Here is a 46,826-nt window from a genome sequence, read left to right as displayed (position 1 = left end):
ATCGTTGAGTTGTACTCCAAGTAACAAGCTCAGCGCATAGGGAAAGCGAACACTAAAGGCCGGCCCGCCCCCAGGGCCGGCCCACCAAGGAGGGTTTTTTATGATGGAGATCGAACGCCCCAGAATTGATACCACCAGCCTGTCGCCGGACGGCCGCTACGGCAAATTCGTCGTGGAGCCCCTGGAGCGCGGTTTTGGTACCACCTTGGGCAACAGCTTACGGCGTGTCCTGCTTTCGTCGCTTCCCGGCGTTGCCGTCACCAGCGTAAAGATCGATGGCGTGGTCCACGAGTTCAGCACTGTTCCGGGCGTTAAGGAAGACGTGACCGAGATCGTGCTGAACCTCAAGGGCGTTGCCGCCAAGCTCTACGCCGACGGCCCTGTCACCGTTCGCATTGAAGCGGCCGGTGAGGGCGAAGTTACTGCTGGCAGCATCAAGCCCAGCGATGAGATCGAAGTGCTGAACCCCGAGTGGCATATCGCCACCCTGGAAGAAGGCGGCAAGCTCGTGATGGAGCTCACCTTCGACAAGGGCCGCGGCTACGTGCCCGCAGAGCGCAACAAGCAGCTCATGCAGGAGAAAAACGACCTGAATGTGCTGCCCATCGACAGCATCTATACGCCTGTTTTGAAGGTCAACTACACGGTGGAGAATACCCGCGTTGGCCAGATCACCGACTACGACAAGCTCACCATCGAGGTGTGGACCGACGGCACCATCAATGCCAAGGAAGCCGTGAGCCTTGCGGCACGCGTGCTGACCGAGCATCTGAACCTGTTCGTCAACCTGTCGGAGGAGGCAATGGGCGCCGAGATCATGGTGGAGAAGGACGACAAGGGCAAGGAAAAGGCCCTGGAAATGACCATTGAAGAACTGGATCTCTCGGTGCGTTCCTTCAACTGCCTGAAGCGCGCGGGCATCAATACCGTGGAAGACTTGATCAATAAGTCCGAGGACGAGATGATGAAAGTCCGCAACCTCGGCCGCAAGAGCCTGGAAGAGGTCATGGCAAAGCTTGATTCTCTGGGCTTTACCCTTACCAAAGACGACGAGTAATTTTACTGCAAAGGAGTGAAACGGGATGCCCGGTACCAGAAAACTCGGCCGCACCAGTGAGCAGCGCAACGCCATGCTGCGCGCCATGGTGACCTACCTGTTTGAGAACGGCAAAATCGAGACCACCGTGACCCGTGCCAAGGAAGTGCGTTCCATGGCCGAAAAAATGGTGACTCTTGGCAAGCGGGAGGATCTGCATGCCAAGCGCCAGGTCTACTCTTATATCACCAAGGAGACCGTTGCCAAAAAAGTGATCGACGAGTACGGCCCCAAATATGCCGACCGCAACGGCGGCTATACCCGCATCGTGAAAACTGGCCCCCGCCGCGGCGACGCCGCCGAGATGGCCATCATCGAGCTGGTTTGATCTGTAAAAGCCTTCGCCCCCAAAAAACCGGGGGGCGAAGGCTTTTTCTATTGCCGCTCAAGGCGTGGGAATGCCGCGAAAAAACGGATTTTGGGCATATTCGACAATTTGTACCATCGGATTCCCGCAGGGCATATGACAAGCCGCAGAAAATGCGGGAAAGCGGGGATTTTGCTGTTCCTTTTGGCAAAAGTGTGATACTATCTAATTGTAATTTGTATGCCCCCGCAGCACACGGGGGCACGGTTATTTTTAAGGTAAATCAAAAGAACAGGAGAGTTTACTGTGATGCAGCAGCAGCCGAACAACACCGAGTTTTTTATTGAGGGAAACGGCGTGGCCGACATGGGGCTGATCGCCACCCCCGGCGCCCGTGAGCTCACCGCCCTGATCGACCGCCACCTGGTGCGCTGGGCCAAGCGCAAGGGCATGGAGAAGGAAACCTTTATTATTCCCAGCGAATGCCCCCGCTTTTCTTCCGGCGACGGCAAGGGCCTGATCAAAAATACCATCCGCGGCGATGATTTGTACATTGTGGTGGACGTGGGCAACTACAGCTGCAAATACACCATGTTCGGCCACGAGAACTGCATGAGCCCGGACGACCATTACCAGGATCTCAAGCGCCTGATCCAGGCCGCCAGCGGCAAGGCGCACCGCATCACAGTTATTATGCCCCTGCTCTACGGCAGCCGCCAGCACCGCCGCGCTTACCGTGAAAGCCTGGACTGCGCGTATGCGCTGCAGGAATTGCAGGATATGGGCGTAGAGAACATCATCACCTTTGACGCCCACGACCCCCGCGTGTCCAACGCGGTGCCCCTGATGGGCATGGACAATGTGATGCCCACCTACCAGGTGCTCAAGACCATGTTCAAGAGCATCCCCGACTTCCGCCCTGACCCGGAGGATTTTATGGTCATAAGCCCGGACGAGGGCGCCATGAACCGCAACATGTATTACGCCAGCGTTTTGGGCGTGAACCTGGGCATGTTCTACAAGCGGCGCGATTACAGCCGCGTGGTGAACGGCCGCAACCCCATTGTGGCCCACGAGTATCTGGGCGAGAGCGTGGAGGGCCGGGACGTGTTCATTGCCGACGACATCATCTCCTCGGGCGAGAGCATGCTGGACATCGGGTACGAACTGAAAAAGCGCGGCGCCAAACGCATTTTCTGCAACGCCACCTACGCGATCTTTACCGGCGGCCTGACCGAGTTTGACAAGGCCTATGCCGACGGCATCATCAGCGGGGTGTACGGCTCGAACCTCACCTACCGCACGCCCGAGCTGCTGAGCCGCGAGTGGTTCCACGAGGTGGATGTGTCCAAGTACATCGCTTATTTTGTGGCCGCCATCAACCACGATATGAGCGTTGGCTCGATCATCGACCCCAACGCCAAGATCCAGGCGCTGCTCAAGCGCTACGGCGTTAAGGAATAAGCAAAAAAACGAGAGATGAGCCCCGCTTTCAAGGCGGGGCTTGTTTTTGGCTGGAACAAGAGGGGGGAAAGCCCATGGAAGTGAGCCTGCTGCTGATCCGGCAGATCGCGGAACTGTTCTTCATGCTGCTCATGGGGTTTATCATTGCAAAAATACGCTTTTTGTCCGAGGCGGACAGCAAGGTCGTTTCCAAGCTGGTGCTGTATCTGGTGATGCCATGCTCCATCCTAAACGCCTTTCAGGAGAGCTTCAGCAAAGAGAAGCTCCGGGGCCTTGCGCTGGCCTTTGCAGCCGCACTTGTGGCACATCTTTTGCTGATGGCGGTAAATGCGGCCTGCCAAAGGCTGCTGCACATGGATGGGGTGGAGGTGTGCTCGGCCTATTACTCCAATGCGGCGAACCTGATCATTCCGGTGGTGGGGTATGTGCTGGGCGGCGAATGGGTGCTGTACAGCTGCGCGTACATCACCGTGCAGACGGCCTTTATCTGGACCCACGGCAAGCGCATCATGAGCGGGGAAAAGGGATTTGGCTGGAAAAAGGTCTTCACCAATATCAACCTGCTGGTCACGGCGGCGGGCATTGTGATGTTTTTGGGGCAGCTGCGCATGCCCGCGCTGCTGCGCGAGACCGTGGCGTCGGTGGGGCAAATGGTGGGCCCGCTGAGCATGATCGTGACCGGCATTCTGGTGGGGTACATGCCTTTAAAGGAGGTGTTCGCCACCAGGCGCGTATACCTGGTGAGCGCGCTTCGGCTGCTTTTGTATCCGCTGCTGTTTTTGGCGGTACTGAAGTGCAGCGGCATGGCGGCCCTGACCCCGGACGGGGACACGATTTTGCTGGTGAGCTTTTTAGCGACCACCGCACCCAGCGCCGCGGCCATTGTGCAGATGGCGCAGGTGTATGGGGGCGATTCGGCCTATGCCAGCAAGATCAACGTGATGACCACCCTTTTGTGCATCCTGACCATGCCGCTGATGGTGATGCTGTATCAGGCATGGTAAAAAGCAGATGGTCCGCAGGCGCCGCCACATAAAAAAGCGGCCGCAGTTTTGCTGCGGCCGCTTTTTTATGTGGCGGAAGAATATCGATAATGTATAAAATTTTGCCCTTCAGGTTGTTTATTTGTACATAAAATCAAATATCATATTGACTTCTCAAAAAACGCGCTATATGATATAGCCATAATAACTTTTTACGAGCTTCGTAAAAAGTTTTGAGGTGGCAGAGATGCTTGATCAGATCAAAATCCACAACATTAAGCAGATTATGCTTTGCCTGATGGCGCGCCGCTGTGCAACGAAAGCGGAGATCGTGGAAGACACAGGGCTGAGCACCTCGACGGTGTCTTCCTGCGTGAACAGCCTGTTGAAACTGAAACTGCTGATCGTGAACGGAATGGACGATTCCTCCGGCGGGCGCCGCTCCATCATCTACCGCGTCAACAGCGCCTATGGCTGCTTCATTGGCCTGGACCTGCGCCCACACGGAATCGAGGGCGTCGTTACCGACTGTGAAGCGCAGATCCTGAAACGCATTTCCTTTCCGCTGGATGGCGGCACGGCGCCCCTGCATGCGATCATGGAGCTTTTGAATGCGGAGACCGCCCACAACAAAAACGTGTTGGGCATCGGAGTTGGGGTGGCCGGAAAGCTGGACTACGAGGAACAGATCATTACTTCCGCGCCGGAGTTTGGCTGGCAGTTTGTGCATTTGAAAGAGATCATTGAGCGCCAGTACATGGTCTTTACCCACCTGGATCATCAGATCAACGCGGGGGCGATCTATGAGGGCATGATGGGCTGTGCCCGCGGAGAAAAGCATTATCTGTACATCAGCGAGGCGCCCGGCGGCAAGGCGGCGCTGGTGCTGGATGGCCGCCTGTGCCGCGGCGCGGACAACGCCACGGGCGATCTGTGCGGCACACAGGAGCTTGGCCCGGCCTGGCCGGGGTTGCTTCACTTTTTGGGGATCTCCCAGCTGATCGTGGGCTACGAGACCGAGGAATTCAAAAATAAAGTGTGCGAGAGCACCAAGGGGTTCGGTGGCCAGGTCCATTACATCCGGCACTTGCGGGACACCTACCCGGTGAGCATGGCGGCCGTGACGCAGCGCGAATGGTTTGAATCGATCTATTTCATGCTTTAAATTACTTGGATAAAGGTGGAACACTCGTGAAAAAAGTATATGACATCATTGTGGTGGGGGCAGGTTCCAGTGGGACCAACGCGGCTGTGTGTGCGGCGCGCAGGGGCATGAGCGTCCTGCTCATCGACAAAAACGGATATCCGGGCGGGACCAACACCTCCGCCATGGTGGCGCCGCTGATGACCTTCCATGCGGGGGATAAACAGGTGGTCAGGGGCATTGCGCAGGAGATCGTGGACCGCCTTGCGGCCCGGGGCGGCACTTTGGGGCACATCCCGGACCCCATCGGAATGGTATCGACCATCACGCCCATTGACTCGGAGCTGCTCAAGCTGGTCTACTTTGAGATGCTTTCCACCGAGCCGAACATCACTGTGCTGCTGCACACATTCCTGGAATCAGTGGAGCTGGAGAACGGGCAGATCCAGGCCGTGCGGGTGCTGAACAAAAGCGGAAAAGCCACCTACAAGGGCAAGGTGTTCATCGACGCCACGGGCGACGCGGATCTCGCCGCCCTGTGCGATGTGGAATTTATGCTTGGCCGCAAGCACGACGGCATGGCGCAGCCGATGTCGCTGATGTTTTCGCTGAACAATGTAGATCTGGAAAAAACGACGAAATACGTGTTGGAAAACCCGGAGCAGTTCATCCTGAACATGGACTGCGATCTCAGAAAATATTTGGCGGTATCGGGCTTTTTCAGTCTGGTGGCACAGGCAAAGGAGAACGGGGATTTCCCGCTGCCGAGAGACCGCGTGCTGTTTTTCCAGAGCGTTCATCCGGGGGAAGTGCTGGTGAACATGACGCGTGTGACAAGACTTTCCGGCGTGAACGCGAAGGATCTGACGGCCGCGGAATTCGAGGCGCACAAACAGGTGGGCATTGTGACCGCGTTCCTGAAAAAGTACATCCCGGGCTTTGCGGCTGCACAACTGCGCTCCATTGCCGCGATGACGGGTGTGCGGGAGAGCCGCCGCATTTTGGGCATGGAAACGCTGACGGCCGAGATGGTGATAAACAGCGCCGAGTGCGAAAACAGTGTGGCGGTATGTGCCTTCCCCATCGATATCCACGACCCGGTGGGCGCAGAGCTGAACTGGATCCGCAAAGAGCGCATCTGCTGCTATGATATCCCGTACGGGGTGATGGTGCCCAAGAAAATATCGAACCTTCTGGTGACAGGGCGCTGTATCTCGGCAACCCACGAGGCGATCGCGTCGGCCCGCATCACCGCAACAGCAATGGCTCTGGGGCAGGCCGCAGGGGCGGCCGCCAGCATGGCGGTCGCCGAGAAAAAAGCTTGCAGCGCGATCCCGGTGCCGAAGCTGCAAAAGCTGCTGGCCGACGAGGGCGCGGTGCCGGGCAAGCGCTGGATATGAAAATACGGCGCGCCGTGCGCCTTTTGTACCCGAAAGGGGCGCGCAGCATGCCGCAGGGGATACAGCTTCAAAATAAAACGACAAAATGAGGAGGGAATAAAATGAAACGGCTCATCACGGTACTCACGGCACTCCTTTTGGCGGTCACGGTCGTTCCTTTTCACGCGTTTGCCACTTCCAACAATTTTACCAATTCCCAGCTGCCGCCCGAGGCCGCGGCCGAGAACAGCCCAACCTATACTCTCAAACACAAGATCTATATTGAAAACTACGAGGGCGGTGCCGTAAGCGTGATTGACCTACAGGGAAAGCACACGGTCATCGGCTATGTGTACCGGCCGGCCACAGCGGCGAAAAACTCGAGCGCAGGCTTTTGGGCCGCCCACTACGATAAAGCCATCGACGGGACCTATTCCTGCGTGACCGCCACCGGCGTGAACGCGCTGCACCTGAAGCTGGGCCCGCAGGCCGGGTACGACCCCCTTGCGCCGGACGCCTGGATGCCCTGGCAGATCAGCGTGGGCATCAACGAGGATTATGCTGCGGCCGGGGGAAGCTACAGCGATTCCATGATCTACACCTCAGTGCCCGGCGGCTCAAACATCTTTGGCGGATATGTGGCGCCCTATGTGGGGAGCCCCGTGAAATATTACACCCCGCAGTCCACCTGGGAGACCATGGACTCGTATTTCAGCGGCGATTTTACCAAGCCTATTCCGAAACGCATCATGATCGAAGTGTACACGGCGTCCACCGGGAACGGCAGCCCGGATTACATCGAATTTGAAAACTGGGCCGCGGGGGACACACTCGCGGGCCGGACCCAGGCGCAGAACGGGAGGGTGCTGGTGCATTACCCCGACGGTACGGAAAAACACGTGGCGGATCTGATCCAGCGCGTGCAGGGCACGGGGCGCTTCATCGGAAGCCAGTATGCGGAGGTGGGAAGGGTGCGCGCCGCACACCCGGGCGTGCTGTGCCTGTCCACCTCGCCCCGGATCGGCGCAACCAACGACACCAACCTGATGGGCGGTTTTCAGTTCGTGCCGGCGAACCATGCCAAGTATCTGGCTTACGACCTGGAGCAGGATTCCTTTATCGGGCGGGACCAGTGGGGGATCGTTGCCCATGTGGGCGCAGACGCGCAGACCCTGTATGACAGGAACTATGTGACAGACGGCCAGGTGTCGTTTGATCCGGTGTGGGAGGGGGTTGCGCCGCTGTTTGCAGAGTACATCAACCCGCGCCAGATCCCCGGAAACCAGGAGGCTTCCACCTATTTTCTGGTTTCGGAGGACTTTGGCGAGACCTGGCAGCAGTGCCCCACCATTCAGGGCGTGACCGACAAAACCAATTCCCCCGTTGCCGCATGGACGAACATCCGGCTTTATCTGCACTGAGCCCATCTTTCGTTTGGCATGCGCTGTGAAAATTTGTTTGCAGCCATATAAAATTTTGTTTAGCAGGAGGGTATTATGAAAAAGAGTACAGCAAAGGCGATCGCTTCCATCGTGTGCGCGGCGCTTGCACTCAGCACACTGGCAGGGTGCGGCGGCGCGGGCTCGAGCCCGCAGAGCACGGCGGCAGACGCGTCGTCTGCCGCCGCGGGGGTGGTGCCAGCAAAGAGCTTTAATTACTACGGCATCTCCACAGGCGTGACCACCGAGGAGTACAACGCGCACCCCCTGGCCGCGCTGCTGAAAGAGCACACCGGCTACGACGTGACCTACGACCAGGTTCCCGCCGGCATTGAGGAAGGCCTGACCGCGATCAACAACATCTTTATCAACCGCGAGGACTATCAGGCCATCAACGTGACCAAGGATCAGTTCTACAGCCTGCTGGCACAGGATGCGCTGAAGGATCTTAAGCCGTATGTGGACAATTCCACCAACCTGAAAGAGGTCATCGCGGACTTCGGCTGGGAGACGGTGGCCAAGGACGGCGGCCTTTACGCGCTGCCCCGCAAGGACGCCATGAAGGTGACCAACTGGGCGATCGCTTACCGGGAGGACTGGCTGAAAGAGTATAACGAGGCTAACCCCGGCAGCGAGATCCCCGTGCCCGCCGCCGAAAACGGATACAGCATGTCGGTGAGCGATTTCCGCGCCATGCTGGAGTATTTCAAGGGCAAGGTGCCCCAGGGCGGCGCCGCGTTCCATGTGGATGTGAATGCCGTTGTGCAGGAGCCCATCATGCCCGCCTTCGGCATCTACAATGACTGGATGGATGTGGACGGCAAGCTGACCTATTACATCGACCACCCCAACTTTGAAAGCTACCTCGCTTACATGCAGGGCCTGTTTGACGATGGCCTGCTGGCTTACGCCGCGACCGCGGAAGAGCCCAACACCGTGAAAATGCTGCAGGCAAAACAGCTTGGCGCCGGCCGCGTGTTCCACTGGGACGCCGCCGCCATTGAGGGCTCGGAGGGCACGGACGACAGCATTGGCTATATCTCTGCGCTCGTGGCCGATGAGAACAAGGGCGACGTGTCAAAGCTGCGCCAATTCTCCTCTGAATCTTACCAGTTCTTTACGGTCGTGCCCAAATACACGAGCGAAGAGCAGACCGCCGCGGTGGTAGACTGGGCGGACAAAATGCTGGACAAGGATTTCTTCCGCCTGCTGACCATTGGCGAGGAGGGCAAGACCTTTACCATCAAGGAAGGCGAATACTGGCCCATCCTGCCGGCCTTCAACGATGAGCGCAACCTGTCGGACCGGTATCTGGCTGCGGCCCGCGAGGAGGACTACGCGAAATACTGGCTGTGCCGCACCCGCAAGACCGAGGCGCAAAACAAGCTGTTCAGCCGCGCCAACGCAAACATTGAGGCCACCGGCGTAAAGTCTCCCATCGCCGTGATGCCCCCCAACGAGGTGTACGACACCACCTTCTCGGGCGCCAAGCGCGAGCTGGACATCGCGCTTGTGACCACGATGTTCAGCAGCGACAACCGCATGACCACAGACCAGCTGCGGGCGGTTTTTGCAGGCAACGGCGGCAAGGAAGTGACTGAGTCGGTGAACGCGTGGTACAGCACCTGGGAAAACAAGGCTACCTATAACACCGTAAAATAAAAGCAGGCATCCAATCGCGTCGGCACGGGGCGGCCGCCCGTTACGGGCGGCCGCCCCGCAGCCGAAAAGCGGGCAGATCACCGCGACACTAAAAACGAAAGGAAGCTTCTATGGCTAAGGTGAAAACAGACAAAACGGCAAAAAGGCTGAGCTTCAAAAATGATATGAAGCGGTATGGAAATCTGTTCCCGTTTTATATACCCGCCGCGGCGTTCGCTTTGGTCTTTTCTTATCTGCCCATGCTGGGCCTGGTTATGGCCTTCAAGGAAAACCCCAACCTGCTGGGCGGGAGCAGCGCCATCGGGGGCATCCTGGAGGCTGCCTGGGCCGGCCTGGGAAATTTCAGGACCATCTTTTCCAACCCCAAATTCCTCTCTGCCCTGGCAAACACACTGATCATCAGCTTTTTGAAAATCGCGATCATTTTTCCGATCCCCATCATGCTTGCGATCCTTATCAGCGAGATGCGCAGCCGGCCGCTGAAGCGCAGCCTTCAGGTGGTCATGTATATCCCGTACTTTTTGTCGTGGGCGACCATCGCCGGCATCTTTGTGTCCATCCTGGCCACGGAGACAGGCGTGGTGAACAACATCCTGGCCGCGCTGGGCCACGAGCGTTTTCAGTTTCTGAACAACAATGAGTTTTTTCGCAGCCTGCTTTTGCTCTCGTCGAGCTGGAAGGACATCGGCTGGAGCGCGGTGACCTACATTGCCGCGATCACGGCGCTGGACCCCGCGCTGAACGAGGCGGCGCGCATTGACGGCGCGACCAAGTGGCAGCAGATCCGGTATGTCACGCTGCCGGGTATTCTGCCCACCGTCGCTTCCATGTTCATCCTGCGCGTGGGCTACATTATGGACGCCGGGTTTGAGCAGGTATTCGTTTTTTATTCTCCCTTTGTGGAAGGCAAGGGCAACATCCTGGGCATGTACACCTGGCGCCTCATCAACGACAGCGGCCTGGTGCCGCAATATGCATTGTCCACGGCGGTGGGGCTTTTCAACTCGGTTGTGGCATTGATCCTTGTGGTCAGTATGAACTTTATCCTGAAGCGTTTCTTCAATAAGAGTATCTGGTAAAAGGAGGGGTGCAACGTGCAAAAGAAAAAACAAAAAGGTCTGCCGCGCCTCGTGGATCCAGCCCGGTTGACGGCGGTACTGTGCAGCGCTGTGTGCTTTCTTGTGCCGGCGGTTTTTGCAAAGCTTCCCCAGGCCGGGGTGCAGGCATTCCATACCGCCGGATACATTTTGTGGGGCGCGCTGGCGGTGGAAGCGGTGGTGTGCCTTGTACGGATGGAAAAAGAGACGCGCCGCTATTTTTTGAAGCTGCATAAATCGGACCTTGTGTTCTGTGCCGCCACCCTGGTCTGCCTGCCCCTGAGCCTTGCCGCGGGCATGGCCGGGCTGGGCTGGGTGGTGCTGCTCAAGCTGCCGGGCGCGCTTTTGCCCTTCAACAACGAAAAGGTGTTTCAGAAGATCGTGAACATCGCCGCTGCCCTGATGGTCATCGTGTTTATCTTCCCGTTTTTCAATGTGTTGGCCGTCAGCCTTTCGGCGCCGGATCAGATCGTGAACCTGTTCCCCAAGCAGATCGACCTGTACTCGATGAAATATGTTCTCACAGACAGTGGCTTTTTCCGGTCGATGGGGGTTTCCATTGTTGTTACGGCGGTGGGAACGGCACTTTCGGTGATCAGCATGGCAATGGCTGCGTATCCGCTGTCCAAAGCGCGGATGCCCTTTCGCCGCTCCATGATGATGTTTTTTGTGATCGTGATGCTCTTCACCGGGGGTATGGCGCCCAACATGCTGCTGATGAACGCCCTGCACCTGAACAACACCATCTGGTCGCTGATCTTTCCATCGGTGGTGCAGGTGTTTTACCTGATCCTGCTGAAGGGCTTTTTTGAAGACGTGCCGGAAGAACTGGAGGAATCGGCGCGGCTGGACGGCGCCAGCAACTACACCATTCTGTTCCGCATCGTTCTGCCGGTGGCCGCGCCGATGGTGGCGACCGTGGCTTTCTTCACCATGATCTCGTACTGGAACAACATCAACAACGCCATTTTGTACATTACCTCCAACCAGAGCATTTACCCCCTGCCCATGTACATCCGAAACTTTTTGAACCGCAACCCTATGGAGGTGGCCATGACGAACCCCACGCTTGTGCGCTATTGGGACAATGTGAAGATGAGCTACGTTCTGTTTTCCATCGTCCCGGTCATCCTGGTGTACCCCTTTACATTCAAGTATCTGAAGAACGGCGTTGCGATGGGCGCTGTAAAGGGCTGAGCACAGCCCGCACCGCAGAAAATTTTATTGAGAGGAGCAAATGATATGGATTATCTGTCGGTTTTGGACCAGCGCAGGCCGGCGCTGATCGTGAGCCTGCCCGGCAACCGCGTGGAGCTGGCCCGAGCGGCTGTGGAGTGCGGCGCAGACGTGATCAAGGTGCACATGAATGTGCAGCACCGCGCGAGCGGCCTGCACTTCGGCACGTTTGAAGAGGAGAAGAACACCCTTGAACAGATCGCCGCCGTTTCCAAGGGACCGTGTGGTATTGTGGCCGGCAACAGCGTGGAGGATGTGGAGCGCGATTACCAAAAGGCCTTCGGCCTGGGTTACAGCTTTATCTCCCTGTATGCGTCCGCCATGCCGCTTTCGGTACTGGCAACGCCCGGCCTGATCAAAATGGTGGCTCTGGCGTGCGATTATACGCTGGAAGACGTGCGCGGGCTGCCATGCATCGGCGCGGATGTGCTGGAGGCCTCGATCATGCGGCCCGAGACCTACGGCCAGCGGCTCACGGCCGCGGAACTGCTGCAGTATACGGCACTTTGCAAAGAGAGCAAGCTGCCCGTCGTTGTTCCCACCCAGCGGGCCATCCGCCCCATGGAGGTGGGGCAGTTGGCCAGGTGCGGCGTGGCCGGCATCATGGTGGGCGCTGTGGTCACGGGCGCGGAGGAGGAGAGCCTGCGCCGCAGCGTGAGCGCCTTCCGCAATGAGATAGACAAGTTATGACAGACCATATAGGAGCTGATGTTCAGACGGTGAAGGATATGACAGTTGCTTTTCTGCCGCTCGATACGCGCCCCTGTACTTATGATCTGCCCGTGCAGCTTGCCCGGCAGAGCGGGGCGGAGGTGTTGCTGCCCCCCAACGGGATGGTGGCCGCCTATAAGCAGGCGTCCGACACGGCCGCGCTGGCGCGCTGGCTGGAAGAGACAGCGCCGGGGTGCGATGCGCTGGTCGTCAGCGCAGAACAGCTTTTGCAGGGAGGGCTCATCCCATCCCGCCAGGCGCGGGTGAGCGCTGCGCGCCAGTGCGAGATGCTGGAGGTGCTGAAGCGCATCCGCCGGAAAACGCCGTCGGTCAGGACCTACCTGTCCAACGTTCTGATGCGCACCTCCATCAGCACCCTTGACCCGGAGAGTTTGGTATGGTGGGAAAAGGTGAATTTGTATTCCAAGCTCTGCTACCGGGCCAAAACCGGGCGCTGCAGCGAGGCCGCGCAGCAGTGCCGCGCGCTGGAGCAGGAGATCCCCGCCGAGGTTCTGCGCACGTTTTTGACGGCGCGCGGCACGAACCACAGGGTGAACCGGGAATGTATCCGGCTGGCCGCAGAGAGTGTTGTGGAGGAGCTGCTGATTTTGCAGGAGGACTGCGCCGCGGAAGGACTGCAGCGGTTTGAGCAGGAGATCCTGCTGCGCGATATCCAGGCCGGCGGCCTTTCGGACCGGGTGTTTTTGTTCAATGGCACGGACGAGGCGGGGGCGGAGCTGCTGCAAAGGGCGCTGCACCCCGGGGGCTGTGCGGTGGAGGTGGTTTGGCTGGGGTCTCAGCCGGATTTTGTGGCCAAATATGAGGATCGCCCGTTCCGGGAGAACCTGGCGGAACATATGCGGGCGCTGCACATGCGGCAGGAGCAGGGCGCCCGGCGGGTGCTGTTTGTGCTGACGCCGAAACAGGAGCAGCGGGAGGCTGCGCTGCCACGAGGAGAGGCCGCGCACGATTACAGCGAGGCAGAGCTGCAGGCGATCTGCCGCCCCATCGGCCAGGCCGCGGCGCGGGGGCGCGGCTGCTATTTGCTGGATCTGGACTTTGCCAACGGCGGCAACCCTTTTTTGCTGGAATGCCTGGCAAAGGAAATGCCCGTTACACAGCTGTGGGGCTATGCCGGGTGGAACACGGCCAGCAACGCGCTGGGCACACTGCTGGCGCAGATCCTGGCCGGCGGTGGGGGGAACAGGGCGCTGAACCGCGCCTTCACGGCGGAGCGCATTCTGGATGACGCGGTGTATCAGGCGATCGTTCGCCAGGCTGTGGCGGCCCGCGTGAAGGCGGACGGACAGGATGTTTACAACATCCGGGATATCCCCAAAACACAGCGGTGGCTTGAGGAAGAGTTTGAGGCCGTTCGGCCGCTTTTGGAGGCGATCTTCGGCGGCGAGGTCCCGGCCTTTGAGGCAAGGCTGCGCTGGCCCAGGCTGTTTGAGGCCGCGGTTTTTACCAGGGCGGGCAATGGGCCTGTGTACACGGGCGATATTTAAAGAGCGGCTGCCCCGCACAGCGGTCATGCGACGGAACGCTGTGCGGGACGATCTGTTTTGAAGAAAAAGGATGGGAGGGATTTTTGTGGCGATCCGGCTTTCAGGCGAGGTGTGCGCCGTGCGGGAAGGCGTTGAAAATATCCTTATGTATTACCCTTACGCCGCGCGGCACTTTGACGGTGAGATCAGCGCGCACCGCCTGGGCGGGGAGGGCGTGCCCTCGCTCAGGATGCGCCGCGGCGATGGAAAGATCCAGGTGGACTACCGCCGCCGGTGCGATTTCTTCCGCGCGCTGGGCTGTATCCTGGCGGGGGAGGAGAGCGCCTGCGAGTGCGCGGCTTATGAGAAAAGCGGAGTTATGCTGGATGTTTCCCGGGATGCGGTGTATACCCTGGCCCAGCTCAAAGAGTTTTTGGCATGGATCGCGCTCTGCGGCCTGAACACCTGCTATCTGTATATGGAGGACACCTACCAGCTGGAGCGGTATCCCTATTTTGGCTATCTGCGGGGGGCGTATTCGCCGCAGGAGCTGAAAGAGCTGGATGACTTTGCCGACAGCCTGGACATTGAGCTTATCCCCTGCATCCAGACACTATCCCACCTGGGCACCACACTGAAGTGGGATTATGCCCTGCCGATGAGGGACACCGCGGCCACCCTGATGGTGGGATGCGAGGAAACATACACCTTCATCCGGGAAATGCTCCTCAGCCTGAAAAAGGTGTTCCGCACCCGGCGGGTCCATATTGGCATGGACGAGGCAATGGACCTTGGCACCGGCGCCTATCTGCGCCGGCAGGGGCTCCGGCCGCAGTTCGAGCTGATGACAGAGCATCTGGGACGGGTGACGCAGATCGCACGGGAGCTGGGCCTGGTGCCCATCATCTGGGATGATATGTTCTACCGCTCCAAAGACGAGAACCTGGACTACTACAACCCGGACGTGACGTTGGACGAAAACGATATTGCCCTGGTGCCGCAGGAGGTCCAGCTGGCCTACTGGGATTATTACCACAACACCCAGGCGGAATATGAATGTATGCTGGAAAAGCGGAAGGGGTTCCGCCAGTATCTCATTTTTGCCGGAGGCATCTGGAAATGGAACGGCTGGGTGCCCAATTACGGAAAGACCTTCACCGCCACCCACGCGGCCCTGCAGGCCTGCCGCAATTACAGGGTGGACGAGATATTGGCTACCCTGTGGGCGGACAACGGCGGCGAGGCGGTGCTGCAGACCGTCTGGCCGGGCCTTGTGCTTTTCGGCCAATACGCCTACGGGGCAAAGACGGACGACGGGGCGATCAGCCGCCGGTGCAGGGCCTTCACCGGCCTGCCGCTGGAAGGCTACCGGGCGCTGGAGGAGCTGGACCTGCTGCCGGGCTGCGAGCGGCCGAATACCAAGATCCGGAATCCCTCGAAGTATCTGCTGTATCAGGACCTGCTGCTGGGAGCGTTCGACGCCTGCGCCGGCGAGGAGGGCATTGCGGCGCACTATGAGCTCTGCGCGCAAAGACTGGAGCAGCTGGCAAACGAGGGGTCCTACCCGCCGGCGTTTGACCGCATGTTGACCCTGTATGCCCTGCTGGCCCGGGTGCTGGCCGAAAAAAGCAATTACGGGGCGGCGGTACGCGCGGCCTACCGGCATAAGGACCAGGAGAAGCTGCACATGCTGTGCGGCGCACTGGACAGCCTTGCACAAAAGGCCGCGGCACTGCACGCAGCGTTTGTGCAAATGTGGTGCTACGGCACAAAAGGCACCGGCCTGGAGGTTCACGACATCCGCCTGGGCGGCCTGTGCGGGCGCATCCGCACCGCCCAGACCCGCCTGAGCATGTTTCTGAAGGGGGAGCTTGACCGGCTGGACGAGCTGGAGCAGGAGATCCTGCCTTTCCGGCAGCAGAGCGGGGAAGAGAGCGGCTACCCCGTCTGCAACAAATACCACCTGATCGCAACGCAGAATTTGCTGTGAACAGCGCCCTGCCCGCAGGGCGAAGGGAGGAAAACAGAATGGTGCGCATTTTGCTGCTGCCTTTGGACGAGCGGCCCTGCAACGCGCGCTTCCCGGAAATGATGGCGCAGGAGTGCGGGGGATATGAGCTGATAACACCGCCGCGTGAGCTTCTGGGCGATCAAAAGCGGCCGGCACGAGTGGAAGGCATGGCGCAGTGGCTGAGAGAAAATTTCGGCGATTGCGATTATGCGGTGCTTTCGATCGACATGCTGGTGTATGGGGGCATCGTTCCGTCGCGGCTACACCAGCTCGACGAGGAGGAGTGCGAAGCCCGGCAGGGCCTGCTGCGGCAGCTGCGCGCGGAGCACCCGGAGGTCAGGGTCTTTGCGTTCAGCCTCATCCTGCGGGCGCCCGCCTACAATTCGGCAGAGGAAGAGCCGGACTATTACGAGACGTATGGGGCACGGCTGTGCCGCCTGGGCGTTTTACGGGATAAAAGGGAGCGGGGCGCGGCTTCCGGCGCGGAGGCGGAGGAACTGCAGGCGCTGGAGCGGGCGCTGCCGGCCGCGGTGACGGAGGATTTTTGCGGACGCCGCGCCGTGAACCACGCGGTGAATAAGCGCGCCGTGGAGCTGCTGCACCAAAATATTCTGGACTTTTTGGTCATTCCCCTGGACGACTGTGCAGAGTATGGATGGGCGGCCGCGGAGCAGCGGGCGCTGCGCGCCGAAATCCTGCAGGCGGGGGAGAGCGGCCGCGTGTATCTGTATTCCGGAGCGGATGAGGTGGGCTGTGTGCTTGCGGCGCGCGCGGTGAACCACAGCCGCGGCCGCATGCCAGCGGTGTATTTGCAGTACAGCAGCGTGTACGGGCCGCTGGTGACGCCGAAATACGAGGACCGGCCGCTGGGCGAAAACCTGAAATGGCAGATCGCCGCCGCCGGGGGAAGGACCGCCACCAGCCCGGAGGTGGCGGATCTGATCCTGATGGTCAATGCCCCCACCGCGGGCGGGGAGCAAATGGCGGAGGCCGGCACAAAGACCGCGCTGTGGAACGCCAGCTATGCCGGCTGCCGCTGCCTGCCGGATTTTGTGGCCTCGCTGCGGGCATACCTTGGGGAAAAGCCCGTTGCGCTGGCGGACTTGGCAGCGGCGAACGGCGGCGACGACGAATTGATGCGGATGTTGGCCCGGGAGGGCCTGCTGCCGAAGCTGGCCTCTTATGCGGCGTGGAACACGGCCGCAAACGCCGCGGGCACCTGCATTGCCCACGCCATGCTGCGGCTGGGCACCGCCCCGGAAAGCTCGGTTTTTACCGCCCATCGTATTCTGGAGGATTGGGCTTATCAGGCGGATATCCGCCAGTGCGCGGCAGAGCTGGCGAAAAAGATGGGCTGCACCCTTGACAGAGGCGACGGGGAGAACCAGCTTGCAGCGTTTGTGCGGCGGGAGTTGGAGCAGTATGCCGCACGCTGGGCGCTACCGGGGTCCGTGTGCATTGAACGGGTGGAATTTCCCTGGCACCGCTTTTTTGAAATCAGCCTTTTCCTGAAAAGCGCGCTGTGACAAAAAGGGGAAACGCGGCCCGGCATGAGTGACCGCGGCTGATCGAACCGAATGGGAAAACCCCCTGCGCAGGACATTTGCCTGCGCAGGGGGTTTTGCGCGGTCAGGCGGCAAGACCTTTGGAGCCAGGCCCCCCGCCCTTTGCAATGGCGCGCCTGCCGCGGCCGGCTTTTTACAGCCGCAGCACATGCGTGGCAACCTTTTCGATGAACGCCGCGTCGTGCTCCACAAACAAAAGGGTGGGCCGAAACGCCAGAAGCAGCTCCTCGACCTGCCCACGGGCGGGCAGATCGATATAATTCAGCGGCTCGTCCCACACATACAGGTGGGCGGGGCGGCACAGGCTGGCGGCGAGGGCCGCCTTTTTCTTCTGGCCCTCGCTGTAGCTTGCCATGTCCTTTTCAAACTGCGCCCGCTCAAAGCCCAGCTTGCGCAGCACGGCCCGGAAAAGGGTGGGGTCCAGCCCCTGCTGCGCTTCAAACCGGCCCAGGGGGCCCGCCAGCTGCCCGGTCGCCTGGGGCAGCCAGCTGATGGTCAGGCCGGCGGCCAGTTCCAGCAGGCCCTCGGCGCGGGCGGTGCTTTGGCCCAGGATCAGCCCGAACAGGGTGGATTTTCCGCAGCCGTTGGGGCCCTGCACCGCAAGGCGCTGGCCCTGCTCCAGCACAAAGCCCAGATCGTGCAGGGCCTGCAGCTGCCCGTAAAAGGCATTCAGGTGCGCGGCGCGAACCAGCACCTGCTTGGGGTGAGGCAGCGGGGTGAGCTTGAGGCGCCCGGTTTCCTCCACTTCCCGCAAAAGGCCCCGCTTTTCTTCCACTGCCGCCTGCCGCCGCCCCTCGATGGCCTTGGCCCGCTGCATCATTTTGGCGGCCTGATGGCCGATGTGGCCCCGGTCCGGCCGGGGCGCGCCCCGCTTGACGGGGTCGATGCCGGTCTTGCCGGCCTCTACCTTGTCGGACCAGGCCGAGGTGCGGCGTGCGGCGGCGGTGAGCTGGCCGATCTGCTTTTGAAGCCGGTCGTTCTGCCGCTGCTCAAACTGCTGGCGCAGCTGCCAGTTTTGCTGCCAGGTGGTGTAATTGCCCCGCTGCACCTGGATGCTCTTTTTGTTGATGGCAAGCACGTGATCCACACATCCGTCCAGAAAGGCCCGGTCGTGGCTCACCAGAATAAACCCGCGCTTGCCTGCCAGATAGCGGCTCACCGCCTGCCGGGCTTCCAGGTCCAGGTGGTTGGTGGGCTCGTCGATGAGCAAAAAGTGCCCCTGGCGCAAAAACAGCAGGGCCAGCAGCACCTTGGTCTGCTGGCCCTGGCTCAGGGTGCAGAAGGGCTGGTAAAGCCGGCCGGGGTCCATGCCCAGAAGCCCAAGCTCCCGCGCCAGCTGCCAGGGCTGCGCTTGGGGGCAAAAAGCCCCCAGCAGTTCCTCCGGGGAGGCGGACGGGTCCGGTACCCCGAAGGGAAAATAGTCGAAGAGGACATTGGCGTGGATGGCCCCCCCACAGGGCAGGAGGCCCATCAAAAGCCGCAGAAAGGTGGTCTTGCCCCTGCCGTTGCGGCCTACAAAGCCGAGCTTCCACTCGGTGTCGAGCTGGAAGGTGGCGTGCTCGAATACATTGTCAAAGCTGCCGGGATAGGCAAAGGTAAGGTCGGTGACCTGGATCAAGGACATTGCGCATCGCTCCTTTCACAAAAGCGGCGCCGCCCGCCCCGCAGGGATGCGCGGGAGCCTCCGCTCTGAAAAAAATCGGCCGCAGGGGAAAAGCTTCCCCTGCGGCCGCGCAAATATCCGCCAGCCCTGAAAAGAGCCGGGCGATCCGGTGCGCGCGCAAAGCCGCGAGCCGCCCCAAAGGCCGGCCCGACTGCGGAAGTTCCCCTGCAAGGGGCGCACACAGCCCCGGGCCCGCCCCAAGGCCGGCCCGCGCGGTGTTTGCCCCATTTTGTCAGCAGGAAAACTTGCGCATGCTCTCACGCTCCGTTTCGATCCAAAATAATGCGGACCCAGATCCGCCTGACCCTATCATACAGGCCGGGAAAGCGTTTGTCAAATTCTGTAAGCATTTTTATTGCTTTACGAATAAAAACGCTGCTTTAAAAGCACCCGTGCCTCGTGCCTTGCGGGGCAAGCGAAACACATGACGAAAAAACAACATCACTCCCGGCGGTCATTTCTGATAAATGGCGCAGCAATTTTTGTGTCAATTAAAAGCCCGTACTTTTTCGGGCGTCGGTATGCATTTCCATGCACCTCGCTTTTGCGATAATTGCGCAGCTGCTCTAAATCAAGCTGGGCAATATACACTCCTTCTTTTCCATCGGCTTGCAAAACGCAGGTGTCCCGCGCGTCCTTCAACCCGGGGAGATATGCCACGCCGTCAAAAACGCTTGAGCCGCCATTGCAGTCAGGAACCGGTTCGGGATAGTTACAGGTGGCGATCGCCAGCATATTTTCAAACGCTCTGCTTCGAAGCTGTGAAAGGCGGTTAATCTCCATCGGGCAGGCATTCGGAACAAGAATCAGCTCCGCGCCTTTCAGCATCAGGATCCTTGCGCTTTCGGGGAACTCCCTGTCATAACAGATCATGGCACCGACGTTTACCCAGCCACAGGCGGTATCAAGCGCCGTGACATAAAAATCCTCGCCGGGCGTTAAATTCTGTTCCACGCCAAAATCGCAGGTGTGTACTTTTGCGTAGACGAATTTTTCTTCTCCAAACCTGTCAAAAAGAACGAAGGAATTGCGGGGAGCGTTTTCATGCTTTTCAAGCAGTGTGATACCGATCGCCATACTAAGCTTCTTTGCAAGGCGGCCAAAGGTATGAACAAAACCATCATTCACAGGAATTGCTTCTGCTTCCCATTCGCTGGCCGGCCGATCATAAATATTATATCCGTTGCTCCACATTTCAGGAAACAATGCAATATCTGCACCCTTTTCTTTGGCTTCTTTACAATATCTGATCCCCTTTTCAAGATTTTCTTTCAGCGTTTTGCAAGGGGAGATCTGTAACAGGGCGATTTTCAACAGGCGCATTATTTTATTTTTCCCCTCTCACTTCAAATTCATAGTATGGGCATTCAACTGGAAGATTCTGCTGGTTTGGGAAAGGAAGCTTATCGAAGTACCCCCGCCGCAATAAAATTTCCTGTTTTTTATACTCTAAATTTTAATATTGAAACTGTCAAGCTGTTTCATCTCACGGCACAAGCTGAAAAGCGCCGCGAAATACCCTGTTCCTCATTCTTTTATGGACCCGTGATAAAATTTTTTGCGATTCCTCTTGACATAATACCCCCAGGGGGTATATACTGTTTTCAGAGCAAGAATACCCCCTGGGGGGATAAACGAAACACAAACTTTTACAGGAGGACTTCAATATGTCTGATTGCAAGCATTCCGCCGACGTGACCCGCCGCCTGGCCCGCATCAGCGGCCAGGTGAACGGCATCCGTGAAATGGTGCAGAGCGGCCGCCCCTGCGGAGACCTGCTCACCCAGCTTTCCAGTGTGAGCAGCGCCGTGACCCAGGTTGCAAAGCTGATCCTGACCGAACATCTGGAGCACTGTGTGGTGAACGGCACCGACACGGACGAAACCCTGGCGGAGCTGAAAGCCGCCATTGACCAATTTGCCAAGCTGAAATAAGGCAACACGCAGGAAAAGGGAGAGCAGACGATGGAAGCAAATAAACAGAAACACTGCGCGGCCGCGGGGCAGGAAAGCTGCTGTGAGCACGGACAGGAGCAGCGCCATGAAGAGCATGGGCACGGGGAACACGGCAGCCACCAGCACGGGCACGGGCATGGCCACGAACACGGCGGCGAATGCGGCTGCGGGCACGGGCAGGAGCACGGCCACGATGATGGCTGCGGCTGCGGCCACGACCACGGGGCCGGGGTGGAAAAGAGCGAGGCGGTGAGCACTGCCTGGCAGGCGGCGGGGGCCATTGCCCTGCTGGTGCTGGGGCATTTTGCGGCCGGCTGGCCGGCCGTGGCGGTTTACCTGGCGGCCTACCTGCTGGCGGGTCACGGAATCCTGTGGAGCGCGCTGAAAAACATCACCCGCGGCAGAATTTTTGACGAAAACTTTTTGATGGCGGTGGCCTCGCTGGGGGCGTTCGCCATCGGCGATATGTCCGAGGCGGTGGCCGTGATCATCTTTTACCGGGTGGGCGAGCTGCTGCAGGATCTGGCTGTGAGCCGCAGCCGCAAAAACATCGCCGGCCTGATGGACATTCGGCCGGACTTTGCGGTGCTCTATGAAAACGGAAGCGAGCGCAGGGTGGACCCCGGCGAGGTGGCGGTGGGCCAGTTCATCCGCATCCGCCCCGGTGAGCGGGTGCCGCTGGACTGCACCGTGACCGACGGTGAGAGCGCTGTGGACGCCAGCGCCCTGACCGGTGAGAGTGTGCCGGTGGCCGCCGCACCCGGCACGGCGCTGGCCAGCGGCAGCGTAAACCTTTCCGGCCTGCTGACCGCGGAGGTGACCGCCGTTTACGGCGATTCCACCGTGCAGAAAATCCTGGACCTGGTGAGCGAGGCGGGCGACAAAAAGGCGAAGGCGGAACAGTTCATCACCAAGTTTGCCCGGATCTATACGCCGGCGGTCATGGCGCTTGCGGCGCTGATCGTGTTTGTGCCGCCCTTTTTCACCGGCTGGGCCACCTTCAGCGACTGGCTGTACCGGGGGCTTGTGTTCCTGGTGGTGAGCTGCCCCTGCGCGCTGGTGCTCAGTATCCCGGTAAGTTTTATGGGCGGCATTGGCGGCGCGGCCCGCAACGGTATTTTGGTCAAGGGCGGCGACGTGGTGGACCGGCTGCGCGCCCCCAAAGCCGTGGTGTTCGACAAGACCGGCACCCTGACCCTGGGCGAATTTGCCGTGAGCCGCGTGCGGCCGGCGCCGGGGGTGGAGGAAAGCGAACTGCTGGCTGCCGCGGCCCTGTGTGAGCGCAGCTCCGGGCACCCCATTGCAGTGTCGGTGCGCAGATACTGCGCCGACCGGGACCCCGGCGCCCCCATCACTGCCTACGAAGAGCTGGCCGGCATGGGCGTGGCCGCTCACACCGAACAGGGCGTGTACTATGCGGGCAACGCCCGCCTGATGGAGAAGGCCGGCGCTGCAGGCGATTTTTCCGGCGGCAGCGGGGCCGGCACCCTGCTTTTGGTGGCGCGCGGCTCCCAATACCTGGGCAGCCTGCTGATCCGGGATGAGGTAAAGCCCGGCGCCAAAGAGGCGGTGGCCCGCCTGCGGGAGCTGGGGGTGAAGAAACTATTCATGCTCACCGGCGACCGGGAGGGCGTGGCAAAAGAGGTGGCGGAGGCCGTGGGTCTGGACGGCTACAAAGCGGGCCTGCTGCCGCAGGACAAGGTGGCAGCCTTTGAAGAGCTGACAAAAGACGTGGAGGGCGTGACCCTTTACACCGGCGACGGCATCAACGACGCGCCGCTGCTGGCCCGCGCGGACGTGGGCGTGGCTATGGGCGGCGTGGGCAGCGACGCGGCCATTGAGGCCGCCGACCTGGTGCTTATGACCGACGAGGTGGAAAAGATCGGCAGCGCCATCCGCATTGCCCGGGCCACCCGCGGCATTGTGCTGCAAAACATCGTGTTTGCCCTGGGGGTGAAGCTGGTGGTTCTGGCGCTGGCGGCCTTTGGCATGACCCCCATGTGGCTGGCCATTTTCGCAGATGTGGGCGTGGCGCTGATCGCGGTGGCCAATGCCGCCCGGGCGGTCTTTGCAAAGCTCTGACCGAACACATACGGCCCCGGCCCTGCATTCCAGGGCCGGGGCCGTTTTTAAAAAGGGAGAGGCGTATGTACCAAAAATTTTTGGCGCTGCTGTGCATGGCGGCATTTTATGCGATCTATTTTTCAAAGCAGCTCGCCCAGCGCCGGCAGGGCGTGCGCACCAACCAGATCGGCCGGGGCGATAAAACCGCGGGGACCCTGCTGGTGGAACGGCTGCTGGGCGCGGCCACCCTGTCCATCGTGCCTGTGGAGGCGGCCAGCATCCTGCTGGGCGGGCCCGCCGGCCCGGCGCGCTTTGCGGCGGGGCTGGCCCTGTGCCTTCTGGGCTGCGCCGTTTTTCTGGCCGCGGTGCGGGGCCTGGGCGGCAGCTGGCGGGCCGGCATTCCCGCAGAAAAAGATACGGCGCTGGTCACAGGCGGGGTCTATGCCCACAGCCGCAACCCTGCGTTCCTGGGGTTTGATCTTGTTTATCTGGGGCTGCTGCTCTGGTTTTTCAACTGGCTGCACCTGGCCTTTGCGCTGTTTGCCGTTTTGATGCTGCACCTGCAGATCCTGCAGGAGGAAGCCTGGCTGGGCGAAACCTTTGGCGCTGCCTACCAGAGCTATCGCGCCCGCACCCGCCGGTATTGGGGGAAAAGCTGAAAGCGAAGGGCCGCCGGATTTGCAATCCGGCGGCCCTTCGCCTGTTATTCTTTTAAGGTGGCCCAGGTCAGGTCCAGCACGGGGCCGAAGGGGCGGAACACCAGGCCCCGCACCCCGGGCTGCACCAGCAGCGCCTGGCTGTGATACCACAGGGGCACAACGGCCGCCTCGCCCAGGGCCAGCCGTTCGGCCTGCGCCAGGAGGGCGGGGGAGTTGCCGCCGCCCGCGCGCAGCGCTGCCAGGGCCGCCTCGAAGTCCGGGCTGTTCCAGCGGGAGAGGCCCACCTGCTCCAGCACCTCCAGCGCGCTGTCGCTGGAAGGGGAGAAGGGCAGCAGGGCGATCTGGTAATCGCCCGCCGCCACCCGTGCGGCCAGTTGGTCAGGGGGCAGCTCCTCCAGGGAGAAATAGGCCGACCAGGCGCCCAGCTGTTTTTGCCACTGCTGGTTCAGCGCACCCGCCAGGCTGCGGTAGGGCTGCCCCTGGGGCAGCAGCACCGTGATGCCGGAAAAGCGGTTCGCGCCCGCCGCGGCCAGCCCCTCGCGGCACAGGGCCGCGGGATCCCCGTAGGCGGGCAGGGCGCTGCCCGCCGCCTGGCGGTAGGGCGCGCCCTGCGCGGTGACGGCAGGGGGGACCAAGCCGTCGGCCACCGCAAACTCTGCCGGCAGGTCCGGGGCGGCAGCACGGGCGCTGGCGGCCAGCGCCGCCCGCAGCTGCGGCTGGGCCAGCAGTTCGTTTTCACAGTTGAACGCCAGCACCCAGGTGGTGGCTGTGTAGGGCAGGGAAGCAAGAGAGCCGGCCTCGGTGCTGTCGCTCAGAGCGGCGGTGGCCTTGCCCGCCAGCACCAGCTCGGCGCCGGTAAGGGGCTGGGAAACGGGACCGGAGCCGGAACCCGATCCCGGGGAGCTGCTGGCAGCGGCGGTGCTGTTCAGGACCAGGCGCAGGCTGGTCACCCGGTCGCCCTGTGCGGCGCGCCGCAGAAACAGGCCGTTTGTATTCCAGTTGTACAGATAGAACGGACCGTTTGTCAGGGTGGCGGACCGGTTCAGGCCGTAGGCGCCCTGGGTGCTGTCGAAAAATGCCTCGTTGCAGGGCATTGCGCCGGGCAGGGCCAGCTTTTGCAGCAGCTCCGGATCCGGCGTGGAGAGCTGCAGAACGAAGGTGGTATCGCTGGGCGCGCTGACCCCCAGCGCACTCTCGGGCGCTTCGCCCGCCAGCACGGCCTGGCTGTTCTGAAGGAGGGCAAAGGTGCTGGTGTACGGGCTGGCGGTCTCGGCCCGGAAGATGCGGCGGAACGCAAACACAAAGTCGTGCGCGGTGAGGGGATAGCCCCCGTCCTGGCCGCCGGACCTGGCGTAGCCAAGGCCCTCTTTCAGGGTGAAGGTATAGGTCAGGCCGTCCGGGCTTACGGTATAGGCCGACGCGCAGTCCAGCTGAGGCTGGCCGGCCTCGTCCAGGCGGGTCAGGCCGCTGTAAAGGTTTGCCACGGCGATCAGCTCCGGGCTTTCGGCGGCAAGCTGTGGATCAAGATTTTGCGGCACCCGGTCTACTGTCCAGGTGAAATTGATCTGGCTGCCGCAGCCGGTCAGAAAAAGCGTGAAAAAGAGGCAACCGACCAGAGCCCCAAAGGTTTTGCGCACCTGCGCCCACCTCATTTCTAACATGGTTCTCTTTATAGTAACAAAAAAATGTGAAAAAAACAAACAGAATGCACAAGACCGCCCGTAAAAGGTGAAAAGAGAGCTTCTTTGCCCTGCGCGGCGCGGCCGGAGGCGGCGCTTATGCGCCGAAACCGTGCGCCAGAACAAATGTTTGCCGATCTGCGGCCGGTTTTGTTGCGAAAGCCCTGAAAACTGACTATAATAAAGGGCAGTGATTTTTAATTTCGCCCGCATTCTGCCCATTTTGGCAGGATGCGGGCCGGGCGCTGCCCAAGTAAGCAGGAAAGGCCGGGATAGCATGCAGGAGGATCAGCAGCGGCTCGCAGCCGCGGTGAAGGGGAAAAAGGTCGCATTCATCGGCGCGGGGGTGAGCCACAAAACGCTGCTGCGCCAGTTTTGCGGGATGGGCGCGGCAGTGACCCTGTGCGACAAAAAGCAGCTGGACGAATTTGGCGATTATGCCGGTGAACTGCGGGAGCTGGGGGTGAGCCTGTCGCTGGGGGAGGGATACCTGGCAGGCCTTGCCGGCCAGGATATGATCCTGCGAACCCCCGGCTTTGAGTATTATACCCCGGAATTGCAGGCCGCAAAAGCCGCCGGGGCGCTGGTGACCAGCGAGATGGAACTGTTTTTTGAGTATTGCCCCTGTGAGATCACGGCGGTGACCGGTTCGGACGGCAAGACCACCACCACCAGCCTGATCGCCGCCATGTTCGAGGCGGCGGGGCGCACCGTGCACCTGGGCGGGAACATCGGCCGGGCGCTGCTGCCCATTTTGGCCCGGGTGCGGCCGGAGGACGAGGCGGTGGTGGAGCTTTCCAGCTTTCAGCTGATCAGCATGCGCAGCAGCCCCCGGGTGGCGGTGGTGACCAACGTGACCCCGAACCACCTGGATCACCACAAGGACATGCAGGAATACATCGACGCAAAGCGCAACATTCTGCTGTGGCAGGAGGAGGGCTGCCGGGCGGTGCTGGGGTATGAGAACGAGGTCACCCGCGCCATGCAGGCGGACTGCAGGGGCAGCCAGTGCTGGTTCACCCGCCTGCGCGAGACCGACAACGGCGCGTTTTTGCGGGCGGACGGCATGCTGTGCATGGCCGAGGGCGGCGCGGTGACCCCGGTGCTGGCGCAGAGCGAGGTAAAGCTGCGGGGGCTGCACAACATCGAAAACCTGTTGGCGGCCATTGCAGCCGTGTGGGGCAGGGTTCCGGTGGAGGCCATGCGGCGTGTGGGCGGCAGCTTTGCCGGGGTGGAGCACCGCATTGAGCCGGTGCGCACCCTGGACGGGGTGCAGTGGTACAACGATTCCATCGCCTCCAGCCCCACCCGCACCATTGCCGGCCTGCGCAGCTTTGGGCAGAAGATCATTGTGATCGCCGGCGGATACGACAAAAATATCCCCTACGAACCCCTGGCCCCCGAGCTGCTGGAGCATGTGAAGGTGCTGGTGCTGATGGGCCAGACCGGCCCCAAGATCGAGGCGGCCGTGCGGGCCTGCCCGGGTTTTGCGGCCAGCGGCCTTGTGATCGAGCACGCGCAGGACATGGCCGGGGCGGTGGCGCTGGCCCGGGCGGCAGCAAAGCCCGGCGACATCGTGAGCCTTTCGCCCGCTTCCGCCAGCTTTGACCTTTACCCCAATTTCGAGGTGCGGGGCCGCCACTACAAAGAGCTGGTGAACGCGCTGTGATCTGCGCCGTAAAGGGGCCTGGAGCCGCGCGGCGGTACCGGGCCGCCCTGGCGGGCGGCCCCACGGCCTGCAGCCTGGGGGCGCGCTGCGCCGCCTTTGCCGGCCTGCCTGCTTCCGGCTGGAGCTTTTTTACCGGCGGGGAGGGTGCGGAACCTTTTGCACTGGCGGTGCGGGGGTCGGCGGCACAGCTGGCGGGCCGGGCCGACCCGGAGGAGCTGGCCCTGCTGCTGGGGATGCTGAAGGTGCGCGAGCTGCGCACGGAACAGGGCGCGGCGCCCCGGGGCTGGCAGCCTGCGCGGGAGCTTGCCGTTTTTGGCCTTGCCCCCGGCGGGAGGCTGCCCCAGCCGCCCGCGCCCGCGGGGTTTTGCCTGGAAACTGAGCCCTCCCTGTGGGAGGTGGCGGACCTGCTGGCCCGCGGGCGGGAGCTGGGACAAGCGGGCGCGCAGGCGCGGGATAATTTTTATGCCGACGCCTGTGCAATGAAGAACCGGGGACTGGCCTGTATTTGGGCCGCCCGCTTTGAGGGCTGCCTGGCGGCCACCGCAGGCGCTTATGCGATATGGGGCGGCCAGGCTTGCCTGGCCGCGGTGGAGACTGAGGAGAAGCTTCGCCATAAAGGCGCGGGGCGCTGGCTGGTGGCGGGCCTTGCAAATTATTTGGCACAGCAGGGCCTTGGGGTGAGCCTTTTGTGCGCGCCCGGGCGCAAGCGGTTTTACCAGGCCCTGGGCCTTGAAAAACGGGGCAGCGCGGTGTGCTGGCGCCCAAAAGCGCCATGACGCGGCCATTTCGACAAGCCTTTCCCCTGCAAAAGAAAAAACAGAACATAAGAGAAGAAAAGGAATAAAAAAATGCTGGAACAATTTTATGATTTCTCTGCCCGGCTGCTGGAGCTGGACCAAAAAGCCATGGGACTTTGCCGCCCGGAGTTTGAAAAGATCGACGCCATCCGGGATTACAACCAGGTCAAGATGCTGAAAGCCTTTACTGAAAACCGGGTGGCCGCCACCCATCTGGCGGGAACCACCGGCTACGGGTACGACGACGCGGGCCGCGACAAGCTGGATCGGGTGTTCGCCCAGGCGGTGGGCGCGGAGGACGCGCTGTGCCGCCCGCACTTTTTGTCGGGCACGCATGCCCTGACGGTGGCCCTGTTCGGCCTGCTGCGGGCGGGCGACACCCTGCTGGCCGCCACCGGCCGCCCCTACGACACGCTGGAAGGGGTCATTGGCATCGACGGCGCGGGGAAGGGCTGCGGCAGCCTTGCCGAATTTGGAGTGAAATACGACGAAGCCCCGCTGAGGGATGGCGGCCTGCCGGACTATGAACTGATCGCGCAGAAGGCGAGAGAGGCCAGGGTGTGCCACATCCAGCGCAGCCGCGGCTATTCCAGCCGGGCGGCCTTTGACCTGGAAACCATTGGCAAGGTGGCGCGCACCGCAAAACAGGCGAACCCCGAAATCCTGGTGATGGTGGACAACTGCTACGGCGAATTTACCCAGACCGCCGAGCCGGTGAGCGCGGGGGCTGACCTGATGGTGGGCAGCCTGATCAAAAACGGCGGCGGCGGCATTGCGCCCACCGGCGGCTACATTGCAGGCCGGGCGGATTTGGTGGAACGCTGCGGCCACCGGCTCACCGCCCCCGGCACCGGCCGGGAGCTGGGCTGCACGCTGGACACCCTGCGCCAGCTGTATCTGGGGCTTTACTATGCGCCGGGGGTCACCGCCGAGGCGGTAAAGACCAGCATCTATTCCAGCTGCCTTTTGGAGCTGCTGGGCAAGGAGCCCACCCCCCGCTACACCGCGCCCCGGAACGATATCATTACCAGCTTCGAGGCGGGCAGCCCCGAGGCGCTGGTGGCGTTCTGCCAGGGGATCCAGCGGGGCAGCCCGGTGGACAGCTTTGTGCGGCCCGAGCCCTACGCCATGGCAGGCTATGCCAACGAGGTGATTATGGCGGCGGGCGCGTTTACCGAGGGCAGCAGCATCGAGCTCTCGTGCGACGGGCCCATGCGCGCGCCTTATACCGTGTACCTGCAGGGCGGCCTGAATTTTGCAGCCAGCCGTGCGGGGGTGCTGCTGGCTGTGCAGAAGGCGTTTGAAAAGGAACTGTGAGCAGGCCCGGCCCGCGGCGTTTGCCGCGGGGATTCCTGCGGAAGGAAAAGGAGCTACGGTCATGGAATGGGATTATACATATACAAAAGAGGACATGCAGGCCTTTGCCGCCGAGCAGTACCGGCGCAGCCGCGTTTCGGGCGTGCTGCTGTGGGTGGTGGCGGGGCTGAGCGCCGTATTTGCCTTTTGGCTGGCGATGCAGGGCGTGCGGCTGGGCCGCCCCCACGGCTTTTGGCAGGGGGGGCACGCGTGGCACGCGGGCATTTTGCTGGTGTATGGCGTTTTGGCGCTGGTTATGCTGGGGCTGGCGTTCTGGGCACTGTGGTGCAGCTGGCCGCAGAACCTGGCGCGGCGCGCGGTTAAGCGGGCGGCGCGCCTGCAGCCGGAGGTGTTCGGGCCCTGGCATGTGGCCCTGCGGGAGGATCAGCTGCTGGTGTGCCAGGGCGGCGCCCAGATGGCCAGCGACCCCTCGGTGATCGACGATGCGCTGGTGTGTGCGGCGGGGGTGCTTGTGTACACCCATGGCAAAAAGCGCAGCTTTGGCCTGCCCGCCCGGCTGTTTGAAGACAGAGAGGCCATGCGGCGCGCGGCGGATGAGGCCCGGCGGTGCGCGGCGCTGGCCAAGGCGGAGCTGCTGCGCCGGCAGGCGGAATTGCTGGCGGGCACTGCGCCCGAGGAGCCCCTGCCCCCGCAGCCGCCGCTGCCCCAGGGGGAACAGGCGGTGTTTGCCGCGCCCATCCGGCTGCGGCCCCAGGAATTGTTCGGCGCGGTATACGCCGCGAACCGCGGGGTCGTGCCCGCCCGGCGCGCGGTGCGGCTGACCCAGGCCATGACGGTGTTGTGCCTGGCGCTGGGCGTTTTGAGCGGTGTGCGGGGCGACTGGGGCTACAGCGCCATGATGCTGGGGCTGGGGGCGATTATGGGCGCGGCGGCGCTGAGCCGGGCCCCCTTTATGCTGAAAAGCGCGGTGCGCCGCATTGTGGAGAGCGAACAGGCCGTGCGCCTGACCGAGCCGGGCTGGCTGGTGGCGGGGCAAAACGGCTTTACCCACACAGGCGGCGCCCGGTGCAGCTATGTGCCTTATTCCCAGCTTGCCGAGGCAGGGCAGGACGGGCAGTATCTGTTTTTGCTGTTCCAGACCAACATGATCCTGATCGTGCCCAAGCGAGGGTTCGAGAGCCCGGCCAAGGCCGGGGAAGCTTTTCTGTTTTTGCGGCAGAAAGCTGCGCGCCGAAAAGGCAAATAAAAGGTGAAATTTGTCAAGCCCATCTCCGCTTTCCCGCTTGCTGTTTGTGAACAAAGTGTGTATAATACAAGATTGTGCGAAACGTTTCCGGGCAAGAAATGGAAGAGAGAGGAAAGAGGAGAAAGAGCATGTCTTATAGATATTTAATTGATGTGGCGCTGATCCTGCTGGCCACCAAAGCCCTGAGCATGCTGACCGGCAAGCTGCAGATGCCCCAGGTGGTGGGGGCGCTGCTGGCGGGCCTTTTGATGGGGCCGGCGGCGCTGGGCTTCATCCAGCCCAGCGACTTTTTGAGCCAGGTGGCCGAGCTGGGCGTGATCGTGATTATGTTCAGCGCGGGCATGGGCACCGACATCAACGAGCTCAAACAGACCGGCAAGGCCGGTTTTGTGGTGGCCATGGCGGGCGTTTTGATCCCCCTGGGGCTGGGCACCCTGCTGATGGTGTTCTTCAACACCGGTGAGCTGGCCCTGCCCGGCAACAAGCTGCTGCAGGATCTGTTTTTGGGCACCGTGCTTACCGCAACCTCGGTGAGCATTACCGTGGAGACCCTGAAGGAATTGGGGAAATTGTCCACCAAGGTGGGCAACACCATTTTGGCGGCCGCCCTGATCGACGATGTGCTGGGCCTTGTGTGCCTGACCGTTGTGACCAGCCTTGCGGGCGCCCAGGTGAACATCGGCATCGTGCTGCTGAAGATTGTGCTGTTCTTTGTGTTTGTGGGCGTGATGTTCTTTGTGGTGAGCAAGGGCCTGACCTGGTACGAGACCCAGGTGCGGGACCGCAACCTGCGCCGCTACCCCATTTTTGCCTTTGTGCTGTGCCTGTTTATGGCATGGGCGGCCGAGGAGTGGTTCGGCGTGGCCGACATCATCGGCGCGTTTGCCGCGGGCCTGATTGTGACCACCACCCCCAAGGGCGCTTACACGGCCAGCAAGTTTAACCCCCTGGCCTACCTGCTGCTCACCCCCGTGTTCTTTGCGAACCTGGGCCTGAAGGTGGAGCTGCCCAAAATGGACGCGTTTATTGTGATGTTCACGGTGATGCTGGTGGTGGTGGGCATCGGCTCCAAGCTCATCGGCTGCGGCCTGGGCGCGAAGATCTTCGGCTTTAAGGGCCGCCAGTGCGTGCAGATTGGCTGCGGCATGGCCTGCCGGGGCGAGGTGGCGCTGATCGTGGCCAACAAGGGCATGGCCATGAACATCATCAACCCCATCTTTTTCGGCCCCATCATTATTTTGGTGGTGTGCTGCGCCGTGTTCACCCCCATCATGCTGAAAATGGCCTTCAAGGGCGAACCTGCCTACGCGGGCATGGAGGAGAGCAAGCTGGCCGAGGGCTTCGAGATGGCCGAGCAGGTGGAAGAGGTGGCGGCCCGCCTGATCGAGGGCGAGCGCAAGCGCCGCGGCAACAGCGAAAAATAATTGTTTTTCGGCAAATGCACAAAACGGGGCCGCATCTTTTCAGATGCGGCCCCGTTTTGTGCAGGAGAGGTTGGAGCTTGAAGCCTCCGGGGCAGGTGCCGGATCAGGCGGCGCCCGCGGCTAAAAATTGTGCCCAGGCCTGTTCTCCGCCGCAAAAGGCGTTCAGGTCGATGAAGCGCTCCGGCCCGCTGTACCCGGGAAGGCGGCCCCGGTCGGTGTATTGCCAGAACAGCCATTCCCCGGCGGGGGGCAGGTACACACTGCGCAGCCAAAGCGGATATTGCCCGAAGCCCTGGGCGAGGTACAGACGCCGGGCCCGCCCGGTGGCATACAGGATGGGTTTGCGGCCGGTGGCGCCTTCCAGCGCGGCCAGCAGCACGCGCAGTTCGCGCCGCACCTCGCCGGCAGGTTTTGGGGAAAAGACATAGCTGCCGTAAAGCTCTACATCCACCACCGGGGGCAAAGCGTCTGCCTGGCCGCCCAGCGCGGCAAGAAAGTTTTCGGCCTGTGTGGCGCCGGGGGAATCGAAGCTGAAAAAATGGTAGGCCCCCACGGCGATCCCCGCTTCAGCAGCCCCGCGGCGGTTGTGCGCAAAGGCGGGGTCGGCAGAGGAGCTGCCCTCGGTGGCTTTTATAAATGCGAAGCAGATGGACTGGCGGGCAAGGACAGGCCAATCGATCCTGCCCTGGTATTCCGAAACATCCACCCCTTTGACCGGCCACTGACGGGCGAACAGCAGGTTTGGCCGAACCGCTTTGCACAGCACAAGCGCCGCGGCCAGGGCGGCCAGACAGACCGCGCCGAACAGCCAGCGCCAGCGGCTGCGGCGCAGGCGGCTAAGCGCGCGGCCCAGCCGCCAGCGGCGCCACAGCGCCGCAGCGCACCAGCCGAGCACGGCGCCGAGGGTGTTCAGCAAAAGGTCGTCCACCTCGCTGACGCCGGTGCGCAGCAAAAATTGACCCAGCTCGATCCCAAACGACAGGCCAAACCCTGCCAGCGCGGCCCACCGCAGCCGCACCCCCCGGGCGGCCAGGGCCCAGCCCAGCGGCATGAACCAGACGATGTTTCCAAAAAACAGGTAACAAAAGCGCACGGGCCCCTCCTGGGCAAGGGTACGCCCCCATTCGGCAAAGGGGATAAGGTTGAGCGCCGGCGCGGTCATGCGCCCCGGGCGGAAGACCGTGAGGCGAAGCAGCGCCGCAAGGTAGAGCGCGAACAGGACCCAGCCCGCAATGCGCGCAGCTTTTTTCATGGCAGGCACCTCCTTTGCGTTTTATCGTACCACAAAACGGGGACAAAGAGAACCCACAGCCGCCCGGCGGCTGCGCCCCAGGCGGGGGCGGCGGCCGGTGACCTTTTAAAGCTGGAAGCGGCCGACGCGCCGGCGCAGAGCAACTGCACGCCGGCGCGCTGAACCCCGCGGAAAAAAGGAACGGGACAAACGCCCCGTTCCTTTTTATGAATACACAATGTTACGCTTCATGCGCAGGGGATTCTTTTGCAAAAAAGGCGATGCCCGCCGCCCCGGGCCCCGCATGGGTGCCGATGACCGTGCCGATGTGATACACCTGCGGCGCGGGCAGGCCCAGATTGCCCGTGAGATAGCGGTGAAGCGGCTCGGCGGCACGGCGATGGGCGGTGTAGCCGATCAGGTACTCGCAGCCCTCGTCCAGGCCGCCCTGGGCGTCCATCAGCTTGAACAGCGCCACGTAGGCGCCGGGCATGCCCCGGGCCTTGCCCACAAGGCCCACCTTGCCCCCCTGCACGGCCACCACCGGCTTGATGCCCAGAAGGCTGCCTGCAAAGGCCTCGGCACCGGAAAGGCGGCCGCCTTTGCGGAAATACTTCAGGTCGTCCACCACGGCGATGAGCCGGATTTTGTGTTTTTCCCGCTCCAGGGTTTCCACGATCTGCCCGGCCGGGGCGCCTTCGGCGCGCAGGCGCAGGGCCAGCCGCACCAGCAGCTGCTCACCCAACGTGGCGTTCTGGCTGTCGACCAGGTAGATCTTGCCGTACCCGCAGGTCTCGGCGGCGATCTGGGCGGACTGATAGGTGCCGCTGATCTGGCTGGAAAGCAGAATGGCAATGATTTCGTCGCCCGCGGCGCGCGCGGCCTCGAAGTGCTCCAAAAACAGCTCGGGGCTGGGCTGGCTGGTGGTGGGCAGCTTGCCGCACTGCACCAGCCTTGCGTAAAATTCGTCGGGGGTCAGGTCCAGCCCGTCGCGGCAGGTCTCGCCGTTTTCAAAGCTCACCTGCAGCGGCACCAGTTCCAGGTTCAGGCGGGCGGCCTCGTGAGGCAGGATGTCGGCGGTGGAATCGGTCAGAATGCGGATCATAAGCAAAATCTCCTTTTGGGGCGCCCGCGCCGCAAAAAACCGGAGCGGGCTGAATCGGTGCAGCCCGCCGCCGGGGCGGGCGCTTACAGCGCGGTGAAAAAGGTGTGGAGGGTCGAGAGCATGTTTGCCAGAGCCTCCATCTGCTGCTCGGTCAGCCGGGCGCTCACCTGCTCGATGAGCCGCTTGTGGAACGCAGCGTGGCAGGCGAGCGCGCCCTCGGCCATGCCGGTCAGCTGCACGGTGACCTTGCGCTTGTCGGCGCTGTCGCGCAGGCGCAGAAGGAAGCCTTTTTGTTCCAGGGTCTTTACCGCGACGGTCAGGGTGCTGGCTGTGACCCGCAGACGGGCCGCAAGCTCGCTCATGGTTTCGGCCCGCTCGCCGTTTTGCACCGCCTCCAGCACGTGCATCTCGCTGACGGAAAGGTTTTTATAAGGGCCTTTGGCAATGCTGTCCTCTTCCAGGTGCAGCACGTCGTTGAAAACATCCACCAAAAAGTGGTTGATTTTTTGTTCCGCTGGGGTCATGGTTTGAATCGCCTCCCTGCTGTATGAAGTTTTGAAGTTCAAACAAACTGATTTTAGCGCGGCCGGCTGCATTTGTCAAGCTGTTTTGAAGTTCAAATGATTTTTTGGGAACACCGCGGCAGGAGGGAACAAAAGCGGCCGCATGCACACCGCAAAAGCGGAATGCGCGCGGCCGCGGCAAAGCGAGGTTATTCCAGCCGGTACAAATACCCGGTGAGCGGGGCAAGGTCCAGGCGCAGAGTGCAGGCTTTGCCCATTGCGCCGCCAGGCTGGGCAAGGCGCAGGGCGGGGCATGGTGCGCAGCCGCCGAACGCGGCGTCGCCGGTGCACAGCAGGGGCACGGCTTTGCAGCCCTGGGCCAGATAAAAAGGGTAGGCCGGGTAGGCGGTGTTCTGGGTGTTCAGAACCACCAACAGACGGCTGCCGCCCGCGCCGCGGCGCAAAAAGGCGTATACACCCTCGGTTTGGGCCTGGCTGGTGACCCACTCAAACCGCTCGGGGTGATATTCGCCCGCGTGCAGTTCGCCCAGCTGCCCATACACCTCGCCCAGCCGGGCGATCAGGGCGCCAAGGGCCCGATGGAGCGGATAGTCCAGCAAACACCAGTCCAGCTCACGGGCTTCGTCCCACTCGCGGAAATGCCCCAGCTCGCCCCCCATAAAATTCAGCTTTTTGCCGGGGTGCATGTACATGTAAAAATACAAAAGGCGGGCCTGGGCGAATTTTTCCTCGTATTCGCCCCACATCCGATCCAGAATGGTGCGCTTGCCGTGCACCACCTCGTCGTGGCTGAGAGCCAGCAGATAGAGTTCGCTGTAAAAATAAGCCATGGAAAAGGTGAGCTTGTGGTAATGGGCGGGGCGCTCGGCAAAGGGGGTGGAAAAATAATCCAGCGTGTCGTGCATCCAGCCCATATCCCACTTGTAGTCAAAGCCAAGGCCGCCGTAGCGCACGGGGGCGGTCACCTTTAAAAAGTTGGTGCTGTCTTCCGCGGCCAGAATGGCGCCGGGCCAGCGGGCGTGCAGGCCCTCGTTCATGGCCTGCAAAAACTCCACCGCGCCCTGGTTTATGCCGCGGGCGCTGTCGCCCTGCCAGTAGAGCGCGCGGCTCACTGCGTCCATGCGCAGGCCGTCGCAGTGATACACATCCAGCCAGAAGGCGGCCGCGCTGGCCAAAAAGCTGCGCACCTCGCCCCGGTAAAGGTTAAAATTGCAGCTGCCCCACTCGCTGCGGCCCACGTCGCTGTCGTATTCATACAGCGGCCCGCCGTCCAGGTTTGCAAGCGCGTCGCCGTTCACTGCAAAGTGCACCGGCACAAAATCCATCAGCACCCCAATGCCCGCCGCGTGGCAGGCATCCACAAAAGCGGCAAAATCCGCCGGCGTGCCGTAGCGGCTGGTGAGGGAAAAATAGCCCGTAACCTGGTACCCCCAGCTGCCGTCGAAGGGGTGTTCGGCCAGGGGCAGCAGCTCTACAAAATTATAGTGGTGGCGCTGCAGCCAGGGAATCAGCGCCGCCGCCAGCTCCCGGTAGGTGTACCAGCGGCCGCCCGGGTGGCGCTTCCAGCTGCCCGCGTGCAGCTCGTAGATGTTCAGCGGCGCGTCGTACCGCTGGCCGCGGCGCGCCAGCCATTCGCCGTCGGAAAAAGAAAGGGCGCCCAGGTCCCACAGCACGCTGGCGCTACCGGGCCGCAGCTCGGTGTAAACGCCGTAGGGGTCGGTATGCAGCGCCCAGCCGCCGCTTTTGCCCTGGAGATTGTACTTGTAATATTGACCCTGCACCGCACCGGGCACAAAGCCGCTCCACACGCCTGCGGCATCCCGCGCGAGATCCGCGCCCTGCCAGCCGTTGAAATCGCCGCAGACCTGCACCCGCACCGCACCGGGCGCCCAGATGCGGAACGCCCAGCCCTGCTGCCCGGCCTCCCGGTGGGGGCGGGCGCCCAGGTATTTGTAAGCGTCAAAGCAAAGGCCGGTGTGGAATTCCCGGGGGAGAGGCGAAACATTCATGGCAGCGGCTCCTTTCGGCAAAAGGGCAAAGTTTTTATTGCGCCGCAGCGAAGCGGAGGCTGTTTTTTATTTTACCCCAAACCTGCGCGGCGCGCCAGCCCCTTTTGGACAGGCGACGCAGATCGTATGAAAAGCTGCGCTCCGCCCCCGCCCCCAAAGCGGGCTCAGGGGTTCAGCAGCACCGAGACCCAAAACCGCCCCTCCCGGTGCTCGAACCGCGCCGTGCCGCCGTACTGCCCGGCAATGCGCCGGATAGAGAGCACGCCGATCCCCTCGCCCTCCCGCTTGGAAGAACGGAAGTGGTCCCCCTGGGGCACAGGGGGTACAGGGCAGGGGTTGTCGGCCAGAATGACCAGGGCCGCCTGTTCGCGCCGAACGGTGAGATGGATGCACCCGCAGCCTGTTTGCCGGGCACAGGCCTCCACTGCATTCTCCAAAAGGTTGCCGAACAGCATTGCCAGATCGGGATCCGGCAAAGGGCCGGGCAGCGGATAATCCACCTGCGCGTCCAATGTGGCGCCCTGGGCCGCGGCAAGCCCGGCATAATAGGTGAGCAGCGCGTTCAGCGCGGGGTGATGGGTGAAGACCAGGGGCAGGTCCGGCGGCATGGCACGAAGGTATTGCTGCACAAAGCGCTCCAGGCCCGCCGTGTCGCCGGTGCGGAGGTACGCCTCCAGCAGCGCCGCGCACTGGCGCAGGTCATGCCGGGCGCGGCGCGTCTCCTCCATGCGGGTCTGCAGGGACTGAAAGCGGAGGGATTGCAGCGCGAGCTGGTAATTTTCGGTGCGCAGGTGCAGCGCCAGCTCGCTTTGCTCCAGCATGCGGATGGTCAAAAACAGCACGAACAGCCCGCCCAGGCCCACGGCAAGCGCGTAAAGGAAATTGGAAGGGCTGCCCGCAAAGCTGAGCAGGCCGCCGCCGGCATAAAGGCTATAGTAGAAAAACACACAAAAAACAGCGGGCACCAGCCACAAAAAGCGGCACGCCGCCTCGTTTTCCCCGGAATGCATGACCGGCTCGATCCGCCGCACCGCAAACCACAGGGCGGGCGGAAGCGTGCCGAGAAACAAAAGGAACAAAACAGCGCTGGCCCCGAAGCAATAGGGGAAGGCCTGCAGCTGCCGGGCAAACAGCAGCTGCCCCAAAAAACTGGAAATGAGCGCGTTGAGGCTGGCGTAATTCAGCACCGAGAGCAGAATGAACAGCAGCTTTTGCAGGCTTGCCCGGACCGTGAATTTGCACACGGCCAGATAGACCCCGATCCACAGGATGGAAAGCGCCGTTTCCGGCGCCCCGCCAAGGGCTGCAAAGCGCCGCAGAAGCCCCAAAAGATACAGGACGGCAACGCCTGCCGCCACCGCCCCTGCCGTGCGCAGCTGCCGGCGGAACGCCGCCGCCGTGAGCAGGGCAAAGGGAAATACCTCGAATATTTCATAGAGCGCCAGTTCACCCCAGCGGGCCGCTGTCATGGGTGTTCCCTCCTTGCTTTTTCAAACAGATAATCCTCGTATTGGCGCAGCAGCTTTGCGCGCTCTTTGCGGCGGAAGGGCACCCGTTCGCCGGTGTCCATTAAAAAAGCAAGCTCCTCCGCCCTGCGCACATGGGCCAGGTTGACCGCGCAGCCGCGGTAACAAAAAAGGAACTGGGGATAGGGCGCCAGCAGGCGCAGCAGGGCGGAAAAGCTGATGCGCACCCGCAGCGGCCGCGCCCCGGCCAGATGAAGCTGGGAATAATGCTTGTCGGCGTCGCAGTACACAAGCTCCTCCACCAGGACCTGCGCTTCGCCCCCGGCGGCGGGCACCAGCAAAAAGGGCCGCTGCCGGACCAGGCGGGGCCGGGCGCGGTCGAGAGCGAGGGCAAACGCCTCGAAGGAGTAGGGCTTTACCAGATACCCCGCCGCCTCCACGCTGTAGCCGTCCACCGCATAATCGCAGCTGGCGGTGGTAAAGATCACCACCGCCTCCCCGTCCAGGGCGCGCAGCGCCCGCGCGGTGGCAAGGCCGTCTGTGCCGGGCATGCAGCAGTCCAGCAGCACAAGGGAGAAACGCCCGTGAGCCAGCGCTGCAAGAAACTCGTTCCCGCTGGAAAAAGTTTGGATATAAAGGGGATCCCGCTCCCCCCGCCCGCCCCAATAGCGGCGGGTCCATTCGACGCTGCGCAGGCAGTCGGCGGCATCGTCGTCCACGATGGCAACGGTCATTTTGTTTCACCTCGGTTTTGTTTTGAAAAGGGGGGCCGCTTGAAGCCAAAAAACGGCGGCTCGTGCCATTTGCTTGAAAGGGCCGGGCGCGGCGTGGTATCCTGATTACAGAAAAACGGATCCGTTGCAGGTTTGAAGGGCTCCCGGCGCGGCCGCGGCGGGGCGCCCGCTCATTTTCATCAGAATGGAAAGGAAGGATCCCTATGTTATGTGGAGGCTGGAGCAAATTCCGCGCACTGGAGCCCGAAGACGCGGAGCTGTTTAAGGAGACCGTGACCCTGCAGGGGGTGGAGTACGAGCCGTTCGCCGTGGCTGCCCAACTGGTTGCCGGAACCAATTATAAATTCCTGTGCAACGCCACCTCTGTGACCCGGCCGCCCCGCGACTTTTTGGCGGTGGTCACCATTTTTGTGCCGCTGGAAAAAACGGAACCGGCCGTCATCACCCACATTGCCGAGCTGAACGCGTGAGCACGCGCGGCAAAATGCAATGGAATGGAAATGACAAATAGAGAATAAAAAGGCTTTATGACCAATATTATACAATATTAGGGCGAGCTTTTCAAACGCTTGTGCTGCCGGGGCGGCAAAGGGACCGGCTGCAAAGTGCAGATAAAAATTTTTTGCAGAGGGGCTTGACAGCCGCCAAAAGCGAGGTATAATAATCACAACACAAAGTTAACACGTTAAAGCGTTGAAGAGGAAAAGTAATCTGTGTCCAGCGCCCAGAGAGCTGCCGGTTGGTGCAAGGCAGCGCGTTCAGGACCAGGCGAACATCACCTCTGAGCTGCCCACTGAAAGGCGTTTTGCGCCGAGTAAGCCCGGCCGGCCGGCAGCCGTTACCCTGCCGCCTGGTTAAAACCCGCAGGGGGGAGACCGGGGCAGAGTGGCTGCTGCCTTTGGGCAGGGGCAACGAGAGTGGTACCGCAGAGCGCTTTTAAAGGCCTTTGTCTCTTGATAAAAGAGACAAAGGCCTTTTTATTTTATCATTTGGGGGAGTTTTGCAGCATGAGAAGCGACAATGTGAAACAGGGGCCGGAGCGCTGCCCCAACCGCAGCCTGTTCTATGCCCTGGGCTTTACCGACGAGGAGCTGGAGCGGCCGCTGGTGGGTGTGGTGAGCGCCTTCAGCGAGATTGTGCCGGGGCACGCCCACCTGGACAAGATCGCCCAGGCCGTGAAGGATGGGGTGCGCATGGCGGGCGGCACACCGGTGATGGTGCCGGCCATCGGCGTGTGCGACGGGATTGCCATGGGGCACGAGGGCATGAAGTACAGCCTGCCCAGCCGGGAGCTGATCTGCGATTCCATCGAGACCATGGCCACCGCGCACCAGTTTGACGCACTGGTGCTGGTGCCCAACTGCGACAAGATCGTGCCCGGCATGCTGATGGCCGCCGCCCGGCTGAACCTGCCGGCCGTGGTGGCCAGCGGCGGGCCCATGCTGGCGGGCAAGCAGGGGGAGCGGCGGGTGAGCCTTTCGCAGATGTTCGAGGCGGTGGGCAGCTACAAGGGCGGCCTGATTGACGCGGCCGCCCTGGACGACTACACCAAAAACACCTGCCCGGGCTGCGGCTCCTGCGCAGGCATGTACACCGCCAACAGCATGAACTGCCTGGCCGAGGCCATTGGCATGGCGCTGCCCGGCAACGGCACCATCCCGGCGGTATACTCGGCCCGGGTGCAGCTGGCAAAGCACGCCGGCATGCAGGTGATGAAGCTGCTGGAAAAGGGCCTGCGCCCGCGGGACATCCTGACCCCCGAGGCGTTTGAAAACGCCCTGGCCACGGATATGGCGCTGGGCTGCAGCACCAACAGCGTGCTGCATCTTTTGGCCATTGCCCACGAGGCAAAGGTGCCCATGGATCTGGAAACCATCAACAAAATGAGCGCCAGGGTGCCGAACTTCTGCCACCTGGCCCCGGCCGGGCCCACCCACATTGAGGATCTGTATGCGGCGGGGGGTGTGCCCGCGGTGATGAACCAACTGGCCCAGCTGGGCCTTCTGCACACCGGGCTGCCCACCGTGACCGGCAGGACCATCGGCGAAAATATCGCCGGCGCGGCCAACCGGGATTCCGGTGCCATCCGGCCCACCGACCGGCCCTACAGCCCCACCGGAGGAATTGCGGTGCTGTGGGGCAACATTGCCCAAAACGGGGGCGTTGTCAAGCGCAGCGCCGTGGCGCCGGAAATGCTGGTGCACGAGGGCCCGGCCCGGGTGTTCGACGGCGAGGAGGGGGCCATTGCGGCCATCTACGCGGGGGAAATAAAGCCGGGCGACGTGGTGGTGATCCGCTACGAGGGGCCGAGGGGCGGCCCCGGCATGCGGGAGATGCTCAACCCCACCAGCGCACTGGCGGGCATGGGGCTGGATAAATCGGTGGCGCTGATCACCGACGGCCGGTTTTCCGGCGCGTCCCGCGGGGCGTCGATCGGGCATGTGAGCCCGGAGGCCGCCGTGGGCGGCGAGATCGCCCTGGTGCAGGAGGGGGACCGCATTTTGATTGACATCCCGGCCGGGCGGCTGGAGCTATTGGTGAGCGGGGAGGAGCTGGAGCGCCGCCGCGCCCAGTGGAAGGCCCCGGCGCCCAAGGTCACCGAGGGATGGCTGGCCCGCTACGCGCGGCTGGTGAGCAGCGCAAACACCGGCGCGGTGCTGGAATAAGCTTGCAGGAACGCGCGAAACGCGCTTTTAAGAGAGGAGTAAAAGGATCATGGAAACATTGAAAAAGGTAAGCAGATTTGTGGGCAAATACATGGCGTTCATTGTGGTGGCCGTTGCGGTACTGGCCTTTTTTGTGCCGGCCTCGTTTTTGTGGGTGGGCAAGGACTGGAACTTTTTTACCAGGCTGGTGAGCGTGAACAACCTGCTGATGGTGGTCATGTTCGGCATGGGGCTGACCCTGAAGCTGGAGGACTTTAAAGTGGTGTTCACCCGGCCCAAGGACGTGCTGGTGGGGGTGGCGGCCCAGTTCGTGATCATGCCGCTGCTGGCCTTTTTGCTGGTGAAGGTGTTTAACCTGCCCCCCGAGCTGGCGGTGGGCGTGATGCTGGTGGGCACCTGCCCCGGGGGCACCTCGTCGAACGTGATGACCTTTTTGGCCAAGGGCGACGTGGCGCTTTCGGTGGGGATGACCGCCTGCTCGACCGTGCTGGCGCCGGTGCTGACCCCGGCGCTGACCTGGCTGTACCTGCACGAGACCGTGACCGTGGACCCGGTGAGCATGTTCACAAGCATCGTGAAGATCGTGATCCTGCCCATTGCGCTGGGCTTTGTGGTGAACAAGTTCTTTGGCAAGTTCACCCAGGCCGCGGTGGAGGTGCTGCCCCTGGTGAGCGTGGCGGCCATTGTGACCATTGTGGGCGCGGTGGTGGCCCCAAACCAGCAGAAGCTTTTTGCCAACGGCCTGCTGATCCTGGGCGTGGTGGTGCTGCACAATCTTTTGGGCTACGCCTGCGGCTACGGCGTGGGCAAGGCGCTGAAACTGAACGACGCCAAGTGCAACGCGCTTTCGATTGAGGTGGGCATGCAGAACAGCGGCCTTGCCACCAGCCTTGCGGGCACCGTGTTCCCGGATCTTGCGCTGGCCACCGTGCCGGGCGCGCTGTTCAGCGTGTGGCACAATATCTCGGGGTCCATCGTGGCGAACCTGATGGCGGCCCGCGCCGAAAAAAAGGCGGCCGCGGCCCCCGCGCGGCCTGAGCCCGAGACGGCCCACACGGAGGGCTGAACAAAATACAGAGCCCCCAAAAGCCCCGCCCAGGCGGGGCTTTTGCTGTGCCCAAATGTTACAAAACTGAAAAATTTGCGCCGGGATGCAATGGAACGGGCGGCCCCGTCGTTTAAAGGACAGAAGAATGACTTTTTTGCCCGGCGCTGCGCCGGGCTGCAGGCTTTGGGCAAAGGAGGTTTTTGCATGAAACGGAAACAATGGCTGGCCGGCATTCTGGCGGCGGGGCTGCTGTGCGCGGCGCCCCTGCTGGGCGCTTCGGCCGCGCCCCGCGCGGGTACCCGCGCGGCCGCCCCCGCTGCCACGGGGGCGGCGACGATGACCCTGACGGCCGAGGGCGGGACGACAAATTATACTTATGGCGATACGATCACCTTGAAGGCCACATACACTCCTGCCGCGGGGGAGAGCGTTCCGACAGATGCGCAGGCCGTTTTTATGTGCGGTACGGAGGAATTGGGCCAAGCGAAATTAGAGCAGAATGCTTCTGCAAGCAATTATGAGGCGACGCTGGCCTATACGACTACCAGTAAAAAGGGAATGGCAGTGGGGCAAAATTCCATTACGGCCCAATATACGCCTTCGGGGGGAAGCTCTGCTGTTGTGAGTAGCCCAGTGAGTATTTCTATGGAGGCAAAAGCGCTTTCCGCTGTACCCCAGGGCACGGTAACCTACAATGGGACCGCTACTTTTAAAAATGTGCCGCTCACGCTGACGGGGCTGGAAAGCGGAGACACGGTGAGCGCGAAAGCCGACCTGACCGTGAATGATAAAAACGTTGGGACCCCGCAGGTCACCGCGGCGGCTGACCCGGCTGCCCTCAAAAGCACTGCCGCCGGCACGGCCAAAAGCGCGGCTTCCGGCGCGCAGAAGGATACCCCGCCCGCGACGATCTCCCTGTCGGGTGGCCAAGCGGCCTTTTACACCCTGCCTGCCCGCGCAGTGAAGGGGAGCCTGACCATCGCCCCGGCAAAGCTCACCTTTACCGCGGGGGCCGGGGATAAGCCCTACGACGGCGGAAAGACGGCCGCCGCAAAGGCCGTGCAGTTCACAGGCCTGCAAAACGGCGAGACGCTGGAAAAGGATACGGACTATACCGTTAGCGCCGAATTTACGGGCGATGACTACAATGCGGCGGATGCCCCCAAAGATGTGCGGGTGATCCTGACGTTGACGAACAGAGGGACCGCCAAAAACTACGAGCTAGGAAAAAGCACGTTCGACACGAACGCAAAAATTACCCCCGCGCCGCTGACCGTCGAGTCCGTCACGATACAAGAAAAAACCTACGACGGGACCACGAACGCCACAGTCACGGCCGTGCAGTTCAGCGGCCTAGTGGGCGGCGATTCGCTCACCTTGGGAACCGATTACACTGCTGCCGCCGAATTTTTTACAGATGCGAACGCGGCCACGGGCAAAGAGGTGCAGGTAACAGTGGGGACGGGCACGAAACCCCTCACCAACTACACGCTGCCCGCCGGTGCGTTTTCCACCACAGGGACCATCGCAAAAAAGGCTTTGACCGAAAGCATAGTCACGAACTGGAACATTGGCGCATACACCTATGACGGCGCGGAAAAACAGCCCGTGCCCACGGTTTCGGACGGCAACCTTCTGGGGCCCAGCGACTACGAGCTGGCCTATGCCAACAATGTGAACGCCGGCACCGCCACCGTGACGGTAAAAGCTCTGGCCGGGGGCAACTACACCGGCGAGGTCGCGAAGACCTTTGACATTCAAAAGGCAGCCCCCCTGTTGAACATCACAATGGAGCGCAAAAGCGAAAGCGGCAAAGCGCCGGTGCTGCGGGTCACGGTGACCACCGTGCGGGCCAGCACCAGCGCGGCCTGGCCCACCGGCAAGGTGAGAGTAACGGTACAGGCCGGCAGCGAGAGCCGCGAGGGCACGGGCGTGTTTCAAGGTGGATCGCTCACGCTGGATCTGACCGACCTGCCGGGCGCGAGCTCGGCCACGGTGAGCGCGAACTATGCGGGCGACACCAACTACGAGCCCGCCGCGGGCAGCACCAGCCAGACCCTGACGCCCGCGCCCACTCCGGCGCCCACCCAAAAGCCCGCCGCCACCCCCGGCCCCACGCCGGCGCCCACCCCAAAGCCCTTCGACTGGTACCCGGCTTTGGGCAGCATCCAGAGCGTTGCGAGCGGCAAGGTGACCATCGACGCGGGCAGCGAGATCGCGGTGCCGCACTTTATCTGGCAGGCGATCTACGGCAAGGACATCACCCTGACCATCACCCGCGGGGCCGACAAGTACGTGTTCAACGGCCTGGATCTGAAGGCCAGCGGTTTTGACCCGGACAACGGCCACAACCTGACCGACCTTAAGGCCTACATCGGCCGCAGCTACGACAAGCCCAAGGCCACGGCCACCCCGGCCCCCACGGCCAGCCCCAAGCCCACGGCTTCGCCCAGCCCGGCCCCCACGGCCAGCCCGGCGCCCACCACCGCCCCGCAGGCCACCCCGGCGCCCAGTGCGCAGCCCGCCCAGGGCGGAGGGGCCTCCGGCTGGCTGTACTGGGTGATCGGCGGCGCGGCGGTGCTGATCGTGATTCTGGGCGCGGTGCTGTTCGTCCTGCGGCGCAAAAGCGCTGGGCAGGACCCTTACGGCTACAACGACTGAGCGGTTTTAACGCATATAAAAGGGCTGTTGCGAAACGAAAGGATCGCAACAGCCCTTTTGTGTTGGATTTTTTATTGCTTCGCAATAAAAAACTTATTCAAAATGGCTCTGCCCCTCGCCGCTAAAGCGGCAACCGGAGCAGATAGCCCAAAAAATAGCTTCCACTGCGTTCCCGCTATTTTTTAGAAAACGCCGCCAACATTCGTGGGAATTACCTGCGCTTTGAACTTTGGACAAACAGCAGAAGAGGAGAGGAATCCTGCGTTTTTGCGTGCGGGGGCAGATAAGCGCCAAGAAATCAAAGAGAATCCCGGAACTCCTGCGGGGAGATACCCACATGCTTTTTGAAGACGCGGGAGAAGTGAGCGGCGGAATCAAACCCAACCGCGATACCGATTTCCGTGACCTTTTTGTCGGGCTGGCGCAAAAGCTGTTTTGCCTTGTCCATCCGGCGGCAAAGCACATATTCAGACAAATTTTCCCCGGTCGCTTGTTTATAGGCGCGGGAAAGATAAACGGGGTTTAAATATACTTGCTCAGCCAGTGCGTTGACCGAGAGATCCTGCGAAATATGGCCGGCGATGTACTGGTGAAGAGTGTAGACCATTTGACTGAAGCGCTTGGCATGGCAAGCTTCTGCACCGTCAAAAAGCCAGTCGCCGATCGCGCTGAATTGCGGCGTCAGCTTTTCTTCCCATTGCTCATAGGGGAGCGAAAACAGGGTATACCCATGGAATGTGCTCAAAAAATCTTTTTCGCGACCGCCCGCATGGATGTGCTCCAGGAAAAACAGACACAATTTATGGTACAGGACAATGCGCTGACCGGGCTGCCCCCCGAAAAGAAGCAGCTGTAACAACTGCCCCAGCGCATTGCGAAACGCTTCTTTTTGCCGGTACTCGAAGGCGTTTTCCAAACTGCTGAATGCAGCCTCGGCGGCATCCTGCGGCAAAACCGATTCCGGGAGCGCATTGCCAAAAAAACCGATGCCCCCCAGCAGCATTTCATCCTGCGTGCCAAGCTGGTAGGTCAGCACGGAACGCAGTTTTTCGAAATTGGCCTGAAGGCTGGCCCAGGGATGGGATGTGGGGTCGACGACCAGGGAAATTTCGGCGGATAAGCCGGCCAGACAATAGGATTGTACCCGTTCCATCATGCCGGAAAGAAAAACGTCCACCTTTACCGGGCTTTGCGGAGCCTGCTGCAGTGGCTGAACAAGCCACATGATGTAGCGATGATTCCAATAGACGCTGGCCGAATTGACGACCGCCAAAGTGTAGCGGGTAAAAACGGCATTGATTTTTTCCAGCAGGGGAATATCGGCAGGA

General features: G+C 61.7%; 36 protein-coding genes (1 of these 36 running past the window's edge). 26 read left to right on the top strand and 10 right to left on the bottom strand.

The annotated features are described in order from the left end of the window. Positions 1-100 precede the first annotated feature (100 nt). The 14 genes from ACMLHZ_RS04295 to ACMLHZ_RS04230 all read left to right on the top strand — a co-directional run bounded on the left by ACMLHZ_RS04295 (position 101) and on the right by ACMLHZ_RS04230 (position 17,542). Positions 101-1,057, top strand: a complete 957-nt coding sequence (locus ACMLHZ_RS04295; protein ID WP_177564752.1) for a DNA-directed RNA polymerase subunit alpha — start codon at positions 101-103, stop codon at positions 1,055-1,057. Positions 1,058-1,082: 25 nt separating this feature from the next. Then, a complete protein-coding gene (gene rplQ, locus ACMLHZ_RS04290) occupies positions 1,083-1,424 on the top strand; it encodes a 50S ribosomal protein L17 (protein ID WP_177564754.1) in 342 nt (113 codons plus the stop codon). 288 nt (positions 1,425-1,712) lie between these two features. Beyond that, a complete protein-coding gene (locus ACMLHZ_RS04285) occupies positions 1,713-2,867 on the top strand; it encodes a ribose-phosphate pyrophosphokinase (protein ID WP_418666566.1) in 1,155 nt (384 codons plus the stop codon). A gap of 74 nt (positions 2,868-2,941) precedes the next feature. Then, the gene (locus ACMLHZ_RS04280) at positions 2,942-3,871 is read left to right on the top strand and encodes an AEC family transporter (RefSeq protein ID WP_418666564.1); all 930 of its coding nucleotides are present in this window, start codon (positions 2,942-2,944) and stop codon (positions 3,869-3,871) included. A gap of 226 nt (positions 3,872-4,097) precedes the next feature. Continuing rightward, entirely contained in the window at positions 4,098-5,015 is a 918-nt protein-coding gene (locus ACMLHZ_RS04275; RefSeq protein WP_418666563.1) for an ROK family protein, read from the top strand. A 26-nt stretch (positions 5,016-5,041) separates the two neighbouring features. Beyond that, positions 5,042-6,394, top strand: a complete 1,353-nt coding sequence (locus ACMLHZ_RS04270; protein WP_418666562.1) for an FAD-dependent oxidoreductase — start codon at positions 5,042-5,044, stop codon at positions 6,392-6,394. Positions 6,395-6,495: 101 nt separating this feature from the next. Then, positions 6,496-7,794, top strand: a complete 1,299-nt coding sequence (locus ACMLHZ_RS04265; RefSeq protein WP_418666561.1) for a hypothetical protein — start codon at positions 6,496-6,498, stop codon at positions 7,792-7,794. 75 nt (positions 7,795-7,869) lie between these two features. After that, positions 7,870-9,474: a hypothetical protein gene (locus ACMLHZ_RS04260; protein WP_418666560.1), complete on the top strand. Its 1,605-nt coding sequence runs from the start codon at positions 7,870-7,872 to the stop codon at positions 9,472-9,474. A gap of 110 nt (positions 9,475-9,584) precedes the next feature. Continuing rightward, entirely contained in the window at positions 9,585-10,553 is a 969-nt protein-coding gene (locus ACMLHZ_RS04255; RefSeq protein ID WP_418666559.1) for an ABC transporter permease, read from the top strand. 15 nt (positions 10,554-10,568) lie between these two features. Then, positions 10,569-11,768, top strand: a complete 1,200-nt coding sequence (locus ACMLHZ_RS04250; RefSeq protein ID WP_418666558.1) for a carbohydrate ABC transporter permease — start codon at positions 10,569-10,571, stop codon at positions 11,766-11,768. 45 nt (positions 11,769-11,813) lie between these two features. Further along, entirely contained in the window at positions 11,814-12,497 is a 684-nt protein-coding gene (locus ACMLHZ_RS04245) for a hypothetical protein (RefSeq protein WP_418666557.1), read from the top strand. Between the two features lie 38 nt (positions 12,498-12,535). Beyond that, complete coding sequence (locus tag ACMLHZ_RS04240; RefSeq protein ID WP_418666556.1) at positions 12,536-14,026, top strand: DUF4127 family protein; 1,491 nt, start codon at positions 12,536-12,538, stop codon at positions 14,024-14,026. Positions 14,027-14,111: 85 nt separating this feature from the next. Then, positions 14,112-15,995 carry a beta-N-acetylhexosaminidase gene (locus tag ACMLHZ_RS04235; RefSeq protein WP_418666555.1) on the top strand — a complete coding sequence of 628 codons (1,884 nt, stop codon included), beginning with the start codon at positions 14,112-14,114 and terminating at the stop codon, positions 15,993-15,995. A 38-nt stretch (positions 15,996-16,033) separates the two neighbouring features. Continuing rightward, on the top strand, positions 16,034-17,542 hold the full coding sequence (locus ACMLHZ_RS04230) for a DUF4127 family protein (RefSeq protein ID WP_418666554.1): 1,509 nt from the start codon (positions 16,034-16,036) through the stop codon (positions 17,540-17,542). A 172-nt stretch (positions 17,543-17,714) separates the two neighbouring features. On the opposite strand, the gene abc-f is transcribed toward ACMLHZ_RS04230, so the two are convergent. Next, positions 17,715-19,205, bottom strand: coding sequence for a ribosomal protection-like ABC-F family protein (gene abc-f, locus ACMLHZ_RS04225; protein WP_418666553.1), 1,491 nt, complete (start codon positions 19,203-19,205; stop codon positions 17,715-17,717). 480 nt (positions 19,206-19,685) lie between these two features. After that, entirely contained in the window at positions 19,686-20,567 is an 882-nt protein-coding gene (locus tag ACMLHZ_RS04220) for a carbon-nitrogen hydrolase family protein (protein ID WP_418666552.1), read from the bottom strand. A gap of 344 nt (positions 20,568-20,911) precedes the next feature. Between ACMLHZ_RS04220 and ACMLHZ_RS04215 the strand changes: the two genes are divergently transcribed. The 3 genes from ACMLHZ_RS04215 to ACMLHZ_RS04205 all read left to right on the top strand — a co-directional run bounded on the left by ACMLHZ_RS04215 (position 20,912) and on the right by ACMLHZ_RS04205 (position 23,922). Then, on the top strand, positions 20,912-21,178 hold the full coding sequence (locus ACMLHZ_RS04215; protein ID WP_418666551.1) for a metal-sensitive transcriptional regulator: 267 nt from the start codon (positions 20,912-20,914) through the stop codon (positions 21,176-21,178). A 30-nt stretch (positions 21,179-21,208) separates the two neighbouring features. Next, positions 21,209-23,281: a heavy metal translocating P-type ATPase gene (locus ACMLHZ_RS04210; RefSeq protein WP_418666550.1), complete on the top strand. Its 2,073-nt coding sequence runs from the start codon at positions 21,209-21,211 to the stop codon at positions 23,279-23,281. A 65-nt stretch (positions 23,282-23,346) separates the two neighbouring features. Continuing rightward, complete coding sequence (locus tag ACMLHZ_RS04205; protein ID WP_418666549.1) at positions 23,347-23,922, top strand: methyltransferase family protein; 576 nt, start codon at positions 23,347-23,349, stop codon at positions 23,920-23,922. Between the two features lie 44 nt (positions 23,923-23,966). Here ACMLHZ_RS04205 and ACMLHZ_RS04200 read toward each other — a convergent pair whose 3' ends face one another. Further along, positions 23,967-25,559: an ABC transporter substrate-binding protein gene (locus ACMLHZ_RS04200; protein WP_418666548.1), complete on the bottom strand. Its 1,593-nt coding sequence runs from the start codon at positions 25,557-25,559 to the stop codon at positions 23,967-23,969. A gap of 319 nt (positions 25,560-25,878) precedes the next feature. Between ACMLHZ_RS04200 and murD the strand changes: the two genes are divergently transcribed. The 5 genes from murD to ACMLHZ_RS04175 all read left to right on the top strand — a co-directional run bounded on the left by murD (position 25,879) and on the right by ACMLHZ_RS04175 (position 32,054). Then, entirely contained in the window at positions 25,879-27,270 is a 1,392-nt protein-coding gene (gene murD, locus ACMLHZ_RS04195; protein ID WP_418666547.1) for a UDP-N-acetylmuramoyl-L-alanine--D-glutamate ligase, read from the top strand. Beyond that, entirely contained in the window at positions 27,267-28,046 is a 780-nt protein-coding gene (locus ACMLHZ_RS04190; protein ID WP_418666546.1) for a GNAT family N-acetyltransferase, read from the top strand. The genes murD and ACMLHZ_RS04190 overlap by 4 nt, the downstream gene beginning before the upstream one ends. Positions 28,047-28,118: 72 nt before the next feature. Continuing rightward, positions 28,119-29,384: an aminotransferase class I/II-fold pyridoxal phosphate-dependent enzyme gene (locus ACMLHZ_RS04185; RefSeq protein ID WP_418666545.1), complete on the top strand. Its 1,266-nt coding sequence runs from the start codon at positions 28,119-28,121 to the stop codon at positions 29,382-29,384. A gap of 61 nt (positions 29,385-29,445) precedes the next feature. Beyond that, entirely contained in the window at positions 29,446-30,630 is a 1,185-nt protein-coding gene (locus tag ACMLHZ_RS04180) for a YcxB family protein (RefSeq protein ID WP_418666544.1), read from the top strand. Between the two features lie 128 nt (positions 30,631-30,758). Further along, complete coding sequence (locus tag ACMLHZ_RS04175; RefSeq protein ID WP_418666543.1) at positions 30,759-32,054, top strand: cation:proton antiporter; 1,296 nt, start codon at positions 30,759-30,761, stop codon at positions 32,052-32,054. Positions 32,055-32,157: 103 nt separating this feature from the next. On the opposite strand, the gene ACMLHZ_RS04170 is transcribed toward ACMLHZ_RS04175, so the two are convergent. The 6 genes from ACMLHZ_RS04170 to ACMLHZ_RS04145 form a co-directional block, all read right to left on the bottom strand. Beyond that, positions 32,158-33,306, bottom strand: coding sequence for a GH25 family lysozyme (locus ACMLHZ_RS04170; RefSeq protein WP_418666542.1), 1,149 nt, complete (start codon positions 33,304-33,306; stop codon positions 32,158-32,160). A 220-nt stretch (positions 33,307-33,526) separates the two neighbouring features. After that, complete coding sequence (locus ACMLHZ_RS04165; RefSeq protein ID WP_418666541.1) at positions 33,527-34,390, bottom strand: DegV family protein; 864 nt, start codon at positions 34,388-34,390, stop codon at positions 33,527-33,529. 83 nt (positions 34,391-34,473) lie between these two features. Next, positions 34,474-34,914: a MarR family winged helix-turn-helix transcriptional regulator gene (locus tag ACMLHZ_RS04160; protein ID WP_418666540.1), complete on the bottom strand. Its 441-nt coding sequence runs from the start codon at positions 34,912-34,914 to the stop codon at positions 34,474-34,476. A 188-nt stretch (positions 34,915-35,102) separates the two neighbouring features. Beyond that, entirely contained in the window at positions 35,103-36,923 is a 1,821-nt protein-coding gene (gene glgB / locus ACMLHZ_RS04155; RefSeq protein ID WP_418666539.1) for a 1,4-alpha-glucan branching protein GlgB, read from the bottom strand. A 164-nt stretch (positions 36,924-37,087) separates the two neighbouring features. Continuing rightward, complete coding sequence (locus ACMLHZ_RS04150) at positions 37,088-38,392, bottom strand: GHKL domain-containing protein (protein ID WP_418666538.1); 1,305 nt, start codon at positions 38,390-38,392, stop codon at positions 37,088-37,090. Further along, complete coding sequence (locus tag ACMLHZ_RS04145) at positions 38,389-39,123, bottom strand: LytR/AlgR family response regulator transcription factor (protein ID WP_418666537.1); 735 nt, start codon at positions 39,121-39,123, stop codon at positions 38,389-38,391. The genes ACMLHZ_RS04150 and ACMLHZ_RS04145 overlap by 4 nt, the downstream gene beginning before the upstream one ends. 203 nt (positions 39,124-39,326) lie before the next feature. Between ACMLHZ_RS04145 and ACMLHZ_RS04140 the strand changes: the two genes are divergently transcribed. The 4 genes from ACMLHZ_RS04140 (at position 39,327) to ACMLHZ_RS04125 (ending at position 45,498) form a co-directional block, all read left to right on the top strand. Further along, positions 39,327-39,593 (top strand): hypothetical protein, encoded by a 267-nt coding sequence (locus ACMLHZ_RS04140; RefSeq protein ID WP_418666536.1) that lies wholly within the window; start codon positions 39,327-39,329, stop codon positions 39,591-39,593. Between the two features lie 537 nt (positions 39,594-40,130). Further along, entirely contained in the window at positions 40,131-41,789 is a 1,659-nt protein-coding gene (gene ilvD / locus ACMLHZ_RS04135; RefSeq protein ID WP_418666535.1) for a dihydroxy-acid dehydratase, read from the top strand. Positions 41,790-41,838: 49 nt separating this feature from the next. Next, complete coding sequence (locus ACMLHZ_RS04130; RefSeq protein ID WP_418666534.1) at positions 41,839-42,855, top strand: bile acid:sodium symporter family protein; 1,017 nt, start codon at positions 41,839-41,841, stop codon at positions 42,853-42,855. Positions 42,856-43,041: 186 nt separating this feature from the next. Continuing rightward, positions 43,042-45,498 (top strand): YDG domain-containing protein, encoded by a 2,457-nt coding sequence (locus ACMLHZ_RS04125; RefSeq protein ID WP_418666533.1) that lies wholly within the window; start codon positions 43,042-43,044, stop codon positions 45,496-45,498. A 298-nt stretch (positions 45,499-45,796) separates the two neighbouring features. Here ACMLHZ_RS04125 and ACMLHZ_RS04120 read toward each other — a convergent pair whose 3' ends face one another. Beyond that, positions 45,797-46,826, bottom strand: the 3' portion of a protein-coding gene (locus ACMLHZ_RS04120; protein ID WP_418666532.1) for a response regulator. 596 nt of this gene lie beyond the right edge of the window; 1,030 of the gene's 1,626 nt are visible here — the last part of the coding sequence; its start codon lies off the right edge, out of view — the gene reads right to left on this strand; the stop codon is at positions 45,797-45,799.

The organism is Allofournierella sp. (genome assembly GCF_048388525.1).
In the GTDB taxonomy this organism is placed as follows: Bacteria; Bacillota; Clostridia; order Oscillospirales; family Ruminococcaceae; genus BQOK01.
The sequence above is the reverse complement of the archived record's forward strand: the minus strand, read 5'-3'. Positions and strand labels throughout refer to the sequence as shown.

Excerpts from the sequence above, each read along its gene's own strand:
- ACMLHZ_RS04125 (WP_418666533.1), top strand. The coding sequence starts at position 43,042 with ATGAAACGGAAACAATGGCTGGCCGGCATTCTGGCGGCGGGGCTGCTG.
- ACMLHZ_RS04245 (WP_418666557.1), top strand. The coding sequence starts at position 11,814 with ATGGATTATCTGTCGGTTTTGGACCAGCGCAGGCCGGCGCTGATCGTG.
- ACMLHZ_RS04160 (WP_418666540.1), bottom strand. The coding sequence starts at position 34,914 with ATGACCCCAGCGGAACAAAAAATCAACCACTTTTTGGTGGATGTTTTC.
- ACMLHZ_RS04150 (WP_418666538.1), bottom strand. The coding sequence starts at position 38,392 with ATGACAGCGGCCCGCTGGGGTGAACTGGCGCTCTATGAAATATTCGAG.
- murD (WP_418666547.1), top strand. The coding sequence starts at position 25,879 with ATGCAGGAGGATCAGCAGCGGCTCGCAGCCGCGGTGAAGGGGAAAAAG.
- glgB (WP_418666539.1), bottom strand. The coding sequence starts at position 36,923 with ATGAATGTTTCGCCTCTCCCCCGGGAATTCCACACCGGCCTTTGCTTT.
- ACMLHZ_RS04185 (WP_418666545.1), top strand. The coding sequence starts at position 28,119 with ATGCTGGAACAATTTTATGATTTCTCTGCCCGGCTGCTGGAGCTGGAC.
- ACMLHZ_RS04180 (WP_418666544.1), top strand. The coding sequence starts at position 29,446 with ATGGAATGGGATTATACATATACAAAAGAGGACATGCAGGCCTTTGCC.
- ACMLHZ_RS04280 (WP_418666564.1), top strand. The coding sequence starts at position 2,942 with ATGGAAGTGAGCCTGCTGCTGATCCGGCAGATCGCGGAACTGTTCTTC.
- ACMLHZ_RS04170 (WP_418666542.1), bottom strand. The coding sequence starts at position 33,306 with ATGAAAAAAGCTGCGCGCATTGCGGGCTGGGTCCTGTTCGCGCTCTAC.
- ilvD (WP_418666535.1), top strand. The coding sequence starts at position 40,131 with ATGAGAAGCGACAATGTGAAACAGGGGCCGGAGCGCTGCCCCAACCGC.
- ACMLHZ_RS04215 (WP_418666551.1), top strand. The coding sequence starts at position 20,912 with ATGTCTGATTGCAAGCATTCCGCCGACGTGACCCGCCGCCTGGCCCGC.
- ACMLHZ_RS04220 (WP_418666552.1), bottom strand. The coding sequence starts at position 20,567 with ATGCGCCTGTTGAAAATCGCCCTGTTACAGATCTCCCCTTGCAAAACG.
- ACMLHZ_RS04205 (WP_418666549.1), top strand. The coding sequence starts at position 23,347 with ATGTACCAAAAATTTTTGGCGCTGCTGTGCATGGCGGCATTTTATGCG.
- ACMLHZ_RS04255 (WP_418666559.1), top strand. The coding sequence starts at position 9,585 with ATGGCTAAGGTGAAAACAGACAAAACGGCAAAAAGGCTGAGCTTCAAA.
- ACMLHZ_RS04295 (WP_177564752.1), top strand. The coding sequence starts at position 101 with ATGATGGAGATCGAACGCCCCAGAATTGATACCACCAGCCTGTCGCCG.
- rplQ (WP_177564754.1), top strand. The coding sequence starts at position 1,083 with ATGCCCGGTACCAGAAAACTCGGCCGCACCAGTGAGCAGCGCAACGCC.
- ACMLHZ_RS04175 (WP_418666543.1), top strand. The coding sequence starts at position 30,759 with ATGTCTTATAGATATTTAATTGATGTGGCGCTGATCCTGCTGGCCACC.
- ACMLHZ_RS04265 (WP_418666561.1), top strand. The coding sequence starts at position 6,496 with ATGAAACGGCTCATCACGGTACTCACGGCACTCCTTTTGGCGGTCACG.
- ACMLHZ_RS04165 (WP_418666541.1), bottom strand. The coding sequence starts at position 34,390 with ATGATCCGCATTCTGACCGATTCCACCGCCGACATCCTGCCTCACGAG.
- ACMLHZ_RS04260 (WP_418666560.1), top strand. The coding sequence starts at position 7,870 with ATGAAAAAGAGTACAGCAAAGGCGATCGCTTCCATCGTGTGCGCGGCG.
- ACMLHZ_RS04140 (WP_418666536.1), top strand. The coding sequence starts at position 39,327 with ATGTTATGTGGAGGCTGGAGCAAATTCCGCGCACTGGAGCCCGAAGAC.
- ACMLHZ_RS04230 (WP_418666554.1), top strand. The coding sequence starts at position 16,034 with ATGGTGCGCATTTTGCTGCTGCCTTTGGACGAGCGGCCCTGCAACGCG.
- abc-f (WP_418666553.1), bottom strand. The coding sequence starts at position 19,205 with ATGTCCTTGATCCAGGTCACCGACCTTACCTTTGCCTATCCCGGCAGC.
- ACMLHZ_RS04145 (WP_418666537.1), bottom strand. The coding sequence starts at position 39,123 with ATGACCGTTGCCATCGTGGACGACGATGCCGCCGACTGCCTGCGCAGC.
- ACMLHZ_RS04240 (WP_418666556.1), top strand. The coding sequence starts at position 12,536 with ATGACAGTTGCTTTTCTGCCGCTCGATACGCGCCCCTGTACTTATGAT.
- ACMLHZ_RS04285 (WP_418666566.1), top strand. The coding sequence starts at position 1,713 with ATGCAGCAGCAGCCGAACAACACCGAGTTTTTTATTGAGGGAAACGGC.
- ACMLHZ_RS04130 (WP_418666534.1), top strand. The coding sequence starts at position 41,839 with ATGGAAACATTGAAAAAGGTAAGCAGATTTGTGGGCAAATACATGGCG.
- ACMLHZ_RS04210 (WP_418666550.1), top strand. The coding sequence starts at position 21,209 with ATGGAAGCAAATAAACAGAAACACTGCGCGGCCGCGGGGCAGGAAAGC.
- ACMLHZ_RS04275 (WP_418666563.1), top strand. The coding sequence starts at position 4,098 with ATGCTTGATCAGATCAAAATCCACAACATTAAGCAGATTATGCTTTGC.